This window comes from Hymenobacter sp. J193 (assembly GCF_024700075.1).
Lineage (GTDB): Bacteria > Bacteroidota > Bacteroidia > Cytophagales > Hymenobacteraceae > Hymenobacter.
Genome location: NZ_JAJONE010000001.1, coordinates 3,552,672 through 3,610,342, shown reverse-complemented (window position 1 = coordinate 3,610,342; position 57,671 = coordinate 3,552,672). Strand labels below are relative to the sequence as shown.

Genomic DNA, 57,671 nt, shown 5'->3' with positions numbered 1-57,671 from the left:
TAGAGATGCTTCGGCTGCGCTCAGCATGACGGCCAGTCGGACGCGTTTCGAGAGTAAACCCCGCATTTTGCACGCAACCTCACACGGCTCTATGCGGTAGCTGCTAACGGATCAAGCTGCCTGGAAATATGAAATCATCTGCGTTTTCGCGTCGGGAATTTATGCGTACTGCGTCGCTGGGGCTGGGCACTACGCTAGTGGGAGCCTCGGCCGTGGGCGGGCCGCTGAATTGGCTGGCTGAGCACGGCTACGGCCCCGCCAGCGGGGAGGCCCTGCAGAGCGGCCGGCAGCTGGGTGTGGCTTTGGTAGGGCTGGGCAAGTACAGCACCGGCCAATTAGCCCCCGCCCTGCAGCAAACCAGGCTCTGCAAGCTCGCGGGTATTGTGACGGGTACGCCTGCCAAAGCCGCGCAGTGGAAGCAGCGCTACCACCTGCCCGACCAGAACATCTACAACTACCAGAGCTTTGATCGGATAATCGACAACCCGGCCATTGACATCGTGTACGTGGTGCTGCCGGTGGCCTTGCACGCCGAGTACGTGGAGCGGGCCGCGCGGGCCGGCAAGCACGTCATCTGCGAAAAGCCTATGGCCCCCACCGCCGCCGACTGCCGCCGCATGATTTCGGCCATGCAGAAGGCGGGCAAGAAATTCAGCATCGGCTACCGCCTGCACTTCGAGCCTCACCACCAGGAAATGATGCGCCTGGGCCAGCAGCAGGTGCTGGGGCCCATCAAGCGCCTGGTGGCCGACAACGGCTTCCGCTTCAACAACGACACGCCCTGGCGCGTGGACAAGGAGCTGGCGGGCGGCGGGCCGCTCATGGATATGGGTATTTACTGCGCGCAGGGCGTGGTGTACACCAAAGGCCAGGTACCCGTTTCCGTGACGGCCAAGCTGGCGCCCAACCCCGACTCCAAAGGCTTGTTCAAGGAAGTAGAAGCCGGCGTGAACTGGCAGATGCAGTTCGCCGACGGCTCCGTGGCCGACTGTCGCACCAGCTACGCCGAAAACCTGAACAGCCGCCTGCGCGCCGAAACCGGCCAAGGCTTTATGGAGCTGCAGCCGGCTTTCGGCTACGGCGGTATTGCGGGGCGCACCAGTCAGGGGCCCATGAACATTGAAAACGTGCCCCAGCAAGCCCGCCAGATGGATGACTTTGCCGACTGCATTCTCAACGACAAGCCTACCCGCGTACCCGGCGAAATGGGTTTGCGCGATATGCAGCTCATCGAAGCTATTTACCGCGCCGCTGCCACGGGCCAGAAAGTCTCGACCAAAGACGTAGTGCAGGTGCTGGACAAGGTGAGCGGGCGGTAGCTAAGTTAGCGGGGCGGCACTGGGTACTTGGCAAACATCCGGGTTATGCCCTCATCGATGCGGGCGGCCAGCTTCGTGGGGTCGTCGGTGAGGGTGCTCACGGCTACACCCTGCCACACCCGCTCGTTGCGGGCGGCGTCCACCACATCCACGGTAGCAGTGCCTTCCTCGTAGCGGTCTACCACTACTTCCTCGCTTTTCCAGCTGTAGCGGCGCTGCCCAATGTAGCGGGGCGCATCGCGGAAGTTGGTTTGGCGGGTTTGCACCTTGTCCTGCGTCACGACGCCAATGTTCACCCACACATCCGGCGCGGCGGCCTGCTGGTAGCCGCGGCGCTCCAGCTCCCGGGCTACGGCCTGCTTGAGCTCCGTCATACCGGTGCCAGGCCCCTGAAAAGCTGCCTCATTGCGGGCTTCCACATCCAGGAAGTTGTAGGTGCGGTACGCCGTGAAATCGACGCCCGGCGTTTGGGTGGTGGACTCCACCCGCACCGGCGAGCAGGCCACGCAAGCAATCAGCCACAGCCACAAAAACGTTTTCATGCCAGGAAAAAGAAAGTGAATGTATCGACGGCTGGCCCCGGTTAGGACTGGGACTGGCCGCCTGGTGTACACGTGAGAACCGACCTGGAGGTTTAGGCCCAGCTTGCGCCCCGGTAGCCGAAACCAGGCCCTTGCCCGCAGCGCGGCTGTTCCGTGACTGACCAGCCAAGCCCAGAAATCAGGCTTGTGCCCGGGCGCTTGCTACCTTCGTGCCCATACTCTTTCTCTTTTTCGATGACCCTGACCTGGACCCGCAAGCCCTTCCCCGAACTCTCCCTGGCCGAACTCTACGACCTGCTCCAGTTGCGCTCCGAAGTGTTTGTAGTGGAGCAAACCTGCGCGTTTCAGGACATCGACGGGCAGGATCAGGCCGCCTGGCACCTGCTGGGCTATGCTGAGAGCGGGGAGCTGGCAGCCTACGCCCGCCTGTTTGCGGCCGGCATCAGCTACCCCGAGGCCAGCATCGGGCGGGTGGTAGTGAGCCCGAAGTTCCGGCGCTACGGCTTGGGCCGGCAGCTACTCCAGGAGTCCCTGGCCACCGTAGCCGCGCAATTTGGCCCTCAGCCCATTCAGATCGGGGCGCAGCAGTACCTGCAGTCCTTCTACGAAAGCTTCGGCTTCCGGCAGGTGGGCCAGGGCTACCTGGAAGACGGCATTCCGCACCTGCACATGGTGCGGCCGTAGCGGTCAGCAAAAAGGGCCGGCTTACACAGCCGACCCTTCCTCCTGACAGACGCAGTTGCCCATGCTAAATGTTGAGCTTTACGAGCTTCATGCCTAACTGCTTGGGTTTCTTAAGGTAGTCAACCAGCATCACGTAGCCAGGTTTGGCGGGGTATACATAGGATGCCGTGGCCAAGCTGGTGCCGTTGATTTTGTCCAGCGTATACTGTCCGCTTTCACCGAATGCAATGTTGCCAATCAGCTTCTGGGTCGACTCCCCTTTTTCCTTGTCGTAGTTGATGTATACCACATTGAAGAGCGTATTGGCGTTGTCGCGCTGCAGAAACTGGTAATCGAAATCTCCCTGCGACTTAATGATATGGCCCATGATGCCGGAACCTGCCGTGCCCGAACCGGGCGGCAGCACGGCCTTGGATGGGTTTTTGGGGTAGAATTTGATGGTGGTGAGAGCAAACTCCGGGCTTAGCTCAAACACGAGCAGATTGCCTACTACCCCCTTCACCACAGAGGCCGAGCCTCCGCCCCCGTTTAGCACGGTGAGAGCAATGCCCAGGCCATCGGCGGCAATCTTAAACTGCTCGGCTACGATGTACATCTTGCCATTGGCTCCCTTAGCTATGGAGTGCGTGTAATTCATAAACCCGTCTTCCATACTGGCTTTGGCCTCTGCCGGCATTATCGCCTTCACTTCTTTTTGCCAGCTATAGGGCTTCACGCCAATCAACTTGCCCGCCTCCGTAAACCGCTTGATGTAGAAGCCCTGGCTTTTATTTACGAAGGGCTTATCGTTGGGCTTATAGTACTCGCCCACGGCTACAAACTCGTGCCGTTCTTTGTCGAAGGTGATAGAGCTAAGGGAGAGGTGTTCGGTTTTGCTGGTTTCTACCGGTTGCTGCAGCACTTTCTTGCCCGTATTCACATCAATGGCCACCATGTAGGTGCTTACCTGCTTGGACATCATCCCGTCGCGGCGCAGCAGCATGGCCACAATGTACTGGTCGGTTATTTCCCGGATAATAAAGCTCTCATAGAACTTCGACTTGGGGTCGGACGCCACGCGCCATTTCGGATTCAGGTTGTTGTCGTACATCTGCAGGGCATAGCCTTCCATCATGCCCGTGTAGCTGTTGCGTACAAAACCTTTGTCGGGTACAGCCTGCAAGCTCATTCCGGTGAGTACGTTTTCGCCATTGCCCCCGCTTTTCAGCTGCTGGGCTATAATCATCTTATCGGCTCTCGACAAATCTCCTATGACCTTCGAGCCGATTTTCTGCAGGCCGGTATCGTAGGTTTCTATTTCCACGGCGTCTTCCTTGCCGTTGTAGAAATACAGGCCGAACGCCGAGCCGTTGAAGGTGTTCTGCAGCATTGTGTAGCGGCCCGAGGGCTTCTGGATAGTAATATCCTTGACCTTGCCTAAATCCTGATCGTAGAACGTAAGGGTGTAGTTGTCGTTTTTGCGGTCGGCCTTATCCCCTTTGGCATACAGAACATAGCCCTTCACTTCGTTGCCGGCATAAATGGGCGTGAGGCCCGAGCGGGTCATGCGAGTGATGCCTTCCAGGGTCTGGGTTTGGGCCTGCACTGCGGCGGACCCGGAAAAAGCCAGCGCAAGGGCCAGCAGAGTGCGTTTAAAAGAATGCATATAGGTAGAAGTGTGAGAAATGGCGAGCGTGGTTAGTGGTTGATCTTGGAGGGCCTTGGCGGAAACAGCAAGGAGGAAAACCGGCCCGCGCTGAAGCGGGCCTGGTATTGGTGCAGTAGCGTGGCAGCCTGAGCCTGGTCGTTGGCCAGGGCCGCGGCGGCATAGCGGGCCGCCAGGGCATATTCATTGGTGGCCGTGGGCGGAGCCTCGGTGCTTTGGGCCAGGCACGCAGTGAGGGCGGTATAATCGGCCAGGCGGAGGCTGTTCAGGACCCGCAGGAACTCATTGAAAGGTTCCGGCTGGTGCTTCGATACATTGGCAACCACTTCCGTGAAGCGGTGCTCCTGCAGATGCCGGTGCAGCTCGTACAAACTCAGTACTACCACGGAGCGCAGATACTCGCTCTGTGGCTGCTGGCGTAGCAGCCGCAGCGCCTCGAACAGGGCATGATCGTAGCAACTGGTATCAAACCAGCTTTGCAACACTTCCAACCGGCTTGCCTCGCGCAAGTGGCTGAAGCCTGGCTCTACAGCCTGGGGGCCTTCGGCTAGCTGGTCCTGGGTGAGCGTGCGCAGGTAGTGCATGCGCTTGGCGCAGTCGGGGTGCGACTTAAGGGTATCCGACGTTTCCAGCAGCGTTTTTTCCGCAGGCTTTACCGTGAAAATAGACGCTGCGCTGGCGGGAGCAGCCGTCAAGGCATGGGCTACTTCGGGGCAGCTGAAAACCCGGTTTAGGGGCAGTGCGTCCTGGTAGCTTTCCTTGTCTATGGTATTCAGCAGCTCCAGGGTCCGATACGCCTGCGGGGCCTTATAACGCGTGCGCCGGAGCAGTACATAGCCCAGCGAGTCGGCCTGCCGCTCGTGGCGGCGCTGGTGGTAAGCCTGATTCAGCGACATGCCCATCACCAGGTTCTTCATGTGCGAATTGATGCTGTACTCGGCCTGCACAATGCGCCGCACCTCACGCCGAAACTCACGACTATGCAGCGCTGTGAGTTGGGTAGCCAGCGCCGTTTCCATATGCCGGCTCTGAATATGCGCCAGTTCATGACATAAGATAAAAGCCAGCTGGCTTTCATTTTCCAGCGCTGGCAGCAGCCCTACGTGCAGGATAATGGTACTATTGCCTACTGCGCGGGCATTGGGCTCGGGGTTGCGCGTGAGTACCAGCCGGGCTGCAGGCAGCTGCGGATTGGCTTGCAGAATGGCTTTAAACACGCGCTGCACGGCCGGGTTCAGCAACGAATCCAGCAAGGCAGAATGCCGGATAGCATTGTAGGCTTGCGTCGAGGTTTCCTGCACAACCCGGCGATAATGCTCCCTATAGTCGGCGCTGCCTGTTTTAGGAGGCAATAAATGCGCCCTTATAGCCTCCCGGTGCGCGGCTGCCAACTGGTATACCTGCGTAGTATCGGAAGAATAATACGGTAGATACGGCGCAATTTGTGCGCTGCTATTGCGGCTGCCAATGACCAGCAGAATAAGTATAAAGACTAGACGAAGCATAAAGGCGGAACCCCACGCGGCTTCCGGGCATAACAAACAGCATAAATACAAGTCGCTAAAGCTACAGGAGTTGGTGCTATGATTTAATGCGTATCTCTATATATTTTTATTTGTCTCAATATTATTCTATTTCCTACTGGTACTATTCACTTCAGAAAGGAATAGGCCATCCTGTTAACTACTGATGAAAAGCCGGCGCCAATTTTTTTAGCGTGGCGCCGGAACGTAGCTTTGTTGGCTTGCGTCATCACCACCGGCTGACGCCCTGTTCCCCGCCGTTTTTCTTTATGCCTACGCCCAGCTTTCCGGTCGACTATCAGCAGCTGTTTCATGCCCTGCCCGATAATTTCCTGCTCATCGCGCCCGACACCGACGCTACCATCCTCGACAACACCGACCGCCACGTGAGCGTGTCGATGAAAAGCCGGGAAGAAGTGGTGGGCAAGCCGTTCTTTGAGGCTTATCCATCTACCGACGAGGAGTCGGCCCGCCTTATCGAAGAATCGCACGAGCACGTGCGCCGGCACCTGGAGCAACACACCATGCCCCTGATCCGCTACGACCTGGAGCGCCCTCAGGAGCAGGGCGGTGGGCTGGAAGAGCTGTACTGGGAAGCCACCCACTACCCCGTGCTCGACGAGCAGGGTCAGCTGCGCTATATTCTGCAGCGCACCCAGGACGTAACGGAGCAGTACCGGGCCCGCCTCGCCGCCGAGCGGGTGCAGCGCGAGCTGGCCGAGCAGCAGGAGCGCACCCGCTTTATTCTCGAATCGGTGCCGATTCTGGTGTGGACGGCCCGCCCCGACGGCACCCGTGACTACTTCAACTCCCGCTGGCTGCAGTTTACAGGCCGCGAGCACGCCCAGGAGCTCGACAACCACTGGATGGACAACATCCACCCCGATGACCGGGCCCAGGTTGAAAAGCACTGGTACGCCAGCATCCGCGGTGGCCTGCCCTACCAGGCCGAGTACCGCCTGCGCCGCCACGACGGCCAGTACCGCTGGGTGCTGATGCGCGGGCTGCCCCGCACCGATGCCGATGGCCGCATTACCATGTGGGTAGGCGGCGGCACCGACATCCAGGACCAAAAGCAGATGGTGCAGGAGCTGCTGGATACCAACGAGGAGCAGGCCCGGCTTTCGGACCAGGCCTACCAGGCCTACCAGCTGGCCGAGCAGCAGCGCAAGACGTTCTACAGCCTGTTTATGCAGACGCCCGCGCTTATCTGTATTCTGCGCGGGCCGGAGCACCGCTTCGAGTTTGTAAACCCGCCTTACCAGGCCTTGTTCCCGGGCCGCCAGCTGGTGGGCAAACCCGTGGAAGAGGCACTGCCCGAAGTTATTGAGCAGGGCTTCGTGGAACTGCTGAACGGGGTGTACAACACGGGCGAAACCTTCATTGGCAATGAGGTGGAAATTATGATTGACCGTGACAACGACGGGCAGCTGCGGCTTCATTACCTCAACTTCACTTACCAGCTATTCGAAGAAAACGGACAGAAAGCCGGCATCATGGTGTTTGCCTTTGATGTGACGGACCTGGTGCAGGCTCGCCGGGCCCTCGAACGCCCCGCCCCTGATGCTCAGTAGGCCCATGCTGCGTCTTTTTCCTGCCTTCAGGCATTTCCCCGTTTCGCTATTATGGACATAACCAGTCTGGATTTCCAGCAGGCCCGCATCAAGCAGGTCCTGTTCAAGTCGCGGCTGCGCTCCGTCCTCTACGGCGTGCGCGAGGCCGAACCGACTTTGTTTTCCCTGCGCGACAACCCGCTGGCGCAGTGGCTTGACAGCATCATTAAACCCCAGTACGGCCTCATCCCCGAAACCCGCGAAATAGAGCGGGCTATTTCGCAGATGCTCGATACCGGCCAGGCCCTGGTGCGCCAGTACCAGCGCGGGCAGCTGGAAGAAGCCCGCGCCGGCCTGGAGCAGATTGATGGCTTCGCCCTGCGCATTGAAGCCTTGCTCCAGAAGCTGGAGCAGCACGTGCTGAGCGCCGCCTAAGCCCGACCGGCCCAACGCCCCAAGCACCGTTTGCCTGGCTTCACGCCGGTCAAACGGTGTTTTTTTGTAGCACCTTGCCGACTACTGGTAGCGGTTTTGGGCAAGCGGGGGCAGCCTCGTTCCAGCAGTGTGCCTCAGCGCCCGGCTTCCCTCCGCCGCTTGATGCGCGGAATGAAAAACAGGGAGCCAGGCGAAAAACTGTACAATGACTTCGAAATTGCACTGGCAACTATCAACCGACAACTGACAACCTTATGCTTTCTTTTCGTGCCGGCCTGCTGATGGGCGGCCTGTTTTCGGCCCTGGCGGCCGCCGCGCAATCCGCCCAGCCCGCGCCCGAGGCAATGGCCGCCCTAACCCAGGTGCAGCCCGCCGACCTCAGAGCCCACATCCACTACCTGGCCGATGACCGGCTGCGGGGCCGCCAGCCCGGTACACCCGGCTACCAGATGGCCGTCGATTACGTGACCCAACAGCTGAAGTCCTTCGGCGTGAAGCCCGCGGGCGACAAGGGCAGCTTTGTGCAGCGCGTGCGCCTGCGCCGGGCGTTTGTGCAGCCCGGTGCCGCGTTCAGTTTGCACCCGTCGGCCGCGCCGGCCGCTGCGTTGGTTTCCGGCCAGGACTATGTGTTCTACCCCAACCCCGCCGCGCCCGCCGTGCAGCTGGATGCGCCCGTGGTTTTTGCCGGCTACGGCATCACGGCCCCCGAGTTGAGCTACGACGACTACGCGGGGCTTGATGCGAAGGGCAAGCTGGTGGTTGTGGTACGCGGGGCTCCCCGCGCCTTTCCATCCACCGTGGCCGCCGCCAGCCAGGATCTGCTGCTGATTATGCAGAATGCGGTGGAGCATGGTGCCGTGGGCGTGCTGGTGGCCTCTACCAACCCCAAAGCCAATGTGCCCAACCTGCAGCGCGGCACCTACAGCGTGCTGGATGAGCGTGGGCAGGTGGCGGCCTCGCGCACGTTTCTGCCGGGCGGCCGGCTGCAGCTGGCCGGCAGCCTTACGGCCGCCACGCTCCAGCGCCTCCTCTCAGCCGCCGCTACCGACACCAGCCAGGTGCTGGGGGCGCTACGCCAGGGCCGGCCGGCCTCGGTGGCCGTACCGGGCCAAGTCAGCGCGGCGTTCAGCTCCCGCTATCAGGATTTCGATTCCTATAATGTGGTAGGTCAGATCCGGGGCAGTGATAAGCGCCTGCGCCGGGAGTACGTGGTGCACTCCGCCCACCTCGACCACCTGGGCGTGGCCGCGCCCGTGCAGGGCGACTCCATCTACAACGGCGCCCACGACAACGCCTCGGGCGTGGCTTCGGTGCTGGAAATAGCGCGGACGTATTCCCGCCTCAAGCAAAAGCCCAAGCGTAGCATCCTGCTGGTACTGCAAACGGGGGAAGAGCTGGGCTTGCTGGGCTCGGCCTACTTTGCCTCCCACCCCACCGTGCCCAAAGCCAGCATCGTGGCCGACGTGAATACCGATATGCCCACCATCATTGCCCCGCTGCTGTCGGTGGTGCCGCTGGGGGCGCAGCACTCCTCGCTGGCCGGGCAGGTAGCGCAGGCAGCGGCGGCCCTAGGCCTCACCGTGGAAGCCGACCCGGAGCCCGAGCAAAACCGCTTTATCCGCTCTGATCAGTACAGCTTCGTGCTGCAGGGCATTCCGGCTTTGCACATCAAATACGGCAACCGCACCACCGACGGGCGCAACAACCTGAGCGAGCTGGTGCAGAAATGGCGCGCCGTCACTTACCACAAGCCCCAGGACGATATCAACGGCCTGTTCGATTTTGAGGCGGGTAAAAAGTACGTGCAGCTCAACTTTCTCATCGGCTACCTGGTGGCCAACGACCCGCAGCGCCCCACCTGGAACGCCGGGGACTTTTTCGGCGGGCGGTTCGGAAAGCTGCAAAAGTCTAAAAACGAGTAGAAGTCAATCCTGATAAGGTAGCGTTTGAGCAGGCTGCTTGGCGTATGAAACACCTTTTAAGGGTATTGTTCGCGGTTTACAGTGTTAAGCCCGTACTGAACGCCCGGAAAACATTGCAGTAGCAGGTCAGGTGCGGAAAGCCTGATTTTTCACCGATTCGTCATCGGGTTACGGGTGGATTTGCGCAGCTTTGGTACCACGCTTCCAAGTAGCGGCGCCAACTGTTATGCTGTCTAACTTCTGTCATGCCGTTTACGAAAACCTGCGCCAGCACCCGCGGCAGGTGTGCCTGGTATGGGCCCAGCCCGCCGGCCCGGCCCGCACCTATACCGGCGCCCATATTCTGGGGCGGGTAGAAGCTTTCCGGCGGCAGCTGATCCGGGCGCAGGCCCTTCCCGGCCAGGCGGTGCTGATAGCAGTGCCCGTGAGCGTGGAGCTGGTGGTGGCCCTGTTGGGCACTATGGCCCACGGGGCAGTGCCGGTGCTGCCGCCTGCTGGGGCAGGGCCGCTGGCGCTGCTCCGGCTGCTGCGCCGCCACAGCATCCGGCAGGCAGCAGTTGGCCGGGCGCTGGCCGGGCGCTACGGCTGGCTGCTTAGGCTGGCAGGCGTGCAGCCGCTGTTCCCCGGTTTGCCCAGCAATCCTGCTCCGGACGTGCAAACGCCAACGGCCGTGCCTGCCACTCAGGCTGCCCTGGTGTCGCACAGCTCGGGCTCTACGGGCCGCTCGAAGGCCATCCGGCGCAGCCACCGCGTGCTCACGGCCCAGCACGAGGTGCTGAAGCAGGTGTTTCCGCCGTGGCCGGGCCAGCGCGACTTTCCGCTGTTTCCGAACGTGCTGCTGCACAACCTGGCCGTGGGCGCCGTGAGCATCCTGCCCGATGTGCCCTGGGGACGCCTGGCCGATTTCGACGCCGCCCGGGTGGCGGAGCAGCTGCACTCGGAAGGCATCGAAACCCTCACCGGCAACGTCTTTTACTTCAACCGACTGAGTGCCTTTCTCCGTCGCCAGAACCATCCGTTGCCCCAGGTGCGGGCCGTGGGCGTGGGCGGCTCACCGGTGCCGGAAAAGCTGCTGACGGAGCTGCAAAAATGCTTTCCGCACGCAACGATTTACGGCATCTACGGCTCCTCCGAAGCAGAGCCCATTGCCGTGCGCACGGCCGGCACCTCGCCTGCCAGCCCCCGGAACGGCTACTACGCCGGGCCCTTGGTGGCGGGGCTGGAATGCCGGCTGAGAAAAATCGGCCAGTTGCGGCTGCCCGATGGTCAGGCCTATGATGCCGGTGAAATCCTGGTGCGCGGGCCCCACGTGGCGGCTGATGCCTGGCTGGCCACCGGGGACTTCGGCTTCTTCGACGAGCGGCAGCACCTGTGGCTGACGGGGCGGCAGGGCAACGAAACCCTGGTGCAGGGCGTGCAGCACTACCAGGTGGAGCACGTGCTGCAGCACCTGCCGGGCGTGGAGCGGGTGGCGGCGCGGGCGCAGGGTGCTGGCTTTTCCGTGTTCGTGCAGGGGCGCGTGGCGGCGGAAACCATCCAAGCGGCGCTGGAAGCCCAGTTTCCGCCGGGCCTGTGCCAACAGGTTCACTTTCGCGCCCAGCTGCCCGTTGATGCGCGTCATTTGTCTAAAATCCGCTACGCTGCCTTACGCTAACCTCATGCACACCGAATTTCACCACGTCGCACTCGACCGGATTCGCTACTCGCTGGTGTGGGAAAGCGCGGCCACTCTGCAGGCGGCCCTGCCCCTGGGCCCCACCGACGAAGCACTCATCATTACCTCCGCCGGCTGCAACGCCCTGAACGCGCTGCTCAGCGAGGCCCGCCACGTCACGGCCCTCGACCTGAACCCGGTGCAGAACGCACTGCTGCAGTTTAAAACCTACCTGATCGGGCATTTCCCCCACGCTGTATTCCGGGCGCTGCTGGGGCTCGATGGGCCGGCGGCCGTGGCCGCCGCCTGGGCCGAGGCTGCGCCTCAACTTTCTGCCGATCTGCAGGCGTACTGGGACCGGCAGCTAACTGAGCATCCGGCCGGGCTGCTCACGGCCGGCAAGCTGGAAAGCTACCTGCACGGCTTCCTGCCTACCCTGCCGGAGGCCACGCAGCAGCACTTGCGGCAGCTGATTCAGTTCCCCACGGTGGCGGAGCAGCGTGTTTACTTCGAGCAATATCTGCACAACACAGCCTTCCGGGGACAGTTCGAAACGTACTTTGATGAGGCCAACCTGAGCAAGGGCCGCGACCCGCGCCTGTTTCGCTACGCCGAAGAATCGGGCGGGGCCGCGTTCTACCGGCGCCTGCGCCACCAGGCAGCTACCGAGCTACTGGCCGACAACTTCTTTTTCCGCTTTTTCTTTTTTGGCCCTGAGAACCTGCCCGAGGCCATTCTGCCGCCCTGCTATCAGGCGCGCCACTTTGCCCGGCTGCGTGCCCGCCTGCCGCACCTGAGCATCCAGACCGGTGAGGCCGTGGCATATCTGCTCAGCCCGGCCGGCCGCACCATCACCCGGGCCAGCCTCTCCAATATCTTTGAGTACGTGAGCCCCACGGAGTTTGCGCAGGCCATGCACGCGCTGCAGGCCCGCGGCAACCTGCGGCTGGTGTACTGGAACCTGCTGCAAGCCCAGGGCGACGCCGGCTTAGACGGACTGGAGCCCACGCCCGTAGCGGCCCTGCCCGGCACCTGCTTTTACCTGCCCGATGCCCGCTTGCTAAACTTTCCCGCTCCGGCCGTTGCGGCCTCCTCTCCTTCCACTGCTTCTTCCCTCGTGCTGCTATGAAACTTGCTGATTACTGCACTCCGGCGTTTGTAGAAACGCTGCTGCAAACCACCCTGCCCGCGCCCGTGCGGGTACTGGCAGTGGAGCCGTTTGCCCTCGATAACTCGGCCAGCATTCTGGCGGTGCTCACGGCCGGGCACAGCGGGCGGCCCATTGGGCACTACGGGCTGCGGGTGCGCTACGAGGCGGCCGGGCAGGAGCACACCGAAGACCTCGTGCTCAAGCTCAAGCCGCCCGGCACCGAAATATCGGCTATGCTGGGTGCCCTGGCCCAAGCCTGCGGCGGGGACCTGGCCAAGGTGTACCCTGCTCACATGCTGAACACCGGCTTCGCTCATACCCATCATCGGGAACTAGCAGTGTACGCCCAGCCGGACCTGAGCCTGATGCCCGCCATCCGGGGCCTGCACCGCGACGAAGCGGCCGGTGTGTACGCCATTCTGATGGAACACCTGGGACCGGACATGCAGCTGCTGAACTCGGTGATGGAGCCCGGGCGCTGGACCGACGAGCACCTGCGCACCACCCTCACCCAGCTGGCCGACTGGCACGCCGCTCACCTGCTGCCCGCTGGTGCTCCACTACCCTGGGCCGACGCTCCTACCCTCGACTTTATGCTGGCGCAACGGCCGCTGTGGCAGGCCCTGCTGACCAACGCCGCCACCCGCCTGCCCGAGCTGTACCCGCCGGCACGAGCCGCCCGGCTGCAGGCCGCGCTGGATGCTTTGCCCCGGTACTGGCCGGAGCTGGCCGCCGCGCCCCGCACCCTGGTGCACAACGACCTGAACCCGCGCAACACCTGCTTCCGGCAAACCGCCGTGGGTTTGCAGCTTTGCGCCTACGACTGGGAGCTGGCCACTTACCATGTGCCCGTGTACGATGTGGTGGAACTGCTGAGCTTTGTGCTGACCCCGGAACGCTATGCTCAGCGCCTGGACTACCTGGAGTTTTACCGCCAGCAGCTGCACGCCCGCACTGGTTTGTTTGCCGATGCCGATAATTTCCACCGCCTCGCCGGGCTGGCCGCTTTCGACTTTGGGCTGCACCGCCTGGGCATGTACCTGATGGCCCACACCGTAAGCCCCTACCCCTACCTGCCCCGGGTGGTGGCCAGCTACTTCGACACTCTCGACCAGCTGCAACCCTGGCTGCCCGAACTTCCCGCCTGATGCTGCTCCCCGATTCCTTGGCGCCCGGCGCGGCGGCCATCGGTGGCAAGGCCGCCGGCTTGTTCCGGCTGCGCCAGCTGGGTGTGGCGGTGCCGCCCTTTGCGGTGTTGCCCGCCGATGCCTTCGCGCCATTGTTTACCGCTTTGCCCGCCGCCTCCGACGCCGACCTGGACACCCGGCAGGCTTCCTTACTAGCCTACGAGCCCACGCCCGAAGACCGCGCCGCGCTACGGGTGCAGCTTACCGGCTGGGACTTTCCGGCCCGCCCGGTAGCGGTGCGTTCCTCGGTGGCAGATGAGGACGGGGCCGGCCATTCCTTTGCCGGGCTGATGGACTCCTTTCTGAACCTGACAAGCGAGGACGAGATATGGGCGGCGGTGGCCCGGTGCGCGGCCAGCGCCTACTCGGTGCGGGCCCGCGCCTACCGCCGGCAGCGCGGCCTGCCCCTGGCGGCCCGGCCGGCGGTGGTGGTGCAGGCGCAGGTGGCGGCCCTCACCAGCGGCGTGCTGTTTTCCACCTGGCCGGAGTATCCGATGGAAATGACCATTCACGCGCTTTGGGGGTTTGGCGAGGCCCTGGTAAGCGGGGCCCAGCAACCCGACGAGTTCTACCTGCGCAAAGCCACCGGCGAGCTGACCCACCAGCAGCTGGCCGACAAGGCCCAACGGTTGGCAGTTGTATTGGGAGCCGCAGGCCTGCACCAAGCTCCTGTGGCAGCAGAAGAGCAGTTGGCTCCCAGCCTTAGTCCGGCGGAGCTAACCCAACTGCATACACTTGGCCAGCAGCTGGAAACGGCTATGGGTGGACCGCAGGACGTGGAGTTTGTGGTGGATGAAGCCGACCGGCTGTGGGTGGTACAGGCCCGGCCCATCACCCAGCCCATTCCCGAGCTGCTGGTTTTCGACAATTCCAATATTCAGGAAAGCTACTGCGGGGTGACCACGCCCCTCACGTTCAGCTTTGCGCGGCGGGCCTACGCCACAGTGTACCGCCAGACCATGCGGGCCCTGGGCGTGCCGGCTGCCGAGGTGGAGGCCCACGAGCCGGTAGTTACGCAGCTGCTGGTACTGGTGCAGGGGCGCATCTACTACCACATAAACCACTGGTACCGGGGCTTGCTGCTGCTGCCTTCATTTCAGCAGAACAAGGCCGACATGGAGCGCATGATGGGCCTGGAGGAGCCCGTAGACTTTGTGCAGCCCCCGCGCCGCAGCCGCCTGGAGCAATTGCGCAGTGCCCCACGCCTGGCGGCCAACCTATTGCGGCTGCTGGCGGCTTTTGCCAGCTTGCGCCGGGCCGTACCGGCCTTCCATGCCCGCCTGGCGGCTGCTTACCAGCGGTTTTACACGCTTCCCCTGGCCCAGTTCAGCGGTGCGGAACTGCTGGCTGAAAAGACCCGCCTTGATGAGGAGTTGCTCAGCCACTGGACCACGCCCATCATCAACGACTTTCGGGTGATGATGGCCAACGGCCGGGCCCTGCGCAACCTGCGGGCTGCCGGCGTGGCCGAGCCTGAAGATTTGCTGCGCCGCTACCTGGCCTCCGACCAGCAGCTGGCGAGCGTGCAGCCCGTGCACCGCCTGTTGGCTTTGGCCCGGCAGGCGCACACCCACACCGGCCTGCCCGAGCTGATCCAGGCTTTGCCCGCCGATGTAGCCGAGCAGGTAGCCGCAAGCTACCCTCAGTTCGAGCAGGCCGCCCGACAGTTTAGGGAGGAATTTGGCGACCGGACGGTGGGCGAGCTGAAGCTGGAAACGGCCACCATGCGCACCCAGCCGCGCATCTTCTACCAATACCTGCGCAACCTGGTGGCCGTGCCCCCTGCTGCTACAGCTGCTAATCCGTCAGGCATAAGCCCAAGCGCCGCCACTGATATAGAAGCGCTGCTGAACCGGTTGCCGCGCCTGCGGCGGTGGGCGCTGACCCGCAGCCTGACTGGGTTGCAGGAGGCCATTCGGCACCGTGAGGCCCTGCGACTGGAGCGCACCCGTCTGTTTGGTATGTACCGCAGCCTGTACCGGGCGGCCGGGGAACGGCTAACCCAGGCCGGTCACCTCTTCCAGCCCGAGGACGTGTTTATGCTGACGGAAAACGAAATAGCCGAAGCCCTGACCGGCACTCCGGCCACCCCGGCGCCGGCGCTGCCTTCGCCCGCGCCCGGCATCTGGCTTTCCCCGCCCCCGGCCCATACTACCGACCTACCCGCGCTGGTAGCTGCCCGCCAGCAGGAATTTGCCCGCTACGAACAGCTGGCGGTGCCCGCGCGCGTAACGGTGCCGGCGGCCCCCGTGCGCATGCTGCCGGCCGCAGTCGGGGAAACCGATGGAGTTTTGCGCGGCACAGGCTGCTACCCCGGCGTGGTAGAGGGCGAGGCGCTGGTAGTACGCCGCCCCGAGGACGACCTGAACGTAGCCGGCAAGATCGTGTGTGCCCTGCGCACCGACCCCGGCTGGGCCACGCTGTTTCCGGCCTGCCGGGCCGTGGCCATCGAAAAAGGCTCTTCCCTGTCGCACTCCGTTATCATTCTGCGGGAGCTGGGCATTCCCACCATCATCAACGTGCCCGGCCTGACGCAGCAGCTGCAAAGCGGGCAGCGCGTAGTGCTCGACGGGCAATGCGGCACGCTGCAGCTGCTGCCCGCCACCCAGCCTGCGGCCGAAAATCCGAGTGCTTTATCTCCCAGACATGCTTGAGTGCCTTACTTATAACGGGCAATTGCCCGATTCCTTCTGGCAGATTCCGGCCGCTGTATATGCTACCGAAGTGGTGCCCCTGCGCGAGCACGCGGAAGTGCTGGCGGCCGTGGTAGCCGAGGAAGCCGCCCGCCACGAGGTGCTGCTCTACACCGACCATGAAACGTTGCGCCTGCTGGGGATTTTCCCGCAGGAGGGCACCGATGCCTTCTTCGGCCTTTGGGAAACCCTGCCCGATGCGTCGCTCAACCAGCAGGCATTTGCCCAACTGGCGGCCGAGGCCCGACGCCGTGGCTACCGCCGGCTGGTGGGGCCGCTGTGCTTCAGCACGTTTCACCGTTACCGCTTGCGCTTGGGCGCGGTGCCTTCCTGGGGGCAGTTTGACGCGGAACCCGTAAACCCCGCCTACTACGCCGGGCTGCTGACGGACCTGGGCTTTGTGCCCACCCTTACGTTTGAAAGCCGCCTGCTGCAGCCCGCTGTGGTGCCTATAGTGTACGACAACAAAGCTGCCCTGCTGGCTCAACTGCAGCAGGTGCCGTTTGAGTTTGTGTCCCTGGCCCCGGACGTTTGGCAGGAACACGAAGAGGCTATTTTTGAGCTTATACAGGCCATTTACGGGGCCAATCCGGCCTACCGACCGGTGTCGGCGGCGCAGTTTAAGCTGCTTTACAACCGCGCCTACGCCGAAAAGCTGTGCCCGCATACCTCCGTGCTGCTGCGTGAGTGGAGCACCGGCAGGCTGGTAGCTCAGAGTTTCTGCCACCCCAACTATGCCCCGCTGCACCTGCCCGCTACTGAGCCGGCTACCTTTCAGCAGCACTACCCGCGCCTGCAGCACCGCACCCTGCTGGCCAAAACCGTGGGCGTGCACCCCGACTATCGTCAGCAGGGTTTGATGTCCTACCTCGGGGCCTACGGGATGGTGTCGTTCCGGGAATACTACGACGACATCATCTTCTGCCTGATGCGCACCGACAACTTCTCCCGCCACTTCACCGACGGCTTCCCCTACGAAACGGCCCACTACGCGCTGTATGCGCGGGAGCTATGAGGGCAGTTCGGCCCATCGGCATATAAAGCCCGAAGAACGTCATGCTGAGCGCAGCCGAAGCATCTTGGTAGTGTGGTAAACCCAGCGAGGCGGTAGGTATGCCTCGACTCCGCGGACGCCAGATGAGGCATGACGGGCTTTTTATCTTTTCTTCCTGGTACTTCACCATCTTGCTTATATGAATTTACCAGCCTTTGGGGCGTATCTGCGGCAGCGGTTCCCGCCCGTAAACATGGCGCTGTTTGCCATTCTATTTGGCACCGTGTACAGCGTGGCGGCGGCTTTGCAGGCCGGACCGGGGGCACAGCGGGCCTGGGGCTGGCCGGAGTGGCTGGGCGTGGTGGCTACCATCAGCTTCTTTTTCCGGCTGCGGGTGTTCGACGAAATCAAGGACTACGCCACCGACCTGGAGCACCACCCGGAGCGGGTGCTTCAGCAGGGCCATGTGACGCTGGGGCAGCTGCAAGCCGTAGCCGCCGTGGGTACGCTGCTGGAAGTGGCGTGGTCGGTGGGCATGGGGTGGCGGGCTGTGGTGGGCTGGGCGCTGGCCGTGGGCTACAGCCTACTGATGCGCTACGAGTTCTTCGTGCCCAACTACCTGCGGCCCCGCCTCGTGCTCTACGCCCTCACCCACATCCTAGTGATGCCCCTGCTCATTGGCTGGCTGTGGGCAGCCTACGCGGCCCCGCCCCTGCTCACCCCGCCCCTGGGGCTACTCGGCCTACTGAGCGTGTTCGGGGGCCTGGCCTTCGAAATAGCCCGCAAAATCAGGGTGCCGGCCGATGAGCGCCCCGGCCTTGATTCCTACTCCCGCGCCCTTGGGTACGGGGGTGCCGTGGCGGCAGTGCTGGTGGTGTTGCTGGCGGGAGTATTCACCCAGGGCGTGCTGCTGCAGCGGCTGGAGGCCCGCGCCTGGCCGTTCTGGCTGTTAGCGGCCTTGTACGCGGCCACGGCGGCGGCCTACGCCTGGAGCTTGCGCCGCCCCTCGGCCCGGGCCCTCAAGCTGGCCGAGCTGCTCACCTCCCTGTTCATGCTCAGCAGCTACGTGTCCATTATTGCGGAAATAGCGCGGCGGTGGTAGCAGGACCAGTGAGTGTAAACAAATCGGTTGAACGTCATGCTGGCATCTCTAGTGCTTCATTGCAATACTATTTTGTTAGCCAGAGGTAGAGATGCTTCGACAAGCTCAGCATGACACCCTGTTGGCCCAACTCCTTCATCTCTTATGATTGATTTCGTCTACCGTTTCCGTTTCTGGCTGCTGGCCCTGGTGGCGGCGTTGGTGGTGGCGCTGGCCCCCGGCGTGCACACGGCGGTGCAGATCGACAATAGCCTGTCGGTGTGGTTTCTGGAAGGTGACCCGGCCCTGCGCGCCTACCGCGACTACCAGGCCCGCTTCGGCAACGACGAGGTAGTGACGCTGGTAGTGCACGACTCCGTGGGTTTGCTGCGGACGCCCTACCTGAGCAGCCTGCCCGCTCTCAGCCAGGAGCTGGCCGCCCTGCCCGACGTAGCCGCCGTGTTGGGGCCGGGCACCACTACTATTGCCGGGCGGGGGCTGACGGCCGAGGCGCACCCGCTGCTTTCGGCCCGCACCACCGAAGCTCAAGTGCGACAGGACCTGAGCCGCCTGCCCACGTTGCAGGAGCAGTTGTTCTCGCCCGATTTCCAGACAACCCGCCTGCTCATCGAGTTGAAGCCCAGCGCTACGTTTGATGCCCGGCGCGCAGATATTCTGGCGCAGATTCGCGGGGTAGTAGCCCGGCACCTGCCGCAAGGTCAGTATTGGCTGGGGGGCGTGGGCGTGCTCTACGCAGGGCTGAATGCGCTATCGGAGCAGGACTTTGGGCGGTTTCTGGGGCTGGGCTACGGGCTGATGTTCCTGGCTTTGCTGCTGCTGTACCGCAACGGGCGCCTGCTGCTGTACGTGGTAGGCATTGTGGGGCTGGCTACCTACCTCACGCTGGGCGTATACGGGGCCATGGGCTACCGCCTCAACCTGATGACGGTGCTGCTGCCCATGATCCTGATTCTGCTGGGAATTATGGACGCGCTACACGTCATCAATGAGCGTAATCTGGTGCTCACGGAGCCCGGCCAGACGCCCCACGCGGCGGCACTGACTGCCCTGCGCCGCACGTTGGCCCCCCTGCCTGGCAACCATGCTCACCACGGCCGCCGGCTTTCTAGCGTTGGTTTCCAGCCCCATGGCTATTCTGCGCACGTTCGGAGGCTTCGCGGCCCTGGGCATTGTGCTGTGTTTGTTTTTTACGTTTCTGCTGGGTGCCCTGCTGCTGCCTGGCTACCGGGGCCAGCCCCGCGCCACCATGCAGGCGGCGGGCAGCCTGGCGCGTATCTATACCTGGGTGGAAGCCCACCCGCGCCAACTCACGGCCCTGGCACTGGTGCTTACGGTGGCTGCCGCCTTTGGCGCGCTCCGGCTGCGGGCCGATACCTACACGCTGGGCTATTTCCCCGACGACCACGCGGCTGTGCGGGACCACGCCGCCATGCAGCGCACCTGGGGCGCCTACATGCCGCTGGAGTTGCTGATAGAGCCCCGCCCCGGCCACACCCTGCACGAAGCCGCCGTGGTGCAGGCGGCGGTGGCCTTTGCCGACTCGGCCCGCACGCTACGGGGCGTGGGCCGGGTGACGGGCTTCCACACGCTCTACCTCGCGGGGCTGGAAACGGTAGTGCCCGCCAGCCGGGCGCGGGCGGCCCTGGGCAGCCAAAGCCTGCTCAACCGCGTACACGCCCGCCTCGTCCCCGATTACCCCCAGCTTACCCGACAGTTTATCGACGAGCAATCCGGCACGGGGCGTATTACGGTAGCCGGTCCCATGCTTTCGGCGCGGGAGCTCACAGCCAAGTCGGAGGCGCTGCTGCGCATGGCGCGTAATACGCTGGGGCCCGTGGCCGTGGTGCGGGCGGCTGGCTACCAGCCGCTCTACGCCCGCATCGTTGACTACGTAACCCGCTCCCAGGCCAGCAGCCTGGGGTGGTCGGCGGTGGTGATATTCGGGCTGGTGTGGTGGTTTGTGGGCAGCTTCCGGCTGGCCCTGCTCACGCTGGCGCCCAACCTGCTGCCGGTGCTTTTGCTGCTGGGATTCATGGGCTGGGCCGGTATTGCCCTCGACACGGCCACGGCCAGCATTGCCGCCATCGTACTCAGCCTCTGCACCGACGACACCGTGCATTTCGTGCATCACTACCAGCAGCTGCGCCGCCAAAAGCTCACCCCGGCGGCAGCGCGCTTCGCTACCATCACCCACGTAGGGCCTACTATTCTGCTGTCCAGCGGGGTACTGTTCGTTGGCTACCTGGCCATGACGCTGGCTTCGCTGAAAACGGTAATGCTATTCGGGCTGCTCACGGCCGGGAGCGTTGTGGCGGCTTTTTATGCCGAGCTGCTGGTGTTCCCGCTGCTGCTGGCCCGGTTCGACCGGGAGGAATCATCAGAGGCCGTGGAAACCGAGGCGGAGGTAGTTAGGTAGGGTGCGGGGCTTGTCCCCGCCCCTACCTAACATAAAAAGCGCCTCTGCCTCCCGTATAACCGGAAAGCAGAGGCACTGTCGATGCAGGACTATACAACTAGGCTTACTTTTTCAGCACCTGGTACCCGTAGGCTGGCAGCGTTACTTCGGTGCCCAACGTTACGGTGCCGCTTTGCAGGGCGTTGGTCCAGGTGGTATTGGCCAGCGCGGCGGGCAGCGTGTATTTCACTTCCTTGTTGCGCACGTTCACTAGCACCAGCGCCTGCTCAGAGTCTTCGGTTTTGGTGAAGGCGCACACGTCGGCGCTACTGTAGGCCGTGGGCGTGCCGCGGCGCAGGGCGGCGCTGCCGGCGCGGGCCCGCAGTAGCTGCTTGTAGGCCTTGGTTACGTCGGGGCGGGTGTCCCAGGTCACGTTCACCGATGTGAAGGGAAACGGAATGGCGGTACTCATGCCCGATTCCTGACCATTGTAGATCATGGGCACGCCTTTGTAGCACGAGGCAATAACGAAGGCCGACATGGCCCCGGCGTCTCCACCGAACAGGGCGACGGGCGTGCCGTCGGAGCCATTTACATCATGGTTGGTGGTATAGCGCACTACGGGCTGCGAACCAATAACGGCCCCGGCGTATTCAGTAATGTTGAGGTTATCAAACGTGGTAGCGGGCTGGCCCCGGCGGTACACGTCCCAGAGGCCCCCGTAGAAGTTGAAGCCAAACTTCATATCGAAGCCCGCCGCCAGATTTCTGGACTCGGTACCTTCCGACAGCAGCAGCAACTTATGCGACTTGATGTTACGCAAGGTGTCCACAGCCTGCCTCCAGAAATCAACGGGCACGGCATCGGCATAGTCGCAGCGGAAACCGTCCACATTGGCCGAGTATACCCACGATTTCATGGCCGAAATCATTGCCAGGCGCATGGGCTGGCTGTTGAAGTTCAGCTGAGCCACGTCGGTGTAGTTGGTGTTGGGCGGGCTCTGAATGGTGCCGGCCGCGTTCTGCAGGTACCAGTCGGGGTGCTCCCGAACCCAGGCATTGTCCCAGCTGGTGTGGTTGGCCACCCAGTCCAGCATCACCGCCAGCCCCCGGCCGTGGGCAGCATCTACCAGGCTGCGCAAGTCATCAAGCGTACCGAACTCCGAATTAACCGCCGTGTAGTCGCGCACGGCGTAGGGCGAGTTCACGCTCCGTACCTGACCCACCGGATGAATCGGCATCAGGTACACCACGTTCGCGCCCAGCGCCTTAATGGAATCCAGGCGGGCCGTGACGCCGGCAAAGTTGCCGGCTTGGCTGAAGGCGCGCATGTTCACCTGATAAATCACCGCGTCCTGGCGGTCGGGCACGGCCGCGAACGGAGTACCGTATTGCGTGGGCTTTTCGGTGACGGGCGGGTCAACGGGGACGGGAGCGTCGGGCTTGTCGGGCTTGCAGCCGACCAGCAGGCTGGCCGCCGTCAGGCAGGTGAAACTGTAGTTGCGTGCGGTGTTGAAAAAGGACATAGGATGACGTAGTGAGTTTGAGTAGACGTTGGAAAGTGGGCAGCCGGCCGGAGACTGGAGGACCTGCCGAACGCCCGGCCGGCGGGCAATAGTTCGGCCGGCTAGCGGCTGATGGGTTTGAAGCTCACGGCCGCCCCGCCCCCGGCGGCCAGCGGTAGCTTCAGGGTTGATTTGCTGTCGACTTTCTGCTTGCGGATCTGGTAGCTCATCGGTTTTTTGTCCCAGCTGGCACCTTTGCCATCGGCGTAGATGGTGGCTTCGTAGCGCTGGCCGGGCGTCAGGAAATCGAGCTTCAGGGTTTGCAGGCGGGCATTTTCGTCGGTGATGGCGCCCAGGTACCACTCGTCCTTGCCCTTGGCTTTGCGGGCCGTGGTGATGTAGTCGCCGGGCTCGGCGGCCAGAATGCGCGTGTCGTCCCAGTCCATGGGCACGTCGCGGATAAACTGGAAGGCGTCGAGGTGCTTTTCGTAGGCTTCGGGCAGGTCGGCGGCCATCTGGATGGGCGAGTAAATCGTCACGTAGAGGGCCAGCTGCTTGGCCAGGGTGGTGTGCACCTGCTTGCCCTGGTTTTTGGCCGGGTTCCAGTCTTCGAGCTTGATCTGAAAAATGCCGGGCGTGTAGTCCATGGGCCCGCCCATGAGGCGGGTGAAAGGCAGGATGGTCTCGTGCTCGGGCGGGTTGCCCTCACTCCAGGCGTTGAACTCGTTGCCGCGGGCTGCTTCGGAAGCCAGCCAGTTGGGGTACGTGCGGTGCAGGCCGGTGGGCCGCACGGCTTCGTGCATGTCCACCATAATCTGCTGGCGGGCCATGTTCTCGGCGGTGCGGTTGAAGTGGTTGACCATCCACTGCCCGTCGTGGTGCTCCCCGCGCGGGATGATGCGGCCCACGTAGCCGGTTTTCACGCCGTCGTAGCCGTGCTCCTTCATAAAGCGCAGGGCGGCATCCTGGCGCCGCTCGTAGTTGGTCACGGAGCCGGAGGTTTCGTGGTGCATGAGCAGCTTAATGCCCTTGGCGGCCGCGTATTGCTGCAGCTCCTGCACGTTGAAGTCGGGGTAAGGCGTCACGAAGTCGAATACCTCTTCTTTCCAGTTGCCGGCCCAGTCTTCCCAGCCCACGTTCCAGCCTTCCACCAGCACGCTTTGCAGGCCATATTTGGCCGCAAAGTCGATGTAGCGCTTCACGTTGGCGGTGTTGGCGCCGTGGTGGCCGTGGGGTTTCAGCGCGTTCCAGTTGGTATCCGCCAGCTTCAGGTTGGTGGCATCGGAGTAGTTCCAGCTCGACTTGTTCACGTGCATCTCCCACCACACGCCCACAAACTTCTGGGGCTTGATCCAGCTGGTTTCGGTGAGGGTGGTGGGCTCGTTGAGGTTCAGAATGAGCTTGGAGGCCAGCACGGCGGGGGCGTTGTCGGCCACTACAATGGTGCGCCAGGGCGTGTGCTCGGGCGTTTGCAGGTAGGCCGCGGCCCCGGTGGCCGAGGGCACCAGCTGGCTCGTGAGGCCGAAGGTTTTGGTGTTCACGTTCAGCATCAGGGCCGGGTAGTTCACCAGCGCGGCCTCGTGGATGTTCACGTACAGCCCGTCGTCGGACTTGAGCATGAGCGGCGTCTGCACCCGCTCCGGGGCCGATTTAAGCTGAATGGGGGTGATATTCGCGCTGTTGACTTCGCTCAGCCTGGAGGTCGTGTAGGCGTACTCGTTGGATTCGTAGTCGCCGGGAATCCAGAAGGCTTTGTGGTTGCCGGTGAGGTTGAACTCGGTGCGCTCCTGCTGCACCGTGAAGTACTGCAGGCTGGGCTGCTGCGGGAATTCGTAGCGGAAGCCCACCCCATCGGCAAACACGCGGAACACCACGTCGATGAGGCGGCCGGGAGCCTGGGGCTGGCGCAAGTGCACCGTGAGCTGCTGGTAGTGGTTGCGGATGCTTTTCACCTCGCCCCATACCGGCTGCCAGGTGTCGTCCACGTCCTTGGTTTCGGAGTTCACCAGCTCCAGCGGGCCGTCGAAGCCCTTGCCATCGGCCAGAGCCACGCCCAGGCGCGAGGGTTTAATAACCGGCCGCTGCCCGTAGGAAACGGCGTAGGTTGGCTGGCCATCAGCGGCCAGCGCAAAAGTGAGGCTGACCCGGTCGAGGCGGGCGGTAAGCGGGGAAGCAACAGGTTGAGCGGTGGCCCGGAGGCCAGCCGTAAGCAAACAAAGAAGAAGTATTTTTCGCATGATGTAAACAAGGATTCCGGGCGGGCGCCAGGGCGACAATGTCTGCGCCCACCCGGAATATTCAAACAAGCTATTTCCGCAGCACCAGGTACTGATAGGGCGCTAAGGTGAAGGCGCGGTCGGTACCAGCAGGTTGCCCGCTGAAAGCGTTGCGCCAGCCGGCACCGGCCAAACCAGCGGGAACGGAGAAGAGTTTCGGGGAGCTGCGCAGGTTGATGAGCACCAGCACCTGCTCCTTGCCCGCCGTTCTGAGGAAAGCGCACACGTCGTCGGTGCTGTAGGAGGTTAGCTCGCCGTTGCGCAGGGCATTGCTGCCGTTGCGGAATTTGATGAGGCGCTTGTACTCCGCCGTCAGCGCGGGATTAGGCGTCCAGTCGATGGGCTGGCGCGCACCCATGAACGGCACGCGCTGGTTGTAGCCAACTTCCTGCCCGTTGTAAATCATGGGTACGGCCTGCATGTAGGCCGCCGTCACGAAGGCCGCCAGCGCGCCCTGCGGACCGCCGAAAAACTCCTGCGGGGTGCCTTCCCAGGCGTTCAGGTCGTGGTTGGACACGTAGCGCACCATGCGCGCCGCGGGCGGGGCATTGCGGTACACGGCGGCGTTCAGGGAGTCGAGCAGCTTCACGCTTTTGCCCTCAGCAAAGATGTTGTGCTTTAGCACGTTGATAAAGCCAAAGTCGTAGCACAGCGGGAAGCCGGCCCGAAAGAAGTGCTTTTTCTTGTCGCCCTCGGCCAGCAGCAGCACTTTGCGCCCCCGGATGGAGGTGAGGCTCTGGCTAGCTTCCTGGAAAAACTCGAACGTGGGCCCATCGGCGTAGTCGAACCGGAAACCATCCACGTTGGCCTGAAACACCCAGTAGCGCATGGCCTGAATCATGGCGGAGCGCAGCTGAGCGTTCTTGAAGTCAAGTTGTACGATGTCCTTCCATTCCGGGATGGGGTTGACGAGGTTGCCCGCGTCGTCGTGCACGTACCACTCGGGGTGCTCTTTGGTCCAGGCGTGGTCCCAGCTGGTATGGTTGCCCACCCAGTCCAGCATCACGGCCAGACCGCGGGCGTGGGCGGCGTCTACCAGCTTGCGAAGGTCGGCCAAGGTGCCAAACTCGGGGTTCACGCTGGTATAGTCGCGAACGGCGAAGGGCGAGTCCACGGCCTTGAGCTTGCCAATCGGGAAAATGGGCATCAAATACACCACATTTACTCCCAGGGCCTTAACCGAATCAAGCCGGGCCGTGACGCTTTGAAAGTCGCCCGCCCGGCTGAACCCGCGCATGTTTACCTGGTAAATGGTGGCATCCTGGCTTTCGGGCACGCCCCGGAAGGGCTTGCCGTACTGGGCCGGATCGTGGTAGGCCGCCGGGGCACCGCCCGCCTGGGCCAGCCCCGGTCGGGGCACCGGCAGTAGCGGCAGGGTGAGCAGAAAGGAGGCGAGAAAGGTTTTTTTCATGGTAACAGGCACTAAAAAATCAGCCGGGCAGCCCCGTTGCCGCCCGGCTGACGAGTCTTATTCGACTACCACCCGGCCGGTATGCGTGGTACCGTCGGTGGTAGCTTGCAGGAGGTAAAGGCCCTTGGCGAGGCCGGTCACGTCGAGGCTGGTCTGGCCCCCGGCTACGGCCGCGGCGCGGTCAAGCACCGTGCGGCCCTGGCTGTCGAGCAGGCGCAGCTGGGCGGTAGCGGCCCGAGAAGGCAGCAACACCGTGAGGCGGCCCTGGCTGATGGGGTTCGGGAAGAGGGTGAGCGGGGTTTTGGCTGCAGCTGCTCCTTTGGCCGCCAGGGCCGTGCGGGCGCCTGCCACGGGCTGGAAGCTCCAGTGCCCGCTGTAGAAGCTGGCATCCACGGCCCCGTACTGGGCCGAGCCATTCAGGTTTTCGACGTGGATATAGTTGCCGGGCTGCCACACGTTGCGGATGCGGAAGTAGCTGGTGCCCGACACTGTCTCGCGTACCCACTGTCCGCTGGTATAGAAGTCCGGAACCACCGTGCACTGCACCGCGCCGGTCTGGCCTTCAATGTTCATGTAGTTGCCCGAAGCCACGTTGCGGATGCGCGTGTTCGAGCCCACCGTTTCCAGCGTCCACTGGTACGCCGTGCCACTGGCCGTGGCCGCGTACCGTACCTGCGCGGCGTTGTCGTAGAGGTAAGTGTTCTGCCAGCGGTTGATAATGTAGTACTTCGTGGCCGTGCTCGAAGCCTGCACCACAATCTGCACCTGGTCGGTAGCCGACAAAGCCCCGTCACTCACCGAAACCTGGAGTACATAGGTACCGCTGGTTAGGCCACTCACCGTGGGCGAAACGGCCGTGGTGGAGCTGAATGTGGCGGCCGGGCCGCTTACCTTGGTCCAGCTGTAGGTGAGGGCGTTACCATCGGGGTCAGTGGAGCCGGCGGCCGTTAAAGTGGCAGAAGTAGTGCCCGCGCCTAGATTCTGGTCGGGGCCAGCGTTGGCTACGGGTGCCCGGTTCGTACTCCCGGCAGCCGTAGTAAAGGTGAGCCAGTTGAGATTGCAGCCGGTGGAAGCCACCGCGTGCACGCGCAGCTTCTGGATGCCGGCCGGCAGCGTTACGGTCATCGGAACGGTAGTCCAACTCTGCCAGCCGCCGGTGTTGCCCACGCTGATGCTGCCCAGGCTGGTGCCGGCGCTGTTGCGCAATTGCAGGGTGGCGTTGCCCACGGCGCTGGCTACCCGGAAGTCCACGTTATAAGAGCCGGCCGAAGCCACGTTCACATCGTATTCTACCCAGTCGTTGGTGTCGAAGTAGTCCACGTTGCGCCCGCCGCCAGTGTCGGTGGTGACTTCTGTATCGACGTTCAGCATGGCCGAATAGCTCTCGGCCTCAATCTTGCCGGGTACTGCCTGCGCCGTGGGCGTTACGGTGCCGTTCAGCTTCAGCACGTAGTAGCCGTTGGCCGGAATGCTGGCGAAGGGTACCCAGTTCGAGATGCTGTTGCCGCTCACGGTAGCGTTGGCTGGGGCCGCAGTGCTGCTGCCCAGCAGGTTGGCTACCGTGTAGGTACTGTTGGCAACCGTGTTCGGCAGGTTCACGGACAAGGCCACATTGTTCTGGGCCGTTGAACTCATATTCAGGACCACAAAAACCGTTTCGGCGCCTGATGTGCGAACGAACGTGTACACGCCGCTCGTGCTGTTGCTTACGGTGGTGTATTTGCCCTGGCGTAGCGCCGGCTGGGCTTTGCGCAGCGCAATCAGCTTTTTGTACAGGTTCCAGATGGAGTTTGGGTCGGCCTTCTGGCTGGCTACGTTGTAGGTAGGGTAGTCGCCGCCCACGGCATACCAAGGCGTACCGGTGGTGAAACCCGCGTTGGCGGTGTTGTTCCAGCGCATCGGCGTGCGGCTGGATACGTTGCCGCCGGCCCCAATTTCCTCGCCGAAGTACACGAAGGGTACGCCCGGCGCCGTCAGCACGAAGGCTGCCGCTACCTTGGCCTTGGCATCTTGGTTGTTGGTGAGGCGGTCTTTGATGCGTCGTTCGGCTGCCGGTCCGGCGCCGCCGTTGGCGGCCAGGTCGTGGTTGGACGTGAACACGCCGTACTGTAGAAACGGGTAGTACAGGTTGGTCTGCTCGACGGCGTACTGCAGGTCGTTCTTGTTCTCGTTGTTGAGCGACTTCTCTACGCCCAGCGCAATATCGAACTGGAAGCCAATGTCGAAGCCCTGGTACACATACTTAGCCATGGCCGGGATATTGCCGGTCTGCCAGGTTTCGCCCACCGAGAAAGCGTCGCGGGTATTGGCTGCCTTGATGTGCTTGCGCCAGCTGCGCCAGTAGGCATAGGTTGCGGGCAGGTCCTGCTGCTCGGCATCGGTGAGGGCGTTGCCGCTTTCATACAGATATCGGGGCGCATCAATGCGGAAGCCGTCGGTGTTGCGCGAGTTGAGCCAGTAGGTGCTCACGTCCTTGATGGTGTTGCGCACCGAGGCGTTGTAGAAGTTCAGGTCCGGGATGTCACCGGGCGTGAACTTGTCCCACACGAAGTTGAAGTTGGCGTTGGAGTGGGCCACCGGGTTGGTGCGCCAGGCCGAGCCGGGATTGGTGGCCCGAAACAGGAAATAGTTGTCGTACTGGCCGCCCAGGCCCTGACCCGCCGACTGATACCAGGGGTGGCTTTTGGATACGTGGTTGAACACCATGTCCATAATCACCTTCATGCCGCGGGACTGCGCTGCGCTCACAAACGCGTCGAACTGGGCCATGCCGCCAAACTCGGCTGAAACGCTCTTGTAGTTCGTCACCTCGTAGCCGCCGTACCAGGGCTGCTGAGCATTGTAGATAGGCATGATGTAGAGCGCCGTGACGCCCAACTCGTTGCTGAGGTAATCCAGCTTGTTTATCATTCCCTGCAGGTCGCCCACGCCGTCGCCGTTGGTGTCGAGAAAACTGCGGGGAAATATCTGGTAAAATACCTGCTCGTTCCACCAGCCCAAGGCCTGCGCATCGACCGATACCACCGTGATGCGCATCGTTTTGGTGGTGGATACACCGCTGCCGGTGGCCGTCATGCTTACGGTGTAGGTGCCCGGCGTGGTCCAGGTAGTGGTAGGATTCTTAGCGGTGGAAGAGGGCGTGGTGCTGCCGGGCATGCTCCAGCTCCAGCTAGTGGCCGCGCCGCCCTCCGAACTGTCGAAGAACCGTACAATCTCTCCCGGAATAGTTTTCACCGACGAGACGTAAAAATCGGCGTACGGGTACGGCGGCAGCTGGTCGTTCCACCAGTCGCTCAGCACGTTGGCGGCGGAAGTGGGCTGCACCACGTATTTGCGGGCCGCTACCGATTCGTTGGTTTGCACCCCACCGCGCGTGATGCGGTAGTTGTAGGTAATCTGCGCGTCGTTGGTTTGGCCGGTTACAGTACCGGAGTAGATTTTGTCCCCGTCGGGGTCGGTGAGGGCCACGCCCCCGGCCGAGAAGGAGCCGCGCACCACCACCTGGTCGGTGCCCGCGGTAAACTGCCCCTGCTGAATGCGGTACTGCAAATTCACGTTGAATGTGAGGTCGGCCGCTTGGACCGTCACGAGCGGGATGCCCAGGAGCATCCAAATGACTACTAGCACTCTGGTTACTGCTTTTTCCATGATGGTGGGGTTTGGTTGGCTGGAAATGGGCAAGCGTAGGCGTACTCCAGAAAGGGCAATAGGCTAGCCGCCAAGCCCAAAGCGGGGTCGTGCGGCCACATTCAGCCAGCGCAGTAGGGCTGCCGCCGGTCACTCAGAGCAGAAATGAGCAGGTAGAATCACTCGGTAGCCAACTGCGGCCACCGGGTTTTCCCAAGGGGCCGGAAACCTTACCCACTGGTTTCCGGCCCGGGAAGAGTGTAGTCCGGTTAGCGGGTTACGGCCAGTCGGCGGGTCGCTATTTTTTCCCCTACCTGGACCTTCACCAGATAAGCGCCCACCGCCAGGTCGCCCGTGGCTACACTCAGTTCGTGGAAGCCGGCCGGCTGGCGGGCGTCCAACAGGGTCCGCACCTCGCGGCCCAGCAAATCCGTCACGCGCACCGACACGGCTTGCGCCTTATCCAGCACCCGGTAGGCAACAGTCGATTTTCCCTGCGCGGGATTCGGGAACACGCTCATGGCCACCACCGCGTCTTCGGCCTTGCGGCTGCTGGTCACTACCACGTTCAGCGTGGGGGCCTGGTTGCCGGCCAGGACGGTAAAATCGGGGCTGAAGCCGAGGTTGGTGTTGCCGTTGCCGGTTACTTCCGGAATTACATCCGACGACCAGTAGGCGTCGCCGCTCACGTAGGCGGCCATCACGCGCACCACCGAGGCCCCGGATGGCAGGCCCAGGGAAGCGCGGTTGAACTCGTACTCCAACCCGTAGGAGCCGGCCCCGCCCCCGTTGTCGTTGCCGGGGTTGGTAGTGAGGTTGCCGGCTGGGGCTTTGTAGGCCACTTTCGTGCCCGCAAATAAGGAGTAAGCACCCGTGGTAGCCGAGGCCGGAATAGCGTTGGTGGTGCCGTCGGTCAGGATAGCCGCCCCGCCCCCAATGGTTTTCGCCTGGCCCGCCTCGGCGGTGTAAATGGCCGCCTGCACGTCGCCGCCGCCGGTGGTGGCAATGGCCGCGTCGGCTTCCAGCTCCAGCTTGGTGCCGCCGATGCCGCCGTTGGCAAAGGTGCCGAACACCGTGGACGAGCCCGCAATGGCGGGCAGGCCGGTGCCCACGGGCACCCCGGTTTTATTGGGCAAATCCAGGTACAACTGAAAGTTGTTGCCGCCGGGCTCAATGGTGCCAGCCAGCCCGATGTAGAGCTTGGTGCTGGAGTTGGCTCCATACATCCGCAGCAAGCCCATCAGGCCAAAGCCGCCGTCGCCGATGTGCGGGGTGGTGAAGGCACCCAGGGAAGTGTACTTGCCGGCCGTCGTGCCGATTTCATCGGCGGAGATAACGCCGTCGATGGTTACCTGGGCCTGAGCACTCAGGGCAGTGGTAGCAAGGGCAGCAGCCAGAACCAGCGTAGTTGTTTTTTTCATGGTAAAGAGCAGAAAGTGGTGGGTTAGAGAAAAGACTAGAAGAGGCCAGCAGCTACGCGCTCAGCCGCCCCGAAGACATAGCTGAGCGCGGGCTAGCTGGTGGTTAGTAGCCGGGGTTTTGCTTGAGCGTGGGGTTGGCCACGATGTCGGTAGAGGGAATGGGGTACAGGTTCAGGTTGTCCGACACACCTTTGCCTTCCTTCACGCCGCCTTTCCAGGGCCACAGGTAGCTGCCGCTGGTGAAGCGGCCGAAGCGGATGAGGTCGGTGCGGCGGGTGCATTCCCAGTACAGCTCGCGGCCCCGCTCGTCCAGGATGAAGTTGGGCGCTGTCAGCTCAGCCAGCGTAATGCGGCCGGCGGTGCCCCCGCTGAACTTGTTGCCGTAGGCCCGGTCGCGCAGGTCGTTTACGTAGGTGAGGGCCTGGGCCTGGGAGCCGCCCTGCCCACCGCGCAGCACGGCTTCGGCGTACATCAGGTACACGTCGGCCAGGCGCAACACAGGGAAATCAGTATCCACGAAGGTGCCCGTGGGGTCGGAGCCATTGGCGCCGGTCGATTTCTTATTCGACCACTTCGTCACGCCATAGCCATCGGTAAACACGGTCAGGTCGTTGATTTCCAGTTCCTGTCCAATCGTGAAAAACATGGCCCGGCTGTCGAAGCCCTCCGCGTTTTCGGGAAAGAGCAGCGGCAGGTTCTTGCGGGTACGGTTGCCGGCCCAGCCGCTGCTCACGCCAAAGGCGCTGCCCAGCATCCGCCCGCCTATAGCGGCGTGAATGAGGTAGGTAGTGCCTCCATAGGTTTGCGAGGCCAGACCGTCACTGGTAATCGGGAAAATGATTTCCGACTTGGCTTTCACGTTGTTGTCGGCCATGAAGATCTGCGCGTACTCCGGGGCCAGGCTGTAGCCGCCGCCCAGTACCTTGTTGCAGTAGGTGAGGCAGTCGGTGTAGCGGGCCGTGCCCGTGTATACTTCCGCGTTCAGGTAGAGCTTAGCCAGCAAGGCCCAGGCAGCACCCTGGTCGGCGCGGCCGTAGGGGCCCTGCTGTGGCTTGTTCAGCAGCGGCTCCACGGCCTTCAGCTCCGACTCGATGTAGGCAAACACCTCGGCGCGGGTAGCCTGCTTGGGCAGCTCGTTGCCGGGTACACCTGCCTCCGTCACGAGCGGCACGTTGCCGTACAAATCCAGGGCGTGGTAGTAGGCCAGGGCCCGCAGAAAGCGTGCTTCGGCCCGAAACAGGCGGGCATTCACGGCATCCTGGCCCGCAATGTTCCGTTCGCTGAGCTTGTCATCCGTGGTTTCGCGGATGAACTCGTTGCAGGCGGTTATTTCGTAGAAAATGCGCGTGTAGCTGTTGCGCATCAGGTCGTTGCTGGAGGTCCAGGTGGTTTTATTGAGTTCCTGGAGCGGGCCGCTGTTCCAGGCCACCACGGCCTCGTCGGTCGCCAGCTCCTGCAAATACCAGTAGGCCCGCAGGTAAGAGGTTTCGCCTTCGTCCAGCCCGTCGCCCTCAAATACATCCGGGGAGCCGGTGGTGCCCTGGCCCGAGAGGTTGAAGCCCGCGTAGAGCTTGGCCAGCACCTGGATGTAGTTGGCCGGGTCGCGGTACACCGACTCCGTATTCAGGTCATAGAAAGGGTAGCGGTCCAGGTCCTTGGTGCAGGAAGAAAGGCCGCCGGAAAGCAGGGCAGCGGCTACGGCCAGCGTAGCGGTGCCCCGGCGCAAGTGCTTGTTCATCTTTTGTTTTGAGTTTCTAGTTGCTGGTTGCTGGTTTCTAGTTGCCTTTTTAGTGTTCTGGCCGACAACCAGCAACCAGCAACTAGAAACCAGTAACTCCTTTAAAATCCCACGTTGAGGCCGAGCGTGAACGTGCGGGGCAGCGGGTAGAAATTGCTGTCGATGCCGTTGCCGCGCTCCGGGTCGAGGCCACTGTAGCGCGTGAGCACCAGCACATTCTGGGCTGCCAGCGTCAGGCGCAGCGAGGTCGACTCCTTCCACAGGCTGCCGAAGTCGTAGCCCAGGGTAATGTTCTGCAGGCGCAGGAAGGAGGCATCCTGCAGGTAGTAGTCGCTGAAGGGCTGGCCGTACTGAAAGCCGGTGGTGTACACGTCGGGCGCCACGTTGGAGGCGTACTGCAGACCCGTATTGGTCCCGAAGTAGGTTCCCTGGCCCGCGTCCACGTTGTTGTACACGTAGTTGCCCAGGTTGGAGCGCAGCGTGAAGGCCAGGCTGGCTTTGCCGTAGCTCAGGTTGGAGCTGAAGCCCAGAATGGCTTTGGGCGCAGGCGTTTTGCCGTACACCCGGTCCCGCTCGTTGATGAGGCCGTCCCCGTTCTGGTCCACGTACTGGGCCGTGGTGGGCGCCGAGCCGCCTTCCACCGGCTTACCGCTCTCGTCGTACTTCTGCTCGTAAAGCCAGAACGTGTTGGCCGCGTGCCCCACCGAGTTCACCTGCACAAACTGGAAGTTGCCGATGCCGCCCACCGGGGAGCCCAGGTAGGTGGGGTCTTCCACCAGCAGCAGCTTGGTGATTTTGTTGCGGTTGATGGTCGCGTTGAAGTTCACGCCCCAGTTGAATTTCTCCCCGCGCACCACATCGTAGTTCAGGGCAAACTCCACGCCCCGGTTTTCCAGGTTACCAATGTTCTTGAGCTGTTTGGGCGTAATGTTCTTGCCGATGGGCACGGGCACTACGGCCAGCAGGTCGGAGGTTTTGCGCAGGTACAGGTCGATGGAGCCCGTGAGGCGGTTGTTGAAGAAGCCGTAGTCCAGGCCCGCGTCGTAGGTGGCGGCTTCCTCCCACTTCAGGTTGGGGTCCTGCCCGCCGGCCCGCAGCGTGCGGATGGTGTCGTTGCCGAAGATCTGCCGCACCGAGCCGCCGCCCAGGTTGTAGGAGCGCAGGTACGGGTAGTCGCCCGCCACGCCCGCCACGTCCTGCTGCCCCGTGCGGCCGTAGCTGAAGCGCAGCTTGAGGTCCGATACCGTCTGGCTGTTCGCCAGGAAGCTTTCCTTGTTGATGCGCCAGGCCACCGAAGCCGCCGGGAAATAGCCCCAGCGGTTATCGGGGCTGAAGCGCGAGGAGCCGTCGGCGCGGAGCGTGCCCGTGAGCAGGTACCGGTCGTTGAAGGAGTAGTTTACCCGGCCATAAAAGGAAAGCAGCGTGTACTGGCTTTTGTAGGGGTTGCCGGCCAGCGCCGTGGGGTCGAGCAGCTCGCCGGCGGCCGTGCGACTGAAGAAAAACGGGCTGTGCGTGTAGAAATCCTGGTAGGAGTAACCCGCCAGCGCCTCTACGCGCTGCCCGCCAATCTCCTTGTTGTACTTCAGGTAGGTTTCCAGCAGCTTGTTGTTTTTCTCCTGCTTGTACTGGTTGTTGAGGCCTCTCACGTTGTAGGCCACCGACGAAGCCTCCGGCACGAAGACAGTGCCGGCGCTGCGCGAGATGTCGTAGCCCAGGTTGAGGTTGGCGTGCAGGTCGGGCAGGAAGTGCAGGCTGTAATCCAGCTGAATGTTGCCCAGGCTGCGCTTCACGGTGCTCCGGTCGCGCTTGTCGGTGAGCAACGCCAGCGGGTTGCGGTCCGTGAGCGGGTAAGGGTTGATGCCGTCGGCCGGGTCCAGCCACTCAAAGTAGCCGTTGAACTTGCTGGCGTCGCCGGAGTAAATGGGCTTAGTAGGATTGTAGCGCACCGCGCCCCCAATGGCGCCCTGATCGGCAAACCGGTAGTCCGACCACGTGCCCTTCACGTTCACATCCACCCGCAAGTGGTTGTCGAGCAGGCGCGGCGAGAGGCCCACGGAGGCCGAGTTGCGCTTGAGGTTGCCGGTTTTGAGGGTCCCGTCCTGGTCGAGGTAGCCCACCGACACGCGGTAGGGCATGCGCTTCACGCTGCCGGTCACGCTCAGGTTGTTGTCGGTGGTCCAGGCGGTCTGGTAAATGGCGTCCTGCCAGTCGGTGTTGGCATTGCCCAGGTAAAACTCCGAGGCGCGGTCGGCCGGAATCTTGGCCTGGGCCACGGCGTTTTTCACCAGGGTGCGGTACGCGTCGCCGTCCAGCACATCCACCTTGCCGTAGTTTTCGGAGCGCGCCACCTGCGTGTTGAAGTTCACCCGCGTCTTCTCGCCTTCCACACCTTTTTTGGTGGTGATGATGATAACCCCATTGGAAGCCCGCGAACCGTAGATGGCCGTGGCGGAGGCGTCCTTCAGCACCGTAAAGGTTTCAATATCATTAGGGTTAATCAGGGAAAGCGGGTTGCCAGCACCGTTGATGCCGCTGTTTTCCACCGGCACGCCGTCAATCACAATCAGCGGGTCGTTGCTGGCGCTCAGGGAGGAGCCGCCCCGGATGCGGATGGTGCTTACCTCGCCGGGTGCCCCGCCGCCAGTCGTAATCTGCACGCCGGCCAGCTTGCCCTGGATCAGCTGCTCGGGCGAAGTCACCTGGCCCTTCACAAAGTCGCGGGAGGTGACGGTGGCAATGGAGCCGGTCACGTCTTCGCGGCGGGCAGTGCCGTAGCCTACTACCACGGCCTCGTTCAGCAGCGTGGTATTCTCGGCCAGCGTGGCAGTTAGTGCCGTATTCTGGCCCGCAACCGTGGTAAACGGCAGGCGCTGGGTGTTGTAACCCACAAACGATACTACCAGCACGTGTGGTCCGTCGGGAACGTTACTGATGCTGAACTGGCCCTCGGCATTGGTGGAGTTGCCCAGGGAAGTGCCTTCTATCAGCACCGTCACGCCGGGCAGGGGCTGCCCCTTTTCATCCACGATGCGGCCACTCACAGAGCCGTTGAACGTGGGACTTCGGCGGACGGCTTCCGCCGCTGGTAGCGGGGCGGAGGTCAGGAAATGGGGCCCGGCCGCAGGCAGCGCCAGCGCAGTGCCGACAGTGCAGAGCCCAAGGGGCAACAGGAAGGTGCTGGCAAGCCGCCAGGGGGTACGGGAAAATGGTAGAGGTACCGGCATACGAAGAAGGGAACAGCAGAATGTGCAGGTATTTCGTAGCCTGGCCGGAGGCGGTAACCGCTGGCCGCAAACGGTTGCGGCGGGCTCCGGCAGCAGGAACGGCACAAAAGAATCCGCCCCCCTCTTCAACTAAAATTTATCAAACCCCGATCAAGAAAATATTAATTGATATTGAGGTCATCTTACTGATTTATAATCATTTAATTACCAAAAATACCGCCAAAATATGAAGCCAATATGATAGGCATTTTTGCTTTTTGGACACCTGTTCAGGCTCATCTTCCGGTCTTCTGCCGACAAAAGGCTCTTGCGCCTGCCTGAGGCTATAGCGAATTTCTGAACGGGGCATCCCAGATGTTGAGACGCCTACTGACGGCCCCCTGGTCTGCACCGGCTGCTGTTCGACGGCAAGACGTAGGTACACGGCGCTGCCCTGCTTGGGAAACAGCTGTAAGTAATGACTTACTCCGGCGAACGGCTCAACCCGTCCTGCCGAGGCGTAACGCGGGTTTGGGCAGGTACCAGCTTAATCTTCTTACACGGCCTGAATGGCCTGAATGCGGGCCTCAAACTCCTCGTTGGGCACGATGGAGCGGTTTTTCACCCGGGTCTTATAGGTATAAATCGTATTGATAGAATAGCCCAGCATCCGGCTGATCTGCTCACTGTCGTCGATGCCCAGGCGGATGAGGGCGAAGATGCGCAGCTCGGTGGTCAGCAGCTGGTCCTCGGCGAGCTGAATGCGGTCCTCTTCCTTGAACAGGGCGTTGAACTGGCTGATGAAGTGGGGGAACAGCCGCAGAAATACCGTGTCGAAGCCCTTGAACAGGTCGTTGCGTTCCTTCTTGATGTTGATGCCGTCGGCCAGCTTCTGCACCCCGGTGTACTGCTTGTTGCCGAGCTGGGTGTCGAGGGTCTTCTTCAGCGCCTCCAGCTTATCGATGTACTGGGAGTTGTTGTGGAAGTAGTAGGCTATGTATTCCTCCTTGATCTTGTTGGCCTCGTTCAGCCCGCTGTTCAGCTGGTGCAGCTCGTTGTTGCGGACGCGCAGCTCCCGGTTGGTCAGCGAAATCAGCTTGTCGGCCTTTTGCAGCCGGCGCAGCTGCTTGAAGATGATGAACAGGAAGCCCACCACGAACAAAGCCAGCAGCGTCACCACCGTGGAGTAGGTCTTTAGCGACTTGCGCTGGTTTTCGATGATGTTGATTTTCTGCCCTTCGATCAGGGAAGAAATGTGGCTGATTTCTATCTGCCGCTGCCGCGCCTTATAAAACGTGGCCTGCTCCCGCGCTTCCTTGATGAAGGTGTAGGCATTTTCCAGGTCGCCGCGCCGGTAGCAGTAGTCGGAAAGCTGGAAGATGGCCACGGTTTCCTTGGTAGCCGTCTTCACGTCGGCAATGGCCGACACCAGCAGCAGTTCGAAGGCTTTGTCTTCCTGCTTACTCATGGAGGCAATAAACGCTGCCGTGCTGGCACTCACCGCCAGCTGGTGCAACGACAGCCGCGGCAGCCGCCGGATCTGCTCGTAGAGCGCGGCACCTTCGGCCAGACGGTTATTTTTCAGGGCCAGAAACTGCTGCATCGAAAGCTGCTCGTAGGAGCCGGGGCGGCTGTAGTGCAGGGCCGTGTCGGTGTAGGCCAGGGCCTTGGCGTAGTAGGCCGGGCGGTACAGGGCATCTTGGTTGAAGTCGCCCAGGTCGCTGTGGGCGCGGGCCTGCAGAAAGTAGAAGTCCACCTTGTCGGCGTCGCTCAGCCGGCCGGGCGCAATGGCTTCCAGCGTTTCGAAGGTTTCCTTGAACATGCCCGAGGACAGCAGGATAAAGGCCAGCTTGAGCTTGGCGACTTCGATTTTGCCCGGGTCGCGCAATTGCTCCGCCACCTGAATGATCTTCTGGCTGTAGACAAAGGCCGAGTCGTACTTAAAGGCCTTGTACTCCTCGTAGATGCGCAAGCCCAGGTTGAACTTGGCGTCGTCGCTGCCCTTGCTGGCCCCGAAGGCCGTGGTGAGGGCCGCAATGCGGTTCCAGCGGCGCGCATCGTACTCTTTTTTGTGCGCCAGCGCCGTGGTCAGCTCCGCCAGCAGACTGTCGGCCGGGCTTGGGCCAGCCCAGCCGGGGGCCGACAGCCCTAGGAAAACACAAAAAAGCAGCAGGAACTTCACTTGGGCAGGAAGACGAGAGTACCGGATTCGGCGGGCGCCAAAAGTAGCTAATTGCCTTGGGAGTGCCACCCGGCAGGCTAGGCCCACTCCTGGGGCAGCTGTACGGCCTCCAGCCAAGGCTGCAGCTGGGCCGGGTTCTGGAAGGGGTTGATAAACAGCACCCGCTCCTCCCCCCACCAGGCGCCACACCTCGGCGTAGAAACCAGCCAGGGCAAAAAGCTGCAGGCGGCAGCCTTGCTCAGCGCGGTCGGCCAGGTGGTGGCCGGTCTGGGCGAGGCAGTGCTGTTGCTGGGTTTGGTGCAGTTGTTTGAAAGCGTCTAAGTCCATCTTCGGCCATTCTCCAACACCTAAGATACAACGCCCCGGGCTGCTTCCGCAACTATATAGGCAACTGTCAATGGGCGGTATCGGCCCCCAACCCGTACTTTCGCCGCATGAAAACCCTGCGCTTTCCGCACCCGCTGGTGCTGCTCACCGGCTTTATCCTGCTGGCCTGCCTGCTGAGCTACGTGCTGCCCGCCGGCGTGTTTGAGCGCCACGCCGACGCCGCCACCGGCCGCGACATAGTAGTACCCGGCTCCTACCACCGCGTGCCCGCTACCCCCGTCAGCCCGCTCCAGGCGCTGGTGGATATTCCGAAAGGGCTGGGTGAGGCGGCCTCGGTTATCTTCCTGGTATTTCTTGCCGGCGGGGCCTTTACCGTGGTCGACCACACGGGGGCGCTGCGCCGGGGCGTGGATTGGCTGCTGGAGAAGTTCCGGGGGCGTGAGGCGGTGGTTATTCCTATCATCTCGGTGCTGTTTGCTACTATGGGCGCGCTGGAAAATATGCAGGAGGAGATAGTGCCGCTCATTCCGGTGCTGCTGATTCTGATGCGCCGCATCGGCTACCCACCCATTACGGCCGCCGCCGTCAGCATTGGCTCGGCAGCCGTGGGCGCCTCCTTCAGCCCGCTGAACCCGTTTCAGGTGGGCATTGCCCAGAAGCTGGCCCAACTGCCGCTGCTTTCGGGCGGCGGATTCCGGTTGGCCTTTCTGGTTCTGGCCCTGGCTGTCTGGATTGGAGGTACCGTGCGGTTTGCACTGCGTCACCGCGTAGCCCCGCAAAACGACGCCAACGACACCAACCCCATAGCTCAGGGCCGAAACCACGGCCTGGTGCTGGCGTTGCTATTTATCACCTTCGCCTTCTTTGCCTACGGCGTGCTGAAGCTGGGTTGGGAATTTGAGCAGATGGCGGCGCTGTTCTTCGCGCTGGGCGTAGCCGCCGGCCTCATTGGCGGGCTTGGTCTCACGGGCACGGCCGAGTCGTTTATCGTTGGTTTCCGCGACATGGCGTTTTCGGCTATGCTCATCGGGTTTGCCCGGGCCATTTTTGTGGTGCTGGAGCAGGGCCACATCGTGGATACTATCGTCAACAGCATGTCGGCGCCGCTAGCGGGTTTGCCGGTCACGCTTTCGGCGCTGGGCATGGTGGTCGTGCATACGGCTTTGCACCTGCCCGTGCCCAGCGTGAGCGGACAGGCCGTGCTCACTATGCCGCTGCTGGTGCCCCTCTCCGACCTTATCGGCCTCTCCCGGCAGGTGACGGTGCTGGCCTACCAGTACGGGGCCGGCCTCTGTGAGCTGATAACGCCTACCAACGGGGCGCTGGTAGCCATTGTGGCCGCCTGTGGGGTGCGCTTCGACCAGTGGTGGCGGTTTGTGCTGCCGCTCTACCTGGCGCTGCTGGCGTTGGCCGTGGTGGCTATTGTGGTAGGCATTGCGGCAGGAATCTAGCCCGGCTGGCAATCCGCTGGTATTTGCTGCTGGCTTCGGAGCACGACTAAGCTCTCAGCTACTACGAGGTTGGGAACAATCAGAATGAGCCCATGATCGTATAAGCCCGCTATGAAAAGACCCCACGTAATCTGCCACATGATGTCCTCCGTGGATGGGAAGATCCTGTCGAGCAACTGGCGGGACGAAGAAATCTACGACACCTTTGCCGGCTACTTCGAGAAGTACCACGACACGTTTACCAGCCAGGCCTGGATGTGCGGACGCATCACCATGGAGCGCGATTTCACGGGCGGCGTGCAGCCCGAGCCGCAAGCCCCACCCCAGCCTATTGCCCGGGAGCCATTCATCGGCAATAAAGCTGCTACTTCCTTCGCCATTGCCGTAGACGCCCACGGCAGGCTGGGCTGGGACACGAACGAAACCGGTGGCGACCATATCATCGAGGTGCTGACCGAGCAGGTGAGCGACGAGTATTTGTATTACCTGCAGCAAAAGCAGATTTCCTACCTGTTTGCCGGAGCCACGGACGTTGATTTTACCTTGGTGCTGGAGCAGCTGGCCGCGCTTTTCCCCATCGAAACGCTGATGCTCGAAGGCGGCGGGCACCTGAACGGCTCGTTGCTGAACGCCGGCCTCATCGACGAGCTCAGCCTGTTGGTGTTGCCCCTGGCCGATGGTACGCCCAAGTCGCCGACTACCTTTGAAGTCAGCGAGTACCTGACCAAGGGGCCGGCCACCCGCCTGCGGCTAACCCAGGTGCAGCAGCTCGATAACGACGTGGTGTGGCTCAAATACCGTTTCGACCACTAAGCGAACTGTCTCAGAGTATACACAGCGAAAATCAGTACGTCATGCTGAGCTTGTCGAAGTATCTCTACCGGTTCGTCCTCAACCTAAGGAGTTAGCCAGAGGTAGAGATGCTTCGGCTGCGCTCAACATGACACAAGATTTTTCTGCGGCTTTTAATTTTGACTACTTCCTGCTGCCTGCATCCAGCTAATGGAGCTGGTAAAAAGTATACCCCGAAAGCTTAACCAACTCATGGGCCCAATGCCCATACTTTTGCCACTCCCATTTCCCTACTACCAGACCAAACCTCCTCATGATCCAAACCAAAGCCTACGCGGCGCAAAGCCCCGAAAACGACCTCGCCCCCTGGACCTTTGAGCGCCGCGACGTGGGCGCCCACGACGTGCAGATCGAAATCCTGTTCTGCGGCGTGTGCCACTCCGATTTGCACCAGATCCGCAACGAGTGGTTTCCGGGCATCTTCCCCATGGTACCGGGCCACGAAATCGTGGGCCGCATCACCCAGGTCGGCGACCATGTCAAGAAATTCAAGCAGGGTGACCTGGCCGGCGTGGGCTGCATGGTGGATTCCTGCCAGGTGTGCTACAACTGCAAAGACGGCCTGGAGCAGTACTGCGTAGAAGGTAACACCCAGACCTACAACAACCTCGGGCGGGACGGAGTGCCCACCTACGGCGGCTACTCCAACACCATCGTGGTGCGCGAGGAATTCGTGGTGAGCGTGCCCGAAAAGCTCGATTTAGCCGCGGTGGCCCCGCTGCTCTGCGCCGGTATTACCACCTACTCGCCGCTTAAATATTGGGGCGTGGGCAAAGGCCACAAGCTGGCCGTAGTGGGCCTGGGCGGTCTGGGCCACATGGGCGTCAAGTTCGGGGTGGCCTTCGGGGCTGAGGTGACCGTGCTCAGCACTTCGCCTTCCAAGGAAGCCGACGCCAAAGCCCTCGGCGCCCACCATTTCGTGGTGACCAAGGACGAGGAGCAAGTGAAGGCCGTGCAGGGCTCCTTCGACTTTATTCTGGACACTGTGGCGGCCGACCACGACATTCCGCTGTACCTATCCCTGCTCAAAACCAGCGGCACCCACATCCTGGTAGGCGCTCCGCCCAAGCCCCTGGAAATTCCGGCCTTCGCCCTGATTCCCGGCCGCAAGAGCGTATCGGGCTCCACCATCGGCGGCATTGCCGAAACCCAGGAAATGCTGGACTTCTGCGCCGAGCACGACATCGTGTCCGACATTGAGCTGATCAACATCCAGGACATCAACCAGGCTTACGAGCGGATGGTGAAAGGCGACGTGCGCTACCGCTTCGTCATCGACATTGCCAGCCTGTAAATTTTTCGACTCGCAAAAAAGCCGGCTCCTGCCCTACTGCTCGTTGAAGACGAGTGATAAGCAGAAGCCGGCTTTTTTGCGCCCAGACATTTCAGGGCGAAGCCAGCGCCGCTAAGCTTCGCCCCGCGCCAACCATTCGATCCAGGCGTGGTTAAGGGCTGATACGGCCTTTGTACTTTGCCTAAAAGTTAGCTTCCCAGCGCATGTATCCGTTTCCCAGCAAGTCCCTTATTCCGGTCTATGCTTCTGAGCACAGCGGCCTCACCGGCAGCAAAGGCAGCCAACCCTTCACCATTGTGCAGTCGGAAGGGGCGCTGGTGTACGAGGAGGATTTGCTGATTCCGCACCGCAAGGCTTATTACTTGTTGGTGTTTGTGAAGCAGAACCAGGGCCGGCACTGGGTGGACATGACTTCCTACGAGCGTAAAAACCGCACGCTCTACTTCACGGCCCCGCACCAGATACTGGTAAAGGAGGCGCCCACGCCGTTCTGGGGCACCTACCTCACCTTCACCCCCGAGTTTCTGAGTTTGCAGCAGCACGCGGCCCTACGGGACCTGCCCCTCATCCAGAACCACCACCACGGGCACGAATTACTGCTCTCCGACGCCGACTGGACTTTTGCTGAAGACCTGCTGGCTAAGCTGGCGGCCGAGTACCAGCGCCCCGGCGAGTGGCAACACCGCATGCTCACGGCTTACCTCACGGTGCTGCTCACCTACCTGAGCCGGCTTTACACCGAGCAGTTTACCGGCGGCGAGCTGTCGGCCGACCAGCTCCTGCTCCGCACCTACCGGGCCCGGATTGAGGACAGCTTCCGCGAGCTGCACGAGGTGGGCGCCTACGCCGAGCAGCTCCACATTTCGGCCGGGCACCTGAGCGAGGTGGTGAAGGCCCAAAGCGGTCGGCCGGCCATCAAGCACATTCACGAGCGGCTGGTGCTGGAAGCACGGCGCCTGCTTTTCTACACGCCCCTTTCGCTCAAGGAAATTGCCTTCGACCTGGGGTTTTCGGATGCGTCTTACTTCAACCGCTTCTTCAAGCGTGAAGCAGGCCTGACGCCGGCCGAGTACCGCACCAGCATCCGCAAAATGTACCAGTAATACCGCGGAATGGGTGCCAGCAGCGCGCTGGGGGGCCGGTAGTTTTGTGCTGTTCATTTAACACGCAACGTACCAGCCCCATGAAAACCGCACTTATTACCGGCGCCAACAAAAGCATCGGCTTTGAAACCGCCCGCCAGCTGCTCCAGCACGGCTACCACGTGTACTTGGGCAGCCGTGACCTGCAAAAAGGCCAGCAGGCTGCCGACCAGCTCAAATCCGAAGGCTACGCCGCGGTGGAGCCCCTGCAAATCGACGTAACCGACAGCCACTCTATTGCCACCGCCCGCGCCGAGCTGGGCCGGAAAAACCGCGTGCTGGACGTGCTCATCAACAATGCCGGTATTCTCGGGGCTATGTCGCAACCCGCGCTAACCAGCAGCCTCAGCATGATTAAGGGGGTGTTCGACACCAACGTGTTTGGCGTGATTGAAGTGACGCAGGCGTTTATCGACCTGCTGCGGGAGTCGGCCGAACCGCGCATCGTCAACGTTACCTCGGGCCTCGGCTCTTTGACTTTGCACAATGACCCTTCCTGGAAATACTACGCCGTGAAAGGGGCCGCGTACCAGCCCTCGAAAGCGGCCCTGAACGCCTACACCATTATGCTGGCCTACGAGCTGCGCGACACGCCCTTCAAGGTAAACGCCGTGGACCCGGGCTACACCGCCACCGACTTCAACCACCACAGCGGCCCCGGCAGCGTGCAGGATGCCGCCGCCCGCGTAGTAAAAGCCGCCTTGCTGGCCCCGGATGGCCCCACCAGCCAGTTTTTCAGCGACGACAACGCCCCGGAAACCGGCATCAGCCCCTGGTAAAAAACGGTAGTTAGGTAAAGGCAGCCGGCTCCGACCTATCAGGCAAACCGCAGCTCTTCGGCCTCAAACACGCGCTTGACTTTGCGCTTGCGCTCCACCAGCTGAAACCGGGCCCGGTCGGTGGCTTCATCCCAGAACACGTCGGAAATAAGGCCCCGGTGCGGGGGCCGGCCGGGCTCGGGCGCAATTTCCTCCACTACGTCTCCGAAGGAGAAGGCGGGCTTGCCATACAGCTCCTTGAACAGCTCGGGGCGGACTTTGAACTGCTGCTCATCGTAGCGCAGCAGCAGCCACTGCTCATCTTCATCGATTTTCTCGAACAGCTTGCCCACCGGCTCCAGGTACTCGAAGGTGCGGCGGTTGGCCGGGTGAATGTAGTGGTAGCCGTAGGCGGGCGTCCAGGCATACAGGCCGTGAACAACGGGTTTGGGACGGGGCACTGGAAAAACGAAAAAGCAATTCAACAACAAAACAAGCGGCTAGTGCGGCAGCCGGGGCCGCAGCCAGGCGTACGTCCAGGTGCCAACCAAGGCGGCCCCAATGGCTACTCCGATGGTAGGCACCCCGCTGCCCAGCAAGGCAAACAGCGGACCCGGGCACGCCCCCGTGAGGGCCCAGCCCAGTCCGAAACACACGCCGCCCACCACATAACGCACTCCCCGGCCCATCTGTTTGGGCGGAATGCTGATGGGCGCTCCGCCCAGGGTGCGGGCTTGGCTGCGTTTGAGCCACTGCACCGTGAGTATGGCCGTGGGCAAAGCCGTGAGAAAGATGCCGTACATGTGGAAGCCCCGAAACCGGAACATTTCCTGAATTCGGAACCAGGAAATCAGCTCCCCTTTGGTAATGAGCACCCCAAACACCAGCCCCACTGCAAAGTAAACCGCCAGCGCCGCCAGGCGTGTTCGGGCCGGGGCGGCACTGACAGCCGGCGGCATTGGTGCAGAAGAAACCAGAGAGGACATCAGGTAGAATGAGGAATAACGAGAGAAGAATCGAGCTTTGGGACAGCAACTCTTGACCTTTTCGTTTCAGCAGACGAGCAAGCCAAGGCTATATTCAGCCGAGCAGCCAGGGCAGCACCACGTAAGTACCCAGGATGCCGCCCACGAAAAACGCCGCCAGCGCCAGGAAAGAAGGCTTCTGCAGATCGGCCACGCCCATGATGCCGTGCCCGGAAGTGCAGCCGCCCGCGTAGGCCGTGCCGAAGCCCACCAGAAACCCGCCGCCTACGATAAGCCCCAAGCCGCGCCAGCTCAGTAGCTGCGAGCCGGCAAACAGCTCCCGCGGCACCAGCCCGGTGAAGTCGTGCAGGCCCAGGGCGCGCAGGTCGGCGAGGGCCGCGGGCGCCAGGGCCACGGGCGCAGGATTGGCCAGCCAGTAGCCGCCCACAAACCCACCCGCCACAATGCCCAGCGCCAGCATGAGGTTCCAGCTGCCTTCCTGCCACCAGTCGTAGCGCAGAAAGGCGGGGCGGCCGGGCAGCACCGCGGCGCACAGGTGGCGCAGGTTGCCGGATACGCCAAAGAGCTTGTTGCCGAGTAGCAGCAGCGTAGCGGGCATCAGCCCCACGAGCGGCCCCACCACGTACCAGGGCCAGGGCTGATATAGCCAATGTGTCGTCATTAGGAAATGCGGGAATAGTCGGTGCCGTTCGTTTTCATCCGTAAGCTCAACGACTGGCCTAAACAGGTTTACTACCGTAAAATACGGCTTTTCCGGGGAAGTTCGGCAGGCAGTATGGGCCGAAGGCAGCAGAGCGGAAGCCAGACAACTCAATCGGCGGCAGCAGCAGCAGGCGCGCTGCCCACAGCCTGCCCGATTGGACTAAAGCCGGCTGAAACCAGCCATCAGGTCGCCAGAATATAACCTTATCGGTATCTGGACAGTACAAGGGGGCTGTTAAACTTTTGCGCCGCTTTCCTTACACAACCCTATATGCCGCAGGCTGACACTCTTACTGCTCCCACGCTCCAGGCGGGCATGGGCGCTGTTCCTCACTCCCAGGGCACCACGTTTCGCGTGTGGGCGCCCAACGCCACCGCCGCCGCCGTAGTAGGCCCTTTCAACGACTGGGACCCCGCCGCGCACCCCCTTACCCACGAAGCCGATGGCTATTGGGCCACGGATATTGCCGACCTCGGCGCCGGTACCGAATACAAGTTCTGGCTGCAGACGCCCGCCGGCGAGCTTACCAAAAACGACCCCTATGCCCGCCAGGTCACGCACTCGGCCGGCTCCTCGGTGGTACCCGATTATTCCTTCGACTGGGAAGACGACCAGTTTCAGATGCCGGCCTGGAACGAGCTGGTGGTGTACGAGCTGCACGTGGGCACCTTCAACGCCCCCGACCCTAACCGCCCCGGCACCTTCCTGAACGTGGTGGAAAAGCTGGGCTACCTGCGCGACCTGGGCATCAATGCCATTGAGATTATGCCGGCCACCGAGTTTCCGGGCGGCCGCAGCTGGGGCTACAACCCCGCACACCCCTTCGCCCTCGAAACCGATTACGGCGGGCCCCAGGCCTTCAAGGAACTGGTGAAGCAGGCCCACCGCCACGGCATTGCCGTGATTCTGGACGTGGTGTATAACCACTTCGGCCCCGGCGACCTGGACTTGTGGCAGTTTGATGGCTGGCAGGAAAACGACGGCGGGGGCGTTTACTTCTACAACGACTGGCGCGCCGAAACGCCCTGGGGCCACAACCGCCCCGACTACGGCCGCGACGCCGTGCGCCGCTACATCCGCGACAATGCCCTGATGTGGTTGGAAGAGTACCGCGTTGATGGCCTGCGTGCCGATGCCATTGCCCACATCCGCAACGTGGACGGCACCAACGACCCGGCCCGCGACCTGCCCGAGGGCTGGAGTTTGATGAAGTGGATCAACGAGGAAATCCGGGAGCGGATGCCCTGGAAAATCACCATTGCCGAAGATTTGCTGGGCAACGAGTTCATCACCCGCGCCCCCGAGGAAGGCGGCCAGGGCTTTGCGGCCCAGTGGGACGCCCGCTTTGTGTATCCCATCCGCCACGCCCTCACCGCCCCCCACGATGCCGACCGCAGCATGGCCGCCGTGGCCGAGGCCCTGGCTACCCGCTACAACAACGACTCCTTCCAGCGCGTCATCTACACCGAGTCGCACGATGAGGTGGCCAACGGCAAGAGCCGTGTGCCGGAGGAAATCATGCCCGGCGACGCCCACACCTGGTTTCCGAAAAAGCGGGCTACCCTGGGCGCGGCCCTGGTGTTCACGGCCCCCGGCGTGCCCATGATATTCCAGGGCCAGGAGTTTCTGGAAGACGGCCACTTCTCCGACGACCAGGCCCTGGACTGGACCCACGCCGAAAACCACCCGGGCCTCATCCACCTGTACCGCGACCTGATCCGGCTGCGGCGCAACTATGAGGGCAGCACCCGGGGCCTGCAGGGCCAGCACATCGACGTCTTCCACGTGAATGAGGACGAGAAAACCATAGCGTTCCGGCGCTGGGCCGACGGCGACGGGGGCCCCGGCGACACCACCATCGTGCTCTGCAACTTTGCCGACCGCGCCCACGAGGCCTACACCATCGGGCTGCCCTGCCAGGGACACTGGCGGGTGCGCTTCAACTCCGACTGGGCCGGTTACGACGAAGAATTCGGCAACTTCGAAAGCGTGGACACGCACAGCGAAGAAGGCGAATACGACGGTTTTGCCTGCCACGCCTCTTTCGGGCTGGCCCCGTATTCGGTACTGATTATTTCGCAGGAGCCCGGCGCCTAGCGGCCAGCCTGTTTTCACCTACGATGCCGGTCAGGATTTTTTCCCTGGTCGGCATCGGTGTTTTTTGTCGGAAAAAACGCGGGCTTTCTGGCTTTACATCGGGTTTGCTGCCTACTTTACCGGCCCGTCCACCGTCCACCCTTCTATTCTTTGCTTCTATGCAGCTTCCTTCGTCCGCGCCCGACCTCGTTGCCCCCAATGCTTTGCTGGTGGAAGTGGCCTGGGAAGTCTGCAACCAGGTGGGCGGCATCTACACCGTTATCCGCAGCAAGGTGCCGGCTACGGTGCAGGGCTGGCAGGACAACTACTGCCTGCTGGGCCCCTACTTCGCGCATCAGGCCCAGGCCGAGTTTGAGCCCATGACCGATGCGGAGCTGGCCGCCGACGCTGACCCGTTTGCGCGGGCTGTGCGCCGCCTGCGGGCCGAAGGCATGGAGGTGCACTACGGCGTGTGGCTGGTGACGGGCCGCCCGCGCGTGGTGCTGCTAAACCCGTATCATGCCTACCCGCAGCTTGGCCAGATCAAAGCCGACCTCTGGCGGCACCACGGCATTCCCACGCCCGACCACGACGATCTGCTGCACCAGGTAGAGGCCTTTGGGCTGCAAGCCAAGCGCTTTGTGCAGGCCCTAGCCGCCGAAGCGGCCGAGGACGCCGCTCAGCCTAAAGTGCTGGTGCACTTCCACGAGTGGATGACGGGCGTGGCTATTCCCGATCTGCGCCGTGAGCAGGTGCCGGTGCACATTGTGTTCACCACCCACGCCACGCTGCTGGGCCGCTACCTGGCCATGAACGACCCCAACTTCTACGACCACCTGATGCAGGTGAGCTGGGAAGCCGAAGCCGTTCATTTTAACATTGAAACGGCCGTGCGCATTGAGCGGGCCGCCGCCCACGGTTCCCACGTGTTTACCACCGTGAGCGAGCTGACGGTGCGGGAATGCATCTACCTGCTCGACCGGATACCAGACGCGGTGCTGCCCAACGGCCTGAACATTGAGCGGTTTGTGGCTTTGCACGAGTTCCAGAACCTGCACCAGCAGTACAAGGCCAAGATTCACGAGTTCGTGATGGCGCACTTCTTCCAGAGCTACTCGTTTGACCTGGACAAGACGCTGTACCTGTTTACCTCGGGCCGCTACGAGTACCACAACAAAGGCTTCGACCTGACGCTGGAGGCGCTGGCCCGCCTCAATTACCGCCTGCAGCAAAGCGGGCTGGAAGGCCAGGTGGTTATGTTTTTCATTACCAAGCGCCCTTTCCACAGCATCAACCCGCAGGTGCTGCAAAGCCGCGCTATCCTCAACGAAGTGCGCGAAACATGCGAAGCCATTGAGCGGCAGGTAGGCGAGCGGCTGTTCTACGCCGCCGCCGGCGCCACCGACTACAAGCTGCCCGAGCTGGGTAACATGGTGGATGACTACTGGAAGCTGCGCTACCGCCGTACGCTGCAAAGCTGGAAAACCACCAGCCTGCCGCCCGTCATCACCCACAACCTGGTAGACGACCACAACGACGACATTCTGGATTTTGTGCGCCGGGCCAACCTGGTCAACAACCAGCACGATCAGGTAAAAATCGTGTATCACCCCGATTTTGTGTCGCCCACGTCTCCCCTGTTTGGCATGGAGTACGGGCAGTTTGTGCGGGGCTGCCACCTGGGCATCTTCCCGAGCTACTATGAGCCCTGGGGCTATACCCCGCTCGAGTGCGTGGCCCGCGGCGTGCCTGCCATTACCAGTGACCTGTCGGGCTTTGGCGACTACGTGATGCAGAACGTACCCAGCCACGAGGACAAGGGGATTTTTGTGGTGCAGCGCCAGGAAAAGAGCTTCGACGAATCGGCTGAGGAGCTCACCAACATGCTCTGGGACTTTGTGGTGCAAACCCGCCGGGAGCGAATCATGCAGCGCAACCAGGTGGAAAGCTCCTCGGAAATGTACGACTGGAAAAACCTGCGCGTGTACTACGACCGCGCCTACCACCTGGCCCTGGAACGGAGCTAAAATTAGTTGCTCGTTTCTGGGTGCTGGTTGCTTGTTGAGGATTGAAGTCAATATGGGTAACGAGAAACCAGGACCCAGAAACCCATATTAAGCCAGTTGCCGCACGGGTTTGTATAGAAAAGTCAGGCCCAGCCCGGCCACCGCACAGGCCAGCGTGGGCAGCAGCCCTACGGGCGTCAGGGGAAAGGTGGGCGCGCTTAGGGCTACCAGGGCAATGGCCGCGTGGCAAAACTGGCGCGACGCCCGGGAGCGACCCTGGCTCAGCAGCTGGGCCTGCTGCAGCATGCGCAGGCTCAGCCCCATAAATACCACTCCCATCAGCATCAGCGAGTAGAACTCAAAGTTGTACTCGAAGGAGTGTGCCAGCACCCGCTCCACGGCCTGGTACAGGTTGGCCAACAGGTGAGTACCCATGCGCAGGGCTACCCAGCTGGGCCCCAGCACCAGCGCAAACAGGGCCAGCCGGCGCATAGGCGGCTTATAGCGCAGCAGCCACTGGCGGCAGAAGCCCAGCGCCAGCAGAAGCGTAAGAACCGCAGTAAGGGCATCGGCATGCTGCCACACGAAATCCATGGAAATAGCCTGAAAAAGAGTCAGTACAAAAGTACCGGTTATCCCGTCATACGTCAATCACATAAGCATGTGAAGGCCAGCCAGCCCCTACCGCTCCGGCTACAGTCCAATTGATTTGGTATAGATAGTATCAGGATTTTCTATACCTTTTATTTCCCAAGCATCATCGGACCCTGAAACACTCCGGCGCCGGTGTGGTTGTCCGGGTACTTCTCTCGTTTTTTCCGGTTTGTATGCCGCAAAGGCTGTGCGCGTTTTTTCTGCTGATGGGTTTGCTGGCACTGGCCTCCGGGGCCGGCGCCAGTGAGTTCTGGCTGCACCCCAGCCGCTACCGGGTGTCGCCGGGCGCGGTGGTGCATGTGCGCCGTCTGGTGGGCCAGCAACTGCGGGGTACGCCCTGGACCGGCACCAGCCAGCGGTTGGCGCGGTTGGTTCAGTACGCCCCCAACGACACCGTGGACCTGACAGCCATAGCTACTCAGGCCGACACGCTGCGCACGGTACTGGAGCTTAACGAATCTGGTACGCACGTGCTAGGGCTTGAAACCACCGAAACCACGCTTACCCTGTCGGGCCCGGAGTTCACCCAGTACCTGAAAGCAGAAGGCCTGGAGGATATCCTACTGCTGCGCGAAAAAAAGCACCAGCAGGATAAGCCCGCCCGCGAAACCTACCACCGCTGCGCCAAAACCCTGGTACAGGTGGGCGGTACGGCGGTGGGCCCCTTCAGCGCTGCCACCGGCCAGGCCCTGGAGCTGATTCCCGACCAGAACCCCCACACTGCCAAGTCCGGCTCTCTGCTTACGGTGCGCCTGCTGGAACAGGGCCGGCCCGTGCGCGGGCAGTTGGTAACGGCCTGGGTGAAACCGCAGACGCCGGCTGCAGCCCCGGCCCAGATGCAGCGTCTGTATACCTCGCCGGAAGGCCGCGTGCTGGTGCGCCTGCCCACGCAGCCGGCCGAAATACTGCTGAGCTCCGTGCGCATGCACCCTCACCCCCGCCCGGCGCAGGCCGACTGGCAGAGTGTATGGACCACGCTTACCTTCGGCGTAAATCAACCTTACAAGCGTTGAAACGCCCTATTTCCGCAACCATTTTTTTTGTTACCTTCGCAACTCCCGTAACCTCGAACTGCCCGCTGGTATGAAGTACTCGATTGATAAAAAAGACAACTACACAATCATCACGATTGATGAGAAGAAGCTCGACACCACGGTGGCGCCTGATCTGAAATCGGAGTTTGTGAAACTGAATGCCGAGGGCATCAACAACCTGATTCTGGACCTGCAGAACGTGAAGTACACCGATTCGTCGGGGCTGAGCTCTATTCTGATTGCCAACCGCTTGTGCAACTCTACCGGCGGCCTGCTGGTGCTCACCGGCCTGCAGGACCACGTAATGAAGCTCATCACCATCTCCAAGCTGGAGTCGGTTCTGCACATTCTGCCCACGGTGGAAGAAGGCATCGACCGGATTTTCCTGCACGCCATTGAGCGTGACCTTACCAGCAAAGAATAGTCTATTCGCAGGCTGTTGGCTGTTGGCTGTTAGCTGTTAGTTTCCTGCTGACGGCTACCGGCCAACAGTTTTTTATTTACATGGCTACCGCGCTGCGTGGCTGAATGGCTTGCTTGCCGCTTCATCCTCAACCAGCCAGCCATCCCGCCATTTGATATGGATTTTGAGCTAAGGATTCTGGGCAGTGGCTCGGCCACACCGGTACCCGGCCGCCACCACACGGCGCAGGTACTGAGTGTGGGCAACATGCTGTACCTGCTGGATTGTGGCGAGGGCACCCAGCGCCGCCTGATGGAGCACAAGCTGAGCCCCCTACGCCTCAACGTAATCTTTATCTCCCATCTGCACGGCGACCATTTCTTCGGCCTCTTTGGCCTGCTGGGCACCATGCAGCTGCAAAGCCGCACCGAGCCGCTACGCCTCTTTGGCCCCGCCGGCCTGGAGGAAGTGCTGACCACGCAGTTCCGCCACTCAGGTACCCAGCTTAGCTTCGATCTGGAGTTTGTGGTAGTAGACCCCACCGTGCACCAGCTCGTGTATGAGGATAAGCTGCTGACGGTGCACTCCCTGCCCATGCGCCACCGCATTGCCTGCTGCGGCTACCTGCTGCGCGAGCAGCCCCGGCGCCGGTCTTTGCTGCGTGAGCGGCTGCCCGCCGGCCTCACGCCACCCCAGTTTCAGTTACTCAGCCAGGGCGAAGACCTCCTCGACGAAGCCACCGGCAATGTACTGGTGCGCTACGCCGAGGTAACAGGACCGCCCAAGCGCGCCCGCAGCTACGCCTTCTGCTCCGACACGGTGTACCTGCCGGAGCTGGCGGAGCTGGTGCGGGGGGTGGATGTGCTCTACCACGAGGCCACGTTTCTGGACGAGCTGCGCGAGCGGGCCGCCGTTACGTTTCATGCCACCGCCCGGCAGGCTGGCCAGCTGGCCCGGGAAGCCGGCGTGGGGCAGCTGCTCATTGGCCACTCTCTTCCCGCTACCGCGACCTGGAGCCCCACCTGCGCGAGGCCCGCACCGAGTTTGCCCGCACCCTGCTGGCCCTGGAAGGAACTGTGGTGAACGTGCCCAACCTGCCGGCAGCGGAGTAAGCGCCGCGTTGCTCACCTTTGACTGCATGGCTTCTCCCTCTCCGTTTGCCCACAAAAAGCAGCAGCTCTACCTGGTTCTGAGCGGCATTTTCATTGTAAATGCGCTGCTGGCCGAAATCATCGGAGTCAAGATATTCTCGGTGGACGCGCTGCTGGGGCTGCCCGGCAACCTCACCGCCGGGGTGCTTATCTGGCCCGTGGTCTTCATCACCACCGACATCATCAACGAGTACTTTGGGCGCCAGGGCGTGCTACGGGTGAGCTTCCTCACCGTGGGGCTGATTCTGTACGCTTTCCTCGTTATTCTGGCTACCACCAAGCTGCCGCCGGCCCAGTTCTGGCTCGATGTAAACAAGGTAGACGCAGAAGGCCAGCCGTTCAACATAGAGTTTGCCTACCAGAGCATCTTCCGTCAGGGCCTGGGCATCATCACGGGCTCGATTGTGGCGTTTCTGGTGGGGCAGGTGCTCGATGCCACCGTGTTCCAGGCCCTGCGCCGCATGACGGGCAGCCGGCTGATCTGGCTGCGGGCCACGGGCTCCACGCTGGTCTCGCAGCTGGTCGATTCGTTTGTGGTGCTGTTCGTGGCGTTTTACCTGTTCGGCAACTGGAGCTTCGAGCAGGTGCTGAGCGTGGCCAACACCAATTACTGGTATAAATTCGCGGCGGCTATCCTGCTCACGCCGGTACTCTACCTGGCTCACTACCTCATCGACCGGTACTTAGGCCAGGAAGATACGGTGGAGCTGCAGCAGGAAGCGGCTGCCAATGTGAGTGTGTAGTTTTCTTGCTTTATACAAATGCGCCTGATTTACTTAATAGCTTTTTTGCTGCTTCCTCAATATCTACTAGCGCAGTTCAAATCTTTCGAGCCGGGCTCTTATACGCCAGCCAATAGCCGGGCTGTACGGCTGCAAGGGCAGCTAAAGCTGCGAAATGGTGAGTTGCTTATAGTCAAAGGCGCAGACGGCAAAAAACTCCAGCTAACACCCTACGACGTTTCCTCCTTTCAAATAGGCGAGAAACACTACACCACAGCGAGTGGCTTTGAGGTTGGCAGTGGATTGATGTCCGATTTTGTAGGCAAAGCATTTGTGCAAATTATTGATAGTGGACAGGTCATGCTGTTGCGCTATGAATATACTACAGCCAATGGACCACATGTGGGTGCTGGTGGGGTTATGACGGGTGGTGGCACCAATACCCAGGAGCTTTATCTGCTGCGCTGGACCAACGACTACAAGGTCTACCCAATTTCTGCTAACTGGCTGAGTGGAGGAGGCCAGAAGTTTAGACAAGCCATATTACCGCACCTTTCTAAGCGCCCTGACTTAGCCAAACTGGTAGAGGAGAAGAAAATAACTCTTTCTGAGTTGCCAAATCTTGTACGGGCTATCAATACTGGTCAGCCTTACTCTGCCGCTTATTAGTAAGCTGCTGATTTCTTTCCCGATAATTTCCCGTATTCTCACCGGCATCCAAAGCGCCGATTGGCCGCACCTTGGTAACCAATTCACGCCGGTGTTCTACCTTCATTACCTCATCGGTCGATACTGGATCCTGCGAAACCGTGGCCATAGCTAATGTGCGTGTGTAGTTTTTTTGTTCTTCCTGTAATATGCGCCTACTACTTTTTTATTTACTTCTGTCGCTTCCCCAAATGGCTAGTGCTCAATATGATTTTTCTCCCGGATCATATGTACTTGAGAGCAATCCACAGATACGTTTGAAGGGCTACTTAAAGCAAAATGCGAAAGCCCTAGTAGTGCAAAATGTGAATGGAAAAAATATTAAGCATCCGTTTGACTCTGTGCGTTCCTTTAAAATCGAACTGCATTCTTATATCAAGGCTAGTGGCTTTACTATAGACAAAGGTTTCACAGGAGAACTAGCTAAAGACTTGTTCGTTGAGTTACTGGATAGTGGCGCTGTTTCCCTTATGCGCTACCGATATCCGCAGAACAGTATAGTTACACCGAATGGGCTGATGTCGACCTCACCCCCTACTCTTTATTTACTTCGTCGTGCCAGCGAAAGGGAGAGCATCAGTATTCCCTATGCGGTTATTGACGGAGCAGGAAAAAGGTTCCGTGAGGCGCTACTTCCCTTCGTGTCAGCAAGACCAGATTTAATAGCCGCATTGCGTGACAAGAAAGTTACTATCTATAATCTCGTTACGTTCATTAGTTCCTTAAACAGAAATGAGCCTTTCCTTACTTATCCACTACAAGGCTCACCCAGCACAAACTAAACTGTAGTTCCTTTTCTAACCATGTCCCGCATTCTCACTGGCATCCAGAGTACCGGCCGGCCGCACCTCGGCAACCTGCTCGGCGCCATCCTGCCCACGATTGACTTGTCGCGCAATGATGCCAACGAGTCGTTGTTTTTCATTGCCGACCTGCACTCCCTTACCACCGTGCGCGACGCGGAAGTGCTGCGCCAGAACACCTACGCGGTGGCCGCTGCCTGGCTGGCCTGCGGCATCGATACGGAGCGCAACCTGTTCTACCGGCAGTCTGACGTGCCGCAGGTAACGGAGCTGATGTGGTACCTGTCGTGCTTCACGCCGTTTCCGATGCTGGCCAACGCGCACTCGTTCAAGGACAAGTCCAGCCGCCTTTCCGACGTGAATGCGGGTTTGTTCACCTACCCCGTGCTCATGGCCGCCGACATCCTGCTCTACGATGTGGACATCGTGCCCGTGGGCAAGGACCAGATTCAGCACCTCGAAATCACCCGCGACATTGCCTCGGCCTTCAACAACCGCTACGGCGAAACCTTTGTGCTGCCTCAGGCCCGCGCCGATGAGCAGGTAATGCTGGTGCCCGGCCTCGACGGCCAGAAGATGAGCAAGAGCTACGGCAACATCATCGACATCTTCGTGGACGACAAGGCCCTGCTCAAAACCGTCAGGAGCATCGTGTCGGACAGCACCCCGCTGGAAGCCCCCAAGAACCCCGATACCGACACTACTTTTAAGATCTATTCGCTGGTAGCCTCAGCCGAGCAGACCGAGGAAATGCGCCAGAACTACCTGCGCGGCGGCTACGGCTACGGGCACGCCAAGCAGGCGCTCTACGAGGTTATTCGCACGCGCTTTGCCCGGGAGCGGGAGCTGTTCAGCTACTACATGAACAACCTGCCCGAGGTAGATACCCGCCTGGCCGAAGGCGCCCTAAAAGCCCAGGCCTACGGCTCCGAAGTACTCAACAAAGTGCGCGAGAAAACCGGCTACCTGAGAAGGTAGATTTCATGTGCTGATGGGTTGGAATGTGCTGATGTGCTAATGCTTTAACTGTCATTGCGAGCAGCGCGAAGCTATCCGTCCTGGGCAACGTTCTGAGCACTGAAAAGTGAGCAGCCCTTACCCGTGCGCAACGAGTAAGGGCTTTTTGGTAGAAAAACGGGCTGGTTCTGTACAGGACGGATTGCTTTGCTAAGCTCGCAATGACACGGAAACTTGCAATGACAGCTAAAGCATTAGCACATCAGCACATTCTCCCACATTAGCACATTGACTTGGCCTCAGTACGACAGCCCGTCGATAGAGCCGTGCTGCTTGTAAAAGCTGAAGCCTACTTTGCTGCCGCGGCTTACCTGCTGGTTTTCGATTTTCTGCTTGACGGTAATCTTCTGAATTTCGGGCAGCGGAGGCGCAATCAGGTCGTTGTTCACGGCCGCAATCATGGCGCTTTCCACGAAGAGCTTCATGGCATCCGGAGAAATTAAGTTGTCCGACATATCCAGGTCGGGCATTTCCAGCTGCTGCACGCCTTCCAGGAAGTAGTGATTTTCGATGTTGATGAGCAGGCGGCCCACCAGGTAGCCGGGGTCGTTGAGGCGTTGGTACTTGATGGAGTCGGCCATGAAGTTGTAGGCCATGATGTGCCCGAAAAAGCGCCGCCGGAAATCTTCCTCCACGTAGGCCGTGGGCATGGGCCCGTAGGTATCGGGAAAGGTGACGATGTTGGAGTGCAGCACGAACACGAGCAAATCACCGGAGAAGCGGATGTGGAACTCCATTTCGTTGATGGGCCGGTACTCAATCACCACGGAGGCATCCACGGGCGTGAGCTTGCGGCTCAGCTCCACCACCAGCTCCTGCGATACCAGCCGCAACAGATCAAAGGCGGCAATGGTGTTGCGGTAAATGGCCTGCTTGGCTGTTGACTTCTGCCGCAGGCCTTCAAAAATCAGCGTCAGCCGCTCCGTAACGGCTTCAGGCGTCACGGAATCAATGTGCGGCATCACGTCCGGGTGGTGGTTGTCGGGCGCGGCCTGGGGCGTGGTGGGTTCCGGCGCGGCGGCTCCGGACGTTTCCGTTGCAACCAGCATTTCCGGATCTGAGGTCTTTTTGGTGCGTTTTGCCATAGAGAAGAAAGGCGGGCGGGCCCGGCCATACCTGGTACATCGTGTTGCCTACGCGCCCCCGCAGCGGAGGTTGGCGTCGGCAGGAATGTACGACGCTGCCGGCGCCGGCAGATGTACACTTATTTGGCCGCCTGTTTACCCAGCGGCGGCGGAGCCGGTAGCGCTGCCGCCGTAGGCCAGGCGCTGCTGCGAAAAGCCACCGTGCGCAGGCCCGCGTGCGGGAACTCGGCCGTGGGCGGCAGCAGCATCGGTTGCGCCGCCGCCCGGCTCAGGGCCTCTCCCACGGTGCGCACCTCTCCGGCGGGCACCGCCCGTCGCTCCAGCTCCGCCAGCAGTGCC

At 61.6% G+C, this 57,671-nt stretch carries 44 protein-coding genes and 1 pseudogene (1 of these 45 only partly in view); 27 read left to right on the top strand and 18 right to left on the bottom strand.

From position 1 onward, the window contains the following. Window positions 1-161: 161 nt before the first annotated feature. Complete coding sequence (locus tag LRS06_RS15815; RefSeq protein WP_257872356.1) at window positions 162-1,319, top strand: Gfo/Idh/MocA family protein; 1,158 nt, start codon at window positions 162-164, stop codon at window positions 1,317-1,319. A gap of 5 nt (window positions 1,320-1,324) precedes the next feature. Here the strand turns inward: LRS06_RS15815 and LRS06_RS15810 are convergent, their stop codons facing one another. Then, window positions 1,325-1,861, bottom strand: coding sequence for a DUF4136 domain-containing protein (locus LRS06_RS15810; RefSeq protein ID WP_257872355.1), 537 nt, complete (start codon window positions 1,859-1,861; stop codon window positions 1,325-1,327). A 234-nt stretch (window positions 1,862-2,095) separates the two neighbouring features. On the opposite strand from LRS06_RS15810, the gene LRS06_RS15805 reads away from it, so the two are divergent. Then, window positions 2,096-2,545 (top strand): GNAT family N-acetyltransferase, encoded by a 450-nt coding sequence (locus tag LRS06_RS15805; protein WP_257872354.1) that lies wholly within the window; start codon window positions 2,096-2,098, stop codon window positions 2,543-2,545. A gap of 64 nt (window positions 2,546-2,609) precedes the next feature. Here LRS06_RS15805 and LRS06_RS15800 read toward each other — a convergent pair whose 3' ends face one another. Then, window positions 2,610-4,190, bottom strand: a complete 1,581-nt coding sequence (locus LRS06_RS15800; protein WP_257872353.1) for a DUF6770 family protein — start codon at window positions 4,188-4,190, stop codon at window positions 2,610-2,612. 32 nt (window positions 4,191-4,222) lie between these two features. Next, window positions 4,223-5,491, bottom strand: a complete 1,269-nt coding sequence (locus tag LRS06_RS15795; protein ID WP_257872352.1) for a M48 family metalloprotease — start codon at window positions 5,489-5,491, stop codon at window positions 4,223-4,225. A gap of 491 nt (window positions 5,492-5,982) precedes the next feature. On the opposite strand from LRS06_RS15795, the gene LRS06_RS15790 reads away from it, so the two are divergent. From LRS06_RS15790 to LRS06_RS15740, 11 genes and pseudogenes are all read left to right on the top strand, one after another. Beyond that, window positions 5,983-7,287 carry a PAS domain-containing protein gene (locus tag LRS06_RS15790; protein ID WP_257872351.1) on the top strand — a complete coding sequence of 435 codons (1,305 nt, stop codon included), beginning with the start codon at window positions 5,983-5,985 and terminating at the stop codon, window positions 7,285-7,287. 51 nt (window positions 7,288-7,338) lie between these two features. Then, complete coding sequence (locus LRS06_RS15785; RefSeq protein WP_257872350.1) at window positions 7,339-7,701, top strand: hypothetical protein; 363 nt, start codon at window positions 7,339-7,341, stop codon at window positions 7,699-7,701. 254 nt (window positions 7,702-7,955) lie between these two features. Next, complete coding sequence (locus LRS06_RS15780) at window positions 7,956-9,623, top strand: M28 family peptidase (RefSeq protein ID WP_257872349.1); 1,668 nt, start codon at window positions 7,956-7,958, stop codon at window positions 9,621-9,623. Between the two features lie 226 nt (window positions 9,624-9,849). Beyond that, window positions 9,850-11,277 carry an AMP-binding protein gene (locus tag LRS06_RS15775; protein ID WP_257872348.1) on the top strand — a complete coding sequence of 476 codons (1,428 nt, stop codon included), beginning with the start codon at window positions 9,850-9,852 and terminating at the stop codon, window positions 11,275-11,277. A gap of 4 nt (window positions 11,278-11,281) precedes the next feature. Continuing rightward, window positions 11,282-12,406, top strand: a complete 1,125-nt coding sequence (locus LRS06_RS15770; RefSeq protein WP_257872347.1) for a BtaA family protein — start codon at window positions 11,282-11,284, stop codon at window positions 12,404-12,406. Next, window positions 12,403-13,575 carry an aminoglycoside phosphotransferase family protein gene (locus LRS06_RS15765; protein ID WP_257872346.1) on the top strand — a complete coding sequence of 391 codons (1,173 nt, stop codon included), beginning with the start codon at window positions 12,403-12,405 and terminating at the stop codon, window positions 13,573-13,575. Before LRS06_RS15770 ends, LRS06_RS15765 begins: the two co-directional genes overlap by 4 nt. Further along, entirely contained in the window at window positions 13,575-16,268 is a 2,694-nt protein-coding gene (locus LRS06_RS15760) for a PEP/pyruvate-binding domain-containing protein (protein WP_257872345.1), read from the top strand. The genes LRS06_RS15765 and LRS06_RS15760 overlap by 1 nt, the downstream gene beginning before the upstream one ends. Further along, on the top strand, window positions 16,261-17,322 hold the full coding sequence (locus LRS06_RS15755) for a hypothetical protein (RefSeq protein ID WP_257872344.1): 1,062 nt from the start codon (window positions 16,261-16,263) through the stop codon (window positions 17,320-17,322). The genes LRS06_RS15760 and LRS06_RS15755 overlap by 8 nt, the downstream gene beginning before the upstream one ends. 178 nt (window positions 17,323-17,500) lie before the next feature. Then, complete coding sequence (locus LRS06_RS15750; protein ID WP_257872343.1) at window positions 17,501-18,403, top strand: hypothetical protein; 903 nt, start codon at window positions 17,501-17,503, stop codon at window positions 18,401-18,403. Between the two features lie 144 nt (window positions 18,404-18,547). Next, a pseudogene (locus tag LRS06_RS25565) lies at window positions 18,548-19,294 on the top strand (MMPL family transporter); the annotation flags it as partial. A 190-nt stretch (window positions 19,295-19,484) separates the two neighbouring features. Further along, a complete protein-coding gene (locus LRS06_RS15740) occupies window positions 19,485-20,819 on the top strand; it encodes an RND family transporter (protein WP_257872341.1) in 1,335 nt (444 codons plus the stop codon). A 103-nt stretch (window positions 20,820-20,922) separates the two neighbouring features. Here LRS06_RS15740 and LRS06_RS15735 read toward each other — a convergent pair whose 3' ends face one another. The 9 genes from LRS06_RS15735 to LRS06_RS15695 form a co-directional block, all read right to left on the bottom strand. Further along, window positions 20,923-22,323: an alpha-amylase family glycosyl hydrolase gene (locus LRS06_RS15735; protein ID WP_257872340.1), complete on the bottom strand. Its 1,401-nt coding sequence runs from the start codon at window positions 22,321-22,323 to the stop codon at window positions 20,923-20,925. Window positions 22,324-22,424: 101 nt separating this feature from the next. Then, window positions 22,425-24,539 (bottom strand): glycoside hydrolase family 97 protein, encoded by a 2,115-nt coding sequence (locus LRS06_RS15730; RefSeq protein ID WP_257872339.1) that lies wholly within the window; start codon window positions 24,537-24,539, stop codon window positions 22,425-22,427. A gap of 70 nt (window positions 24,540-24,609) precedes the next feature. Further along, window positions 24,610-25,989, bottom strand: coding sequence for an alpha-amylase family glycosyl hydrolase (locus LRS06_RS15725; RefSeq protein WP_257872338.1), 1,380 nt, complete (start codon window positions 25,987-25,989; stop codon window positions 24,610-24,612). Between the two features lie 57 nt (window positions 25,990-26,046). Next, window positions 26,047-29,616, bottom strand: coding sequence for an alpha-amylase family glycosyl hydrolase (locus tag LRS06_RS15720; protein ID WP_257872337.1), 3,570 nt, complete (start codon window positions 29,614-29,616; stop codon window positions 26,047-26,049). Between the two features lie 269 nt (window positions 29,617-29,885). Continuing rightward, a complete protein-coding gene (locus LRS06_RS15715) occupies window positions 29,886-31,037 on the bottom strand; it encodes a T9SS type A sorting domain-containing protein (RefSeq protein ID WP_257872336.1) in 1,152 nt (383 codons plus the stop codon). A 103-nt stretch (window positions 31,038-31,140) separates the two neighbouring features. Further along, window positions 31,141-32,775: a RagB/SusD family nutrient uptake outer membrane protein gene (locus LRS06_RS15710; protein ID WP_257872335.1), complete on the bottom strand. Its 1,635-nt coding sequence runs from the start codon at window positions 32,773-32,775 to the stop codon at window positions 31,141-31,143. Window positions 32,776-32,876: 101 nt separating this feature from the next. Next, a complete protein-coding gene (locus tag LRS06_RS15705; protein WP_257872334.1) occupies window positions 32,877-35,999 on the bottom strand; it encodes a TonB-dependent receptor in 3,123 nt (1,040 codons plus the stop codon). A gap of 535 nt (window positions 36,000-36,534) precedes the next feature. Then, window positions 36,535-38,160: a DUF6377 domain-containing protein gene (locus LRS06_RS15700; RefSeq protein ID WP_257872333.1), complete on the bottom strand. Its 1,626-nt coding sequence runs from the start codon at window positions 38,158-38,160 to the stop codon at window positions 36,535-36,537. Between the two features lie 77 nt (window positions 38,161-38,237). Beyond that, window positions 38,238-38,375, bottom strand: coding sequence for a hypothetical protein (locus LRS06_RS15695; RefSeq protein WP_257872332.1), 138 nt, complete (start codon window positions 38,373-38,375; stop codon window positions 38,238-38,240). A 219-nt stretch (window positions 38,376-38,594) separates the two neighbouring features. Between LRS06_RS15695 and LRS06_RS15690 the strand changes: the two genes are divergently transcribed. The 5 genes from LRS06_RS15690 to LRS06_RS15670 all read left to right on the top strand — a co-directional run bounded on the left by LRS06_RS15690 (window position 38,595) and on the right by LRS06_RS15670 (window position 44,005). Further along, window positions 38,595-39,938 carry a YfcC family protein gene (locus tag LRS06_RS15690; protein ID WP_257872331.1) on the top strand — a complete coding sequence of 448 codons (1,344 nt, stop codon included), beginning with the start codon at window positions 38,595-38,597 and terminating at the stop codon, window positions 39,936-39,938. A 111-nt stretch (window positions 39,939-40,049) separates the two neighbouring features. Continuing rightward, window positions 40,050-40,751, top strand: a complete 702-nt coding sequence (locus LRS06_RS15685; protein ID WP_257872330.1) for a RibD family protein — start codon at window positions 40,050-40,052, stop codon at window positions 40,749-40,751. 292 nt (window positions 40,752-41,043) lie between these two features. Continuing rightward, window positions 41,044-42,084 carry an NAD(P)-dependent alcohol dehydrogenase gene (locus LRS06_RS15680; RefSeq protein WP_257872329.1) on the top strand — a complete coding sequence of 347 codons (1,041 nt, stop codon included), beginning with the start codon at window positions 41,044-41,046 and terminating at the stop codon, window positions 42,082-42,084. Between the two features lie 203 nt (window positions 42,085-42,287). Further along, window positions 42,288-43,187 carry a helix-turn-helix transcriptional regulator gene (locus LRS06_RS15675; RefSeq protein WP_257872328.1) on the top strand — a complete coding sequence of 300 codons (900 nt, stop codon included), beginning with the start codon at window positions 42,288-42,290 and terminating at the stop codon, window positions 43,185-43,187. 80 nt (window positions 43,188-43,267) lie between these two features. After that, on the top strand, window positions 43,268-44,005 hold the full coding sequence (locus LRS06_RS15670; RefSeq protein WP_257872327.1) for an SDR family oxidoreductase: 738 nt from the start codon (window positions 43,268-43,270) through the stop codon (window positions 44,003-44,005). Window positions 44,006-44,043: 38 nt separating this feature from the next. Here the strand turns inward: LRS06_RS15670 and LRS06_RS15665 are convergent, their stop codons facing one another. The 3 genes from LRS06_RS15665 to LRS06_RS15655 form a co-directional block, all read right to left on the bottom strand. Continuing rightward, window positions 44,044-44,445, bottom strand: coding sequence for a hypothetical protein (locus LRS06_RS15665; RefSeq protein ID WP_257872326.1), 402 nt, complete (start codon window positions 44,443-44,445; stop codon window positions 44,044-44,046). A 39-nt stretch (window positions 44,446-44,484) separates the two neighbouring features. Then, window positions 44,485-44,943, bottom strand: a complete 459-nt coding sequence (locus LRS06_RS15660) for a YeeE/YedE family protein (protein WP_257872325.1) — start codon at window positions 44,941-44,943, stop codon at window positions 44,485-44,487. Window positions 44,944-45,064: 121 nt separating this feature from the next. Next, window positions 45,065-45,631 (bottom strand): YeeE/YedE family protein, encoded by a 567-nt coding sequence (locus LRS06_RS15655; RefSeq protein WP_257872324.1) that lies wholly within the window; start codon window positions 45,629-45,631, stop codon window positions 45,065-45,067. A gap of 312 nt (window positions 45,632-45,943) precedes the next feature. On the opposite strand from LRS06_RS15655, the gene LRS06_RS15650 reads away from it, so the two are divergent. Then, entirely contained in the window at window positions 45,944-47,770 is a 1,827-nt protein-coding gene (locus tag LRS06_RS15650; RefSeq protein ID WP_257872323.1) for an alpha-amylase family glycosyl hydrolase, read from the top strand. 158 nt (window positions 47,771-47,928) lie between these two features. After that, window positions 47,929-49,776 (top strand): glycosyltransferase, encoded by a 1,848-nt coding sequence (locus LRS06_RS15645; RefSeq protein WP_257872322.1) that lies wholly within the window; start codon window positions 47,929-47,931, stop codon window positions 49,774-49,776. Between the two features lie 87 nt (window positions 49,777-49,863). Here the strand turns inward: LRS06_RS15645 and LRS06_RS15640 are convergent, their stop codons facing one another. Beyond that, window positions 49,864-50,349 (bottom strand): hypothetical protein, encoded by a 486-nt coding sequence (locus LRS06_RS15640; RefSeq protein ID WP_257872321.1) that lies wholly within the window; start codon window positions 50,347-50,349, stop codon window positions 49,864-49,866. A 233-nt stretch (window positions 50,350-50,582) separates the two neighbouring features. Between LRS06_RS15640 and LRS06_RS15635 the strand changes: the two genes are divergently transcribed. The 7 genes from LRS06_RS15635 to trpS all read left to right on the top strand — a co-directional run bounded on the left by LRS06_RS15635 (window position 50,583) and on the right by trpS (window position 56,208). Beyond that, window positions 50,583-51,422 (top strand): DUF4198 domain-containing protein, encoded by an 840-nt coding sequence (locus LRS06_RS15635; protein WP_257872320.1) that lies wholly within the window; start codon window positions 50,583-50,585, stop codon window positions 51,420-51,422. A gap of 70 nt (window positions 51,423-51,492) precedes the next feature. After that, window positions 51,493-51,867, top strand: a complete 375-nt coding sequence (locus tag LRS06_RS15630; RefSeq protein ID WP_196956688.1) for an STAS domain-containing protein — start codon at window positions 51,493-51,495, stop codon at window positions 51,865-51,867. A gap of 156 nt (window positions 51,868-52,023) precedes the next feature. Beyond that, window positions 52,024-52,929, top strand: coding sequence for a ribonuclease Z (locus tag LRS06_RS15625; protein ID WP_257872319.1), 906 nt, complete (start codon window positions 52,024-52,026; stop codon window positions 52,927-52,929). Window positions 52,930-52,984: 55 nt separating this feature from the next. Beyond that, a complete protein-coding gene (locus tag LRS06_RS15620) occupies window positions 52,985-53,740 on the top strand; it encodes a queuosine precursor transporter (RefSeq protein ID WP_257872318.1) in 756 nt (251 codons plus the stop codon). A gap of 18 nt (window positions 53,741-53,758) precedes the next feature. Continuing rightward, on the top strand, window positions 53,759-54,388 hold the full coding sequence (locus LRS06_RS15615) for a hypothetical protein (protein WP_257872317.1): 630 nt from the start codon (window positions 53,759-53,761) through the stop codon (window positions 54,386-54,388). Window positions 54,389-54,576: 188 nt separating this feature from the next. Beyond that, the gene (locus tag LRS06_RS15610) at window positions 54,577-55,209 is read left to right on the top strand and encodes a hypothetical protein (protein WP_257872316.1); all 633 of its coding nucleotides are present in this window, start codon (window positions 54,577-54,579) and stop codon (window positions 55,207-55,209) included. A gap of 21 nt (window positions 55,210-55,230) precedes the next feature. Beyond that, window positions 55,231-56,208 (top strand): tryptophan--tRNA ligase, encoded by a 978-nt coding sequence (trpS, locus tag LRS06_RS15605; protein WP_257872315.1) that lies wholly within the window; start codon window positions 55,231-55,233, stop codon window positions 56,206-56,208. 278 nt (window positions 56,209-56,486) lie between these two features. Here trpS and LRS06_RS15600 read toward each other — a convergent pair whose 3' ends face one another. Beyond that, the gene (locus LRS06_RS15600) at window positions 56,487-57,332 is read right to left on the bottom strand and encodes a hypothetical protein (protein ID WP_257872314.1); all 846 of its coding nucleotides are present in this window, start codon (window positions 57,330-57,332) and stop codon (window positions 56,487-56,489) included. A 119-nt stretch (window positions 57,333-57,451) separates the two neighbouring features. Further along, window positions 57,452-57,671 carry the final stretch of a CaiB/BaiF CoA-transferase family protein gene (locus tag LRS06_RS15595; RefSeq protein ID WP_257872313.1) on the bottom strand. The gene runs 914 nt beyond the window's last position, so the window shows 220 of its 1,134 coding nt (coding positions 915-1,134); its start codon lies off the right edge, out of view; the stop codon is at window positions 57,452-57,454.

Excerpts from the sequence above, each read along its gene's own strand:
- LRS06_RS15790 (WP_257872351.1), top strand. The coding sequence starts at position 5,983 with ATGCCTACGCCCAGCTTTCCGGTCGACTATCAGCAGCTGTTTCATGCC.
- LRS06_RS15780 (WP_257872349.1), top strand. The coding sequence starts at position 7,956 with ATGCTTTCTTTTCGTGCCGGCCTGCTGATGGGCGGCCTGTTTTCGGCC.
- LRS06_RS15635 (WP_257872320.1), top strand. The coding sequence starts at position 50,583 with ATGCCGCAAAGGCTGTGCGCGTTTTTTCTGCTGATGGGTTTGCTGGCA.
- LRS06_RS15760 (WP_257872345.1), top strand. The coding sequence starts at position 13,575 with ATGCTGCTCCCCGATTCCTTGGCGCCCGGCGCGGCGGCCATCGGTGGC.
- LRS06_RS15730 (WP_257872339.1), bottom strand. The coding sequence starts at position 24,539 with ATGCGAAAAATACTTCTTCTTTGTTTGCTTACGGCTGGCCTCCGGGCC.
- LRS06_RS15770 (WP_257872347.1), top strand. The coding sequence starts at position 11,282 with ATGCACACCGAATTTCACCACGTCGCACTCGACCGGATTCGCTACTCG.
- LRS06_RS15710 (WP_257872335.1), bottom strand. The coding sequence starts at position 32,775 with ATGAACAAGCACTTGCGCCGGGGCACCGCTACGCTGGCCGTAGCCGCT.
- LRS06_RS15660 (WP_257872325.1), bottom strand. The coding sequence starts at position 44,943 with ATGCCGCCGGCTGTCAGTGCCGCCCCGGCCCGAACACGCCTGGCGGCG.
- LRS06_RS15805 (WP_257872354.1), top strand. The coding sequence starts at position 2,096 with ATGACCCTGACCTGGACCCGCAAGCCCTTCCCCGAACTCTCCCTGGCC.
- LRS06_RS15715 (WP_257872336.1), bottom strand. The coding sequence starts at position 31,037 with ATGAAAAAAACAACTACGCTGGTTCTGGCTGCTGCCCTTGCTACCACT.
- LRS06_RS15810 (WP_257872355.1), bottom strand. The coding sequence starts at position 1,861 with ATGAAAACGTTTTTGTGGCTGTGGCTGATTGCTTGCGTGGCCTGCTCG.
- LRS06_RS15765 (WP_257872346.1), top strand. The coding sequence starts at position 12,403 with ATGAAACTTGCTGATTACTGCACTCCGGCGTTTGTAGAAACGCTGCTG.
- LRS06_RS15670 (WP_257872327.1), top strand. The coding sequence starts at position 43,268 with ATGAAAACCGCACTTATTACCGGCGCCAACAAAAGCATCGGCTTTGAA.
- LRS06_RS15755 (WP_257872344.1), top strand. The coding sequence starts at position 16,261 with ATGCTTGAGTGCCTTACTTATAACGGGCAATTGCCCGATTCCTTCTGG.
- LRS06_RS15785 (WP_257872350.1), top strand. The coding sequence starts at position 7,339 with ATGGACATAACCAGTCTGGATTTCCAGCAGGCCCGCATCAAGCAGGTC.
- LRS06_RS15650 (WP_257872323.1), top strand. The coding sequence starts at position 45,944 with ATGCCGCAGGCTGACACTCTTACTGCTCCCACGCTCCAGGCGGGCATG.
- LRS06_RS15725 (WP_257872338.1), bottom strand. The coding sequence starts at position 25,989 with ATGAAAAAAACCTTTCTCGCCTCCTTTCTGCTCACCCTGCCGCTACTG.
- LRS06_RS15640 (WP_257872321.1), bottom strand. The coding sequence starts at position 50,349 with ATGGATTTCGTGTGGCAGCATGCCGATGCCCTTACTGCGGTTCTTACG.
- LRS06_RS15705 (WP_257872334.1), bottom strand. The coding sequence starts at position 35,999 with ATGCCGGTACCTCTACCATTTTCCCGTACCCCCTGGCGGCTTGCCAGC.
- LRS06_RS15750 (WP_257872343.1), top strand. The coding sequence starts at position 17,501 with ATGAATTTACCAGCCTTTGGGGCGTATCTGCGGCAGCGGTTCCCGCCC.
- LRS06_RS15625 (WP_257872319.1), top strand. The coding sequence starts at position 52,024 with ATGGATTTTGAGCTAAGGATTCTGGGCAGTGGCTCGGCCACACCGGTA.
- LRS06_RS15600 (WP_257872314.1), bottom strand. The coding sequence starts at position 57,332 with ATGGCAAAACGCACCAAAAAGACCTCAGATCCGGAAATGCTGGTTGCA.
- LRS06_RS15675 (WP_257872328.1), top strand. The coding sequence starts at position 42,288 with ATGTATCCGTTTCCCAGCAAGTCCCTTATTCCGGTCTATGCTTCTGAG.
- LRS06_RS15775 (WP_257872348.1), top strand. The coding sequence starts at position 9,850 with ATGCTGTCTAACTTCTGTCATGCCGTTTACGAAAACCTGCGCCAGCAC.
- LRS06_RS15800 (WP_257872353.1), bottom strand. The coding sequence starts at position 4,190 with ATGCATTCTTTTAAACGCACTCTGCTGGCCCTTGCGCTGGCTTTTTCC.
- LRS06_RS15645 (WP_257872322.1), top strand. The coding sequence starts at position 47,929 with ATGCAGCTTCCTTCGTCCGCGCCCGACCTCGTTGCCCCCAATGCTTTG.
- LRS06_RS15735 (WP_257872340.1), bottom strand. The coding sequence starts at position 22,323 with ATGTCCTTTTTCAACACCGCACGCAACTACAGTTTCACCTGCCTGACG.
- LRS06_RS15690 (WP_257872331.1), top strand. The coding sequence starts at position 38,595 with ATGAAAACCCTGCGCTTTCCGCACCCGCTGGTGCTGCTCACCGGCTTT.
- trpS (WP_257872315.1), top strand. The coding sequence starts at position 55,231 with ATGTCCCGCATTCTCACTGGCATCCAGAGTACCGGCCGGCCGCACCTC.
- LRS06_RS15610 (WP_257872316.1), top strand. The coding sequence starts at position 54,577 with ATGCGCCTACTACTTTTTTATTTACTTCTGTCGCTTCCCCAAATGGCT.
- LRS06_RS15740 (WP_257872341.1), top strand. The coding sequence starts at position 19,485 with ATGCTCACCACGGCCGCCGGCTTTCTAGCGTTGGTTTCCAGCCCCATG.
- LRS06_RS15680 (WP_257872329.1), top strand. The coding sequence starts at position 41,044 with ATGATCCAAACCAAAGCCTACGCGGCGCAAAGCCCCGAAAACGACCTC.
- LRS06_RS15630 (WP_196956688.1), top strand. The coding sequence starts at position 51,493 with ATGAAGTACTCGATTGATAAAAAAGACAACTACACAATCATCACGATT.
- LRS06_RS15615 (WP_257872317.1), top strand. The coding sequence starts at position 53,759 with ATGCGCCTGATTTACTTAATAGCTTTTTTGCTGCTTCCTCAATATCTA.
- LRS06_RS15620 (WP_257872318.1), top strand. The coding sequence starts at position 52,985 with ATGGCTTCTCCCTCTCCGTTTGCCCACAAAAAGCAGCAGCTCTACCTG.
- LRS06_RS15815 (WP_257872356.1), top strand. The coding sequence starts at position 162 with ATGCGTACTGCGTCGCTGGGGCTGGGCACTACGCTAGTGGGAGCCTCG.
- LRS06_RS15655 (WP_257872324.1), bottom strand. The coding sequence starts at position 45,631 with ATGACGACACATTGGCTATATCAGCCCTGGCCCTGGTACGTGGTGGGG.
- LRS06_RS15685 (WP_257872330.1), top strand. The coding sequence starts at position 40,050 with ATGAAAAGACCCCACGTAATCTGCCACATGATGTCCTCCGTGGATGGG.